Origin of the sequence: Methylophilus sp. Leaf416 (assembly GCF_001424665.1) — a bacterium.
Lineage (GTDB): Bacteria > Pseudomonadota > Gammaproteobacteria > Burkholderiales > Methylophilaceae > Methylophilus.
On record NZ_LMQS01000001.1, the window covers coordinates 288,357 to 346,027 of the forward strand.

Below are 57,671 nucleotides of genomic sequence, written 5' to 3' on the forward strand. Positions count from 1 at the left end.
TCTCGGGGTATTGGTTTCCAGTGGTGCGGTAGCTTTCGGCATTATTTCACTGCTGCCGGTCGAGTTGATATTACAGGTAGGCTCCGGCGCCGGCTTTGCCATGGTATTTGCCTTGCTGATCGCCGCAATCATGTGGAACCTGGGTACCTGGTTGCTAGGGTTGCCTGCCTCTTCATCACACACCCTGATTGGCTCTATCATTGGCGTTGGCGTTGCCAATGCACTGATGCATGGCCGTGATGGCACCAGTGGCGTAGATTGGGCACAAGCGACTAAAATCGGTTACTCGTTATTGCTCTCGCCTATTATTGGTTTCTTCTTTGCTGCGCTTTTATTGCTGGCACTCAAAGCATTCGTCAAAAGTAAAGAGCTTTACCAGGAGCCTAAAGGCAACAAACCACCTCCGCTGTGGATTCGTGGTTTGCTGATTTTGACCTGTACCGGCGTGTCGTTTGCGCATGGCTCCAACGATGGTCAAAAAGGCATGGGCTTAATCATGCTAATCCTGGTGGGTACGGTGCCTATGGCCTATGCCTTGAACCGTGCCATGCCAGTCGATCAAATGACCAGGTTCGTGGCGATAGCCCATGTCACGCAAGAGTCGTTAGCGCAAAACACCAATATTTCACCACCTGCAAACGACCAGGCTGCGCGCCACGACCTGACTGCATATGTGCGTACAAAAACAGTGACTCCGGAATTGATTCCTGCTTTGGCAGCCATGACCGGCAGCATTGGTGCACAGGTAAAAGCCTACGGCACATTTGCTGCCGTGCCGGCTGAGCAAGTGGGTAACGTGCGTAACGATATGTACCTGGTTTCTGAAGCGATTCGCTTGCTGGACAAAGATAAATCTGTGACTTTTGACGCCGATACCAAAGCCAACGTGACTGCCTTTAAAAAGGAAATCGATGGCGCGACCAAATTTATTCCATTATGGGTAAAAGTAGCGGTCGCGATTGCGCTGGGTTTAGGCACCATGGTCGGCTGGAAACGTATTGTGGTGACTGTAGGTGAAAAAATCGGCAAAACACATTTGACTTACGGCCAGGGCGCTTCTGCTGAACTGGTGGCCATGACCATGATTGGTGCGGCAGATATGTACGGATTACCGGTATCAACGACTCACGTATTGTCGTCTGGTGTGGCGGGTACCATGGCGGCGAATAAATCAGGTTTGCAAATGTCGACTATCCGCAACCTGCTGATGGCGTGGGTGCTGACATTGCCAATGGCGATGATCTTGTCCGGCAGTTTGTACTGGCTGTTCACGCAGTTGATTTAAGGCTGTTTTGTTTTAATAAAAAAGACTCAATGGTGTTTGCACACCTTGAGTCTTTTTTATTGCAGGGATGACTGGTGTTACAAGTGTCTATTGAGTGCTTGAGCAATCAGGCAAGATATTTGTCCGTGGAAATCACCGAACCATAACCAAACGCAAGTGCAGCCATCGCTGCGGCATGGGCTTGTGCCGCAGGAACGGTCACTCCATCAAACTCGAGATCAAGCGTGGCACATGCATCGTGCAATATGGTCGCGACATAGCCCATATCCACCGCCGCCCGCACCACCGCATCAATACACATATGGCTCATCGCGCCGACGACAATGACTTCTTCCACCCCTTGCGCATCCAACTGTTGTTTTAGATCAGTATCACGAAAGGCATTGATGTGATTCTTCACGATCACAGGCTCGCCTCCTACTGGCGCCACGGTTGGCTGGATATTGACGCCATCCGTACCGGGCACAAACACCGGTGCTTCACCATTGGCAAATTCGTGCCGGATATGAAACACCGGAACCCCATTTTTCCGCGCATGGGCAATGACCTTGGCTGCATTGGCAGCAGCGGCTTCAATACCAGATAAGGGCAGTTTGCCAGTAGGCAGGTATTCGTTTTGCAAATCAACAACAATCAGACCGCTTTTTTTCATATTGCTCTCCTGATGGGGGTTTTAAGCATGGCGATTAAACATAAGCGATTTAAAACTGGCGGCTTTGGGCCTTAATACTCTTCTATCGCTATGTTCAATCGATTGTATTCACTCGTGTTTTCCGAGGCATAACATTCCAGGACTTTGGAATCGCCATCCTTGAATTTAATCTTCTCGATAGAATTAATATTCTTTTCAAATTCCGGATTCAACTCTCCGCATTTTTTTGCCCTGCTGCTCACAAAGTGTAAATACTCTTTTTTGTTCGCCTCGGCACTGGCTGAGCCATTATTCAGCAGGTTGGTATATGCCCTTCTCAACCTGAGCTCAGACACACTCCACAGGCTGAAAGTGATTTGGGTAGTCGACACGTTCCTGAGCGGTCGCAAATCCTCTACCGGTGCAGGCTCAGCTTTTGGTGGCGTTGGCACTTCGGCCACAGATTGCGGCGGTTGCACGACTTCTGCCTGTTCAATCGCAGGGGCAGGTTTTTCAGGGGCAGCAGGAATCACCATTGGAGCCACTCGCGGTGGTTGGGCAGGACTTTCGGACTCTTCCTCTATCTCCGGTAGATTAATCTGCTGCTCTGCTTTGGTTAAAGAATCAGCCACATCACTTAAAGGTTCAACCGCTGGCGGTGGCTCGGACTGATTCAAGCTGAATATCACCAAACCTAAAACGATTACTCCCACTAAATAGAATAAGACAGTAGCGATAAAGTTGAATTTTTCATTGGTGGTATTTTCGCTACCGCAATTCGGACAGCTGGACGATACAGCCTCGTCTTTTGGATACCATATAAACCCGCACTCATTGCAGACCTTGTGTAGTCGAAGAATAATGCTCATCAGATTTCTCTTATTTTTGTTTGAAACGCAGTTGGTTGAGGGGAAAATCGATTGGCAGTTTAAGTGACAGCATTGATCACTGAAATGACTCTTAATTTAGGTTTGGACATTGCAGATTAGTTCATCCGGCATTTAAACAAAAAGGACTCAAAGTCATTTCCCCTGCGTTCTATATGCTTGCTTATTCCCGCTCCAACAGGATGGTAATCAATAGTGTGGTGTCAGCAAGCGCTTTCACTGTATGCGCTGCACCGGCACTCAAATACACCAGGTTATGCGCTTGCAATATCCGCTTATCCCCTGCCAGATCCAGCTCTACTTTGCCTTCTATGCACTGCATAGTCATGGCACCTGCGGCGGTATGTTCTGGCGTGGTTTTACCCGCCTTTAATATAAACCTGAACACCTCAATGTGACTTTCACGGATCAAGGTCTCAGAGGTGGCTTCCTCAAAATTGTCGCCATACGGGCGGATATTAATCACTTCTCCTGGTGCAAAATGTTGAATACTCATCAGCGTACGCCTTTATTTTGGTAAGGATGTGGGTTGATTCTAGCGCGATTGGAATCGCTTTCCAATCTGGTGAAGAACACAAGACTCGCGATTGCGAAATGCAAAGACTATAAAGATGACTATTGAATCGAGCCTGATCAAGTATGTCTGCGACCAAATCATTATAAGGGTTTTACCTTATGGCGATTTAATCATTTAACTCATATAAAACAGTATTTTCTTATTTCTTTCATAATCGTTTACTTATATAAATAATATTTAATAAACGTAGAACAAAGCCCGAAAAGCACTTTAATGAGCGAAATGGAACATAAATCCATTCCTTATCGCGCAATCCTTTTGCGCACCTTTAATATTTAATATCCAGTATCAAAAACCAACAATCGTTTGAAAGCAACTCCCATTGAGGCTACCACTTATGAGTATCGATTTTCTGAATAAACTGACAGGCAAAACCAGTAAATCTGACGCGGCCAAACAGCGCGATGACAATGGCCAGATCCAGGCCATTCACCAGGTCATGGGCGTGATTGAATTTGACCTGCAAGGCAATATACTGGCGGTCAATGACAACTTTGCCGCGGTGACTGGTTACAGCAAGCAGGAAATCGTCGGCCAGCACCACAGCATGTTTGTAGACGCCATCTACAAGAAAAGCGCGGAATACAAACAGTTCTGGGAAAATCTTGGCCGTGGCCAGGCCGATAATGGCCAATTCAGGAGATTAGGCAAAGCTGGCAGGGAAATCTGGCTGGAAGCCAGTTATGTGCCGCTGGCCGATGAAACCGGCAAACCATTCAAAGTTATTAAATATGCATTCGATATCACCGCTGAAAAACAACGTGATGCCGAATCGCAAGGCCAGATTGCTGCGATCAATAAAATCATGGGCGTCATTGAATTTGATCTTAAGGGCAATATTCTGGCGGTCAACGACAACTTTGCCGCGGTCACCGGTTACAGCCGCGAAGAGATGGTCGGCCAGCACCATAGCCTGTTTGTCGATTCCGCTGACAAATCCAGCCAGGAATACAAACGGTTCTGGGAAGACTTAGGCGATGGCAAAGCCAACGAAGGCCAGTTCAAACGCGTAGGCAAAGGTGGCCGTGAAATCTGGCTGCAAGCAAGTTACAACCCGATTTTTGATGCGGCCGGCAAGCCTTTCAAGATTGTGAAATATGCGACTGATATCACAGGCGCGCAAATGAAAAATGCAGATTACGCCGGCCAGATCAGTGCCATCGGCAAAGTCATGGGGGTAATTACCTTCGACCTGAAAGGCAATATCACTGACGTGAACGACAACTTTGCCGCCGTCACCGGTTATAGCAAACAGGAAATCATTGGCCAGCACCACAGCATGTTTGTAGACGCCGCTTACAAAAACAGCCCCGAATACAAGCAGTTCTGGGACAAGCTGGGTAATGGCAAAGCAGATGAAGGCCAGTACAAACGTGTTGGTAAAGGTGGTAAGGAGGTCTGGTTGCAGGCAAGCTACAACCCGATTTTTGATGCGGCTGGCAAACCTTTTAAAGTGGTGAAATATGCTACCGACATTACGGCAGAGAAACTGAAAAACGCCGATTTCTCTGGCCAGATTGATGCGATCGGCAAAGTGATGGGCGTGATTACCTTTGACCTGACAGGCAAGATTACTGACGTTAATCCTAATTTTGCCGCGGTAACCGGTTATACAACACAGGAGATCATTGGCCAGCACCATAGTATGTTTGTCGAAGTGGCTTATAAAAACAGCCCTGAATACAAGCAATTCTGGGAAAACCTGGGCAAAGGCAAAGCGGATGAAGGCCAGTACAAGCGCATAGGGAAAGGCGGCAAGGAAGTCTGGTTACAGGCCAGCTACAACCCTATTCTTGACATGAATGGAAAGCCATTCAAAGTCGTCAAATATGCGACCGATGTCACAAGCAAGGTGGCAGAAGCCAATGCCATGAAACAGGCAGTGCACGAAACTGCCGAAGTAGTCGCGGCCACCAAGAGCGGTGACCTGACACAGAGAATAGATACAGATAACAAGCAAGGCGAAATCAAAACGCTTTGCGAGGGCGTAAACACTATTGTTGACGAAATGACAGACATTTTGTCTGCCGTCAAAATCGCCGGTGAAGCGATCAATTCTGCTGCAAGTGAAATTTCGCAAGGCAATAATGATTTATCTCAACGCACCGAAGAACAAGCCAGTTCATTGGAAGAAACCGCTTCCAGCATGGAAGAAATTGCGTCTAATGTGAAAAATAACGCTGAAAACGCAAAAGAAGCCAATACGATGACCGACCAGGCCAGCAGCATTGCCGCCAAGGGTGGTGAGGTATTTGGCAAAGTGGTTTCTACTATGTCAGAAATTACTGAAAGCTCGTCACGCATCGAAGAAATCATCTCCGTGATTGATAGTATCGCCTTCCAGACCAATATCCTGGCGCTGAACGCTGCGGTTGAAGCCGCTCGTGCGGGTGAACAGGGTCGTGGTTTTGCAGTGGTGGCCAGCGAAGTACGCAACCTCGCACAACGCTCAGCCAGCGCCGCTAAGGAAATCAAATTACTGATCAATGACTCTGCCACCAAAGTCGCCAACGGCTCTTTATATGTAGAACAGGCCAGCGGCACCATGGAACAGCTAGTGACTGTGATTGACCGATTCTCACAACTGATTAGCGAAATCACTGCCGCTTCGGTAGAGCAAAGTAGCGGCATAGACCAGATCAATATTGCCGTTAACCAGATGGATGAAGTGACCCAGCAAAATGCTGCCCTGGTTGAAGAAGCCGCGGCCGCAGCAATGTCGCTAGTCAACCAGGCAGAAAAACTGCAAGAGACTGTCAGCCATTACAGATTTGTTAATCAGGATAGCAACGGCTCATCCGCAAGAGCTTCAAAACCACAATTGCAGGCCAGAAGCCAGAGTTATGCAAAGAAAGTCAGAACAGGTACCGATAACGCTGGCTGGGACGCGTTTTAATTACACTGTCCATACCCAATACAGAATTACATTCAAACCCGCCTGCTGGCGGGTTTTTTATTGCCTGAAACCTTGCTGGATTTATATGTGGAATTAATGAGGTCACTGACTGGGCTGACGATAAATAAGCTTGATTGCGGTCTGCTACTCAATCATCAATATTTCCTTCTATTATTTGCATTTTTTATGCTGATTCTTTGTTAGATTGTCCAGAAACCTCTTTTATTTTTGCTGGGTAAGCATACGAAATAAACCATATATATTTACTTCAATTAAATAACGGATAAATACCTTTCTTTTCCACCGCTTAATATCTGAGCACCTAAATTAATATAATTTAAACTTCATTCATCTTAATTTATTACCAAAGGATTTGACATGCTCAATATCTTTAAAAGTAGTGCAAATTCGGCCAGCAAAGCGCTTTTACACAAGCAGATGGATCTGAGCGGTCAAATAAACGCTATTCATAAAGTCATGGGCGTGATCGAATTCGATCTTAAAGGCAACATAGTGGCGGTCAATGACAGCTTTGCTGCGGTGACCGGCTATAGCGTCCAGGAAATCCTGGGTAATCACCACAGCATGTTTGTGGATCCTGAATATAAAACGAGTGCTGAATATAAACAGTTCTGGGAAAGACTTGCTCAGGGCCAGGCTTATGATGGCCAATATAAACGACTGGGTAAAAACGGCAGGGAAATCTGGCTGCAAGCCAGCTATAACCCGATTCTGGATACGGAGGGCACGCCATTCAAAGTGGTCAAATATGCCACCGATATCACCCACGATAAATTTGAGCATGCAGACTTTTCAGGTCAGATTGCCGCTATCGGTAAAGTGATGGGCGTGATCGAATTTGACCTTAAAGGCAACATTCTGGCGGTCAATGACAATTTTGTGGCAGTCACCGGTTACCACGCAGACGAAATCGTAGGCAAACACCACAGTATGTTCGTGGCGGAAGATTACAAAGATAGCAGCGAATACAAACAGTTCTGGGAAAGCCTGGCATTGGGCGAATCCAATAACGGTCAATACAAACGCTTTGGCAAAGACGGCAGGGAAATCTGGCTGCAAGCCAGTTACAACCCTATTTTTGATGACGATGGCAGGCCATTTAAAGTGGTGAAATATGCGACCGATATCACGCGTGACAAGCTCAAGCACGCAGACTTTTCAGGCCAGATCGCCGCTATCGGTAAAGTGATGGGCGTGATTGAGTTTGATCTCAAAGGCAATATCCTGTCAGTCAACGACAATTTTGCCGCAGTGACTGGCTACAGCGCCAACGAAATCGTAGGCAACCATCACAGCATGTTTGTGGCACCGGAGTATAAAGGTAGCGCAGAACACAAGCAGCTCTGGCAACAACTGGCCAGCGGCGTAGCTAATGACGGGCAGTATAAACGTATTGGCAAAGGCGGCCGTGAACTATGGTTACAAGCCAGTTATAACCCGATTCTAGATATGGATGGCAAGCCATTTAAAGTAGTGAAATACGCAACCGATATCACCCGAGAAAAATTGCAATACGCTGACTTTTCCGGACAGATTGCTGCGATTAGTAAAGTGATGGGCGTGATTGAGTTTGATCTTAAAGGCAACATCCTGGCGGTCAACGATAACTTTGCTGCAGTGAGCGGTTACAGTGCTGAGGAGATCATAGGCAATCATCACAGTATGTTTGTTGAAAGTGCTTATAAATCCAGCCAGGAATACAGGCAATTCTGGGAAAATTTAGGTCGTGGCCAACCTGATAGCGGCCAGTACCAGCGTGTTGGCAAACGCGGTAAGGAGATCTGGTTGCAGGCCACGTATAACCCGATCTTTGATATGGATGGTAAACCATTCAAGGTGGTGAAATACGCAACCGATATCTCTGCCAAAGTCAAAGAAACCCACGCCATGAAACAGGCAGTGGATGATGTAGTGAGTTATACCCAAACCGGCGACTTGACGCACAGAATCCCTACATCGGACAAATCCGGCGAAATCAAGCAGTTATGTGAAGGCATTAATATCATCATTGATGCCATGACCGATATCCTGAGCATGGTGAAAACATCCGGTGAGACCATTAACCTGTCTGCCCATGAAATCTCCATGGGTAATAACGACCTGTCCCAGCGCACCGAAGAACAGGCCAGCTCACTGGAAGAAACGGCAGCCAGCCTGGAAGAGATTGCCGCTACCGTCAGGAATAATGCCGAGAGCGCTAAACAGGCCAACATCATGACTAATAAAGCCAGTGCAGTGGCCAATAAAGGCGGCGAAACGTTTGCCAAAGTGGTGCAAACCATGTCGGAGATTACCGAAAGCTCCTCACGTATTGAAGAAATCATTACCGTAATCGACAGCATTGCGTTCCAGACCAACATTCTGGCATTAAACGCTGCGGTAGAAGCAGCACGGGCGGGAGAACAGGGTCGCGGCTTTGCAGTGGTGGCCAATGAAGTGCGCAACCTCGCACAACGCTCTGCCACAGCTGCCAAGGAAATCAAGCAGTTGATTTCTGATTCAACCAATATCGTTGCCAGTGGTTCCCAGTATGTGGATCAGGCCAGTGGCACCATAGAAGAAATGATGACTGCCATCAAAAATGTGACAGACATCATTGCCGAAATCACTGCCGCCTCTGCTGAGCAAACTACCGGGCTGGACCAGATCAACTCGGCGATGAACCAGATTGATGAAGTGACGCAACAAAATGCGGCATTGGTGGAAGAAGCTGCTGCAGTGGCGATGTCACTGGTTGAACAGGCAGACAAACTAAATGAGGCGGTCAGCCAGTACAAACTGCCGGAATCAAAAACGGCACATCCAGCCAAGGTGGAAAAAGTTGCCAGATATGCCGCTGCCGCATAGGCTTGGGGTGATTAACCTCGTTGCCTGCCTGTCACATAGCTAAATGGGAAAGTTTGTTCTGGCACCTTGCATGGTCCTGCAAGGTGCCTTTTTTTATATCTGCACCCGGCTGCCCAGCTCAATAACGCTATTGGCCGGAATATTAAAATATTCCACGGCGCTGCTGGCATTACGCGACATGACTGCAAACAACTGGTCACGCCAGCGTGGCATACCGCCCCCGACATCCGGCACAATAATATCGCGGCTTAAAAAGTAAGAGTTACTGAACGGGTCCAGGGATTCGCCATCCAGCGTCAAACCAAGCAAAGCCTGAGGCACATCGGCATGCTGCATAAAGCCATAACGTAACTCTACCTGCCAGAACCCTTCTGCCAGTTTTTGCACCTGAATGCGCGACTGCGTATTCAGCAACGGCACATCCTCAAACACCACATTGACCAACAGATTACGCTGATGCAATACCTGGTTATGCTTGAGGTTATGCAACAACGCCTGCGGCACAGTTTCCAGATTGGAGACCATGTATACCGCGGTTCTCTGTACGCGTGGATGTTTGCTTTCTGCAATGCTGGCAATCAATGCTGACAGTTTGGGATCGGTCTGCACCAATCCGGTCAATAACAGATGGCGGCCTTTTTTCCAGGTAGTCATCAATACAATCAACACCAAGCTCAATGCTATCGGAAACCAGCCACCCTGCATAAACTTCATCGAAGCCGAGCCAAACAATACGCCATCTACCAAGCCCAACAGTCCTACCAATGACCAGCTCAGCCACATCGGGAATTTCCAGCGGTGACGCATCACGAAATAAATCAATACTGTGGTGATAAGCATGGTGCCGGTAACGGCAATGCCGTAAGCAGACGCAAGCGCCGATGAGCTCTGGAACGCCAGACAGACAATAATCACCGCCAGCAATAACGCCCAGTTCACCGCCGGCATGTAGATCTGCCCGGATTCACTGGCAGACGTATGGATAATGCGCATACGTGGCAAAAAGCCTAACTGGATCGCCTGGCGCGTCATGGAAAAAGCACCGGAAATGACCGCTTGCGACGCAATAATGGTGGCTAGTGTTGCCAGAATCACGGCTGGGATCAACAATGGTTGCGGAAAAGAAAGGTAAAACGGATTGCTGACAGCTTCAGGGTGCTGCAACAGCAAGGCACCCTGCCCCAGGTAATTTAACGCCAGACAGGGGAATACCAGTCCGAGCCAGGCCATCTGGATGGCCGGCCTTCCAAAATGGCCCATATCAGCATACAAAGCCTCAGCGCCGGTCACCGCCAGCAGAATGGCACCTATCGCAATAAACATGGCACCACCACGGGATTGCAGAAACTGCCAGGCATATTGCGGCTGTATGGCCTGCAACACTTCTGGTACTTGCGCAATCTGCCACACGCCTATGCTTGCCAGGGCCAAAAACCAGACAATCACAATCGGGCCAAAAAACCGCCCGACTGCATGGGTACCATGACGCTGAAACCAGAACAGCCCGATTAAAATCCCGATGGAGATAGGCAATACTTGCGCGGCCAATGCTGGCGACACGACCTGCAACCCTTCTACTGCGGACAGCACCGAGATCGCTGGCGTCAGCACACTATCCCCGTAAAAGAGTGCAGCACCTAGCACGCCCAGCAATAACAAGCTGCTTGCGCGTTTATCCTGCGGTTTTAAAGTAGATAGTGCTAACGACAGCAAAGCCATCACGCCGCCCTCGCCTTTGTTATGTGCACGCAAAACCAGCAGCACATATTTAAAAGTCACCACAAAGGTCAGCAGCCAGAAAATGGCCGACACGGCGCCCAGAATATTGGTCTGGTTAAGCGGCACACCGGTACTTTCGCTGAAAATAACCTGCATGGTATACAGCGGGCTGGTGCCGATATCACCATACACCACGCCGATGGCACCCAGTGCCAGTGCCGCCAATCCGCTCTTCTTGATTGATAAATTGTCCATCTCATCCTCTTGTTAGTGATTGATGGGTATCAATATGCGCGTGGGCGCATATCAAACGCATAAACAACTAACGCAAAGACCAGAGATAGAAAATAAACAAAAGGATCAAGCCAGGCGATAGCCAATGCCCAGTTCAGTCAGCAGGTATCGAGGCTCGGCAGGTGTCGTTTCCAGCTTACTGCGTAAACGACCAATATGAATACGCAGGTAATGCGTGTCATCTACATATTCAGCGCCCCACACGCTGGTCAATAACTGACTATGCGTGAAAATAGTGCCGGGTTTACTGGCCAGTAACATTAACAATGCATGCTCAATCGGGCTGAGATGCAGTTGCACGCCTTCTTTGGTGACTATGCCGCTGGCGCGGTTAATCAGTAATCCTTCGTGCTGATACGCGTGGTCTCGCATTTGCATCATGGCAGTGCGGCGTAAAGCCACCTGGATACGTGCCAGCAATTCCGGCAGGCCAAACGGTTTCATCAGGTAATCATCGGCGCCCAGATTCAGGCAGTGCACTTTATCTGCCTCATCCTGGCGGGCTGACAATACTAGAATCGGTACATCAGAATAGGCGCGCAATAGGGAAATAAATTGCTCACCGCCGCCATCCGGCAAGCCTAAATCTAGAATAACCATGGCAAAATCGCTGGCTTGCCGGGCTTGCGCGAGGTCACGCGCATGCAGCACCCGATAGCCATGGGCAGATAAGGCTGGCACCAGAAACTGGTAAACCCCTGCGTCATCTTCGACCAGTAATAGAGTTGGCTGTTTATCGCTCATGGTGCAATTAACTCACTCGCGCGTACAAACGGGAACATTAACTGCACGCATGTCTGCTGATTGTGCCCTGAACTGATCTCCAGTGTGCCCTGATGTAATTGCATCACGGTATTGACGATAGAAAGGCCAAGCCCAAAACCACGGGTGCCGGCAGGTCGTTGCGTGTGCGGCGCAAACGCCGAAATGGCAAATCCTTCAGGGAAGCCCGGCCCTTTATTCAGCACTGAAATTTGTAACCACAAGTCATTCATGGAAAGTGTGATTTCAATCGCCGACCCTGCGCTTCGCCAGCAAATAGCATTGTCGATCAGGTTAGCCAGTGCATGTGCAACCAGCACTGCATCCATCCTCACCAGCACTTCCTCATCGCTGATATTCACCTGCAATGCTTCAGGCGGCGAGCGGCGCTGGTACCTGCTGACTACATGCTGAATCACATCCTGCGGCGACTGCCAGTCCAGTTGCAGGCTCCTGGCACCGGCATCGAGTTTGACCAGGGTCAGGATATTTTCAGTGGCCTGGCTAAGGTAAGTGGTTTCGGCCTGTATGCTTTGCAATAATTGTTCGGACTGGGTTTCGGTGAGCGGGATCTGGCGGTCTGTCAGCACATTTGCTGCGCCTAGAATGACCGTTAATGGTGTACGCATATCATGCGACAAGGCGGTCAGCAGTGTTTTCTTGAAATTCGCTTCGCTAGCGGCGAGCTCGGCTTGTGCAAGTGCAATCTGCTGGCTGAGCTTGATATAAGCCTGCGCGCATTGATGCGTCAACAATTGCAGGAAATGCAAGTCTGGCATGGTATCCGACGCATCCAGTACCATGACTTCTCGCTGCGGAAACCCGAATGGCAGCAGGCAATATCCCAGCGATGGCCAGTCATTGGTACCCTTCCCCACCGGCCGGTTAAAATCCAGCGACCATTCAACACTGGCAGCCTGAACCGGAATGAATGTTGTATCTTGTACATCCGATCCTGCCAGCCTGATCAAATCACCCGCTTCAGTCAGTCTCATCACGCGTGCCTGCAAGGCAAAGACTTCGGCTATATGCTGGCAAGCGGCTTGCAGTAATGTTTCGGTGCCTGATTGTGCAGCCAGTAGCTCAGCCAGTGATTGGAAAAAACGGGATTGCTGTGCCGCCTGGCGGGATTGCAGCATTTGCTGCTTTAAGCGCTGCATCACGCTGCTGACCGTCAAGGCGACGGTGGCGAATACCAGCAGAATGACCCAGGACTGGGTGCTGGCGACGCCTAAACTGAAACGAGGTTCGATAAAACAGTAATTGATCAGCAGGAAAGCAGTGATGGCCGTCAGTAACGCGGCAGAAAAACGCAGGAAATAGGCCGCCCACAATACTCCCAGCAGATAGAACATTGTGATCACGGTGACCCCTAACTCCGCAAAATAGGCGAGACCCAGCCAGGTCACCACTGCCAGCCAGCTGATCAGAAGTAATAAATTCAGAGTAGAAAACGAAAATGTCACCAGTGCTGACCCCTTACGCCATCTATTCTGTTTCGGCAATCGGCTATCAGCAGGTGAATGTGGCATGGCTGGTTTATTAAACGTTAGTGCCCGTATAAATCCTGGCTCTTATAGTTTGGGCCAAAGAATTCTTTCATCAGGAAATCTTCCAGCCCGGCACTGTCAGCTGGCCTTGCGGACAAGGTCACTGTGCGACCCAACCGGTTGGAAATCCAGTCAAAGTCACCGTTGTAATGCTCACGGATGATCGCGATCATTCGGCGCACCATCACCAGGCGGATATCTTCGCCACTACCCGCTTCGACCTGGTAAAACTGGGTATTGGCCGAGGTGTAATCATTGACCCAGCCTTTAAAGCTGAAACTGGCGTTATACGGATCCATACGCTTGATCATAAACAAACCATTGGTACCGAACTTGAGGTTGTTCATGATGTTTTTGGTGCGGCGCTCATCTTCGGAAGGGCCACGTTCCGCTGCTGCGGCTGCATCATTAATTTCCTTAGCGGCTATCTCCTCCGAATAGCGGTCAGTCTGCTTACGTTTGATCATGCTGGAAAAATCTTCCACCGGTGGAGGGGATTGTTGCGGCGTTGGCTGAGGTTTAGGCTGCAGCTTGGGTTCAGGCAACTTGAATGCGCTGTCAGGATTCTGCGACTGGATAATTTTCTTAGGTAGCCTGGGTACTTCTTTAGGTTGTGGCTTGGGTTTTGGCTGCGGTTTCGGTGGTTCCGGCGGCATTTCAGGAGGCGGCTCTACCGGTTTCGGCTGACTTTTAACAGGTAATCCGAGATCCAGTACTACATTGATAGGCTCTTGCGAAGGCTCTTTCATGGGTTTCAGCAGGTCCAGCAAAAAACCCCAGAACAGGATCGCGTGAAAAATCAGCGATAGCAAAAACCCCCACATCAACCTGGCGGGGATGCGCAACACACGGTCCCGCTGCTTTGGTCTTAGCCAGTTGGGTGTGCTGAAGGGTTCAAATGGGGAAGGCTTTTGCATGAACAGGATTAATCACAGAGGTTGCTGATGTCATTCATGACTATTGTATTTCTTGCCAAAGTTTTTCGAGTCTTTTGATTGAGACAGGATAAGGCGTCCTTAATTCCTGTGCAAATAATGATACACGTAACTCCTGCAACTGCCACGCAAAGTCTTGTAACCCGCTTGTTACAGACAGGTTGGCTTTACGCAATTGTTCAATTCTCTGTTGCCATCGCTGCTCCAGTTGCACAATCGCCTGCGCATGCTTTCCATCCCGCTCTATGCTGGTCGGGTATTTATCTATACGCATGCGTATCGCTTTTAAATAACGGGGGACATGCGGCAATTGCTCCCACGGCGTGCGACTGAAACAACCGTGATAGACCAGCGCATTCAGTTGTTGTTCACATTCACGTTTGATTTTCTGCGTCACCGGTGTCATTTTCTGCAATTGCGCGGTTAATGCCTGGTATTCGCTGGCAATGAGTTGCACTTGCCGCGTTAACGCTTCTGCCACCGCCGGTAAACGCGTGCGTGCGCGGGCTTTAAGCTGCATAAATTCGGCATTAGTACGCGGCAAGGCATCTTCGGCGATAAACGCGCGGTCGGCAATCGCTTGCAGCATGTCTTCGCGTAACTGCTCAGGGTTCATGACGGCGCGTAACAATAAAGCGTATTGGTTGAATCCGGGCAGGCCTTTTTCCAGCTGCTTCATCTGCTCCTTGAGCTCAAAGCGCATCAGGCGGCACACACCTTTGCGGTGCGCACTGGCCGCCATATCTGCCGTATCAAACAGTTTAACGGCGACACTGTCCTGGTTATCTTCTATGGCAGGGTAACCAGTCAACTGGCGGCCATCCTTGCTGAAGGTCAGCGTTTCCGGCAAATCACCAAAGTCCCATTGCTTGAGATCAGTCTTTTCAATATCCGGCGAGCCGCTGCGGAAAGTCAGTTGTGCCGCAGAACCCAGTTGTTTCTTGAGTGCACTCCAGTCACGGCCCATGCCCAGCTCGCGGCCTTTTTCATCCACCACGCGGAAGTTCATCAGGTGATGGGCATCCAGCCCGGCCAGGTCAAATTCTTCCGGCTTCAGCTTGAGCGAGGTTTTGTGCTGGATAAATTGTGACAATGCCGGCAATAAAGCGCCCTCTGTCTTGTGCGCCTGCAAAAAGCCGGTCACGAAATCAGGCACGGGTACGCACACGCGTCGCAAGGTTTTGGGCAGTGCTTTAATGAGAGCGGTCAGCTTGTCACGTATCATGCCGGGCACCAGCCATTCGGTCACGCTGGCATCCAGCTGGTTTAGTAGCGCTAACGGGATAGTCGCCGTTACGCCATCCAGCACATGCCCAGGTTCAAACCGGTACTTCAATGGCACTGTTTCCCCATCGATGGTCATCTGTTCGGGGAACTGCACCTCGGTAATCGCATTGGCGCCATGTCGCATCAGCGATTCACGGGTCAGGTATAACACTTTCGGATTAATCTTTTCTGCATCCTGCCGCCACTTCTCGAACGAAATGCCATTGAAAACACGGTACTGCTCGCTGATTTCCGGCACTACCTTGTCGTAGAAGGCAAACAGCTGATGCTCATCAATCAGCACATCCTGGCGGCGCGCCTTGTGTTCCAGCGCTTCCACCTCTGAAATCAGGCGGCGGTTAGCTTCCTGGAAAGGCGCGCGGGTATCAAACTCCATATTAGCCAGCGCTTCGCGGATAAAAATCTCGCGCGACTGCGTCGGGTCAACCGGACCATAATGCACACGACGTTTCGGTACGATGGTCAGGCCATACAGGCTGACGCGTTCCCACGCGACCACTTGCGCGGTTTTGCGGTCCCAGCGCGGGTCACTGTAATGGCTTTGCGTTAAATCACGTGCCCCGCCTTCATGGGCGACCGGTTCAATCCAGTCCGGGTCTATCCTGGCGACGATGCGTGCATACAGCTTGGTCGTATCCACCAGTTCTGCAGCAATCACCCATTTCGGCCGCGTCTTTTTCAATGCTGAACCTGGCGCAATGGTGAAACGGATGCCACGCGCACCGGCGTAGGTTTCGCCGTCACCATCCTTAAAGCCTATATTACCCAGCAGACCGGACAGCAAGGCTTTATGCACTTGCTCATAACTGGCTTCTTTATCCCCAAGCTTGAAGTCCATTTCCTCGACCATTTCCCGCAGTTGCGCATGCAACTCACGCCATTCTTTCAGACGCAGAAAAGACAGGAAAGACTGGTGACACTGGTTCAACAACTCTTTATTGGATTTTTTGTTTTTCAGCGCCTGATCGTACCAGTCCCACAATTTGAGATAACTCATGAAATCGGAGTCATCTGCCTTGAATTTTGCGTGCGCCTGATCAGCCGCTTCGCGTTTATCCATAGGTCGTTCACGCGGGTCCTGCATGCTTAGCACACTGGCGATGATCAATATTTCGCGCAGGCAGCTTTCTTTTTTCGCCGCCAGTATCATGCGCGCCACGCGCGGATCCAATGGCAAGCGCGCCATTTGCCGGCCGATCTCGGTAATCTCACGCCGCTCGGTTACCGCACCCAGCTCCTGCAGCAACTGGTAACCGTCGCTGACGAGACGGGAAGAAGGCGCTTCAATAAAAGGGAATTCGGCGACATCCCCCAGGCGCAAATCGGCCATACGCAGAATGACGCTGGCCAGCGAACTGCGCAAAATCTCAGGTTCAGTAAACTCGGGGCGCTGGTTGAAATCTTCTTCCGAGTACAGGCGCACACAAATACCACTGGAAACCCGGCCGCAACGCCCTGCCCGTTGTTTGGCCGCTGCTTGCGAGATTTTCTCAATCTGTAATTGTTCAACCTTGGCACGCGGGCTGTAACGGTTAACCCGTGCCAAGCCGGCATCAATCACATATTTAATGCCAGGCACAGTCAGCGAGGTTTCTGCGACGTTGGTCGCCAGCACAATCCGGCGCTGTCCGCCGGGACGGAAAATCTTCTGCTGGTCCTCTATGCTCAGGCGCGCAAATAAAGGCAGAATTTCGGCCGACTTCAGCTTGAGTGAACTGCCCTGGTTTTTACGCAAATGGTCGGCGGTATCGCGGATTTCGCGCTCACCCGGCAAGAACACCAGAATATCGCCATCACCCTGCCGTAACAGGTCTTCAGCGGTATCGAGGATAGCATCTTCCATCACCTCTTCTTCGTCATCTTCTTCCAGCCAGCGTGTTTCCGTGCGTGGCGGCTTGCGCTTGATGCCCATCAGGTCCTGTGCAAAACGGTCTATATCGTCCAGTCCGTCATCAATCGGCACTTCGACTGCCACCATGGTGGTTTTATTGCCCAGCGGCCGGTAACGGATCTCCACCGGATAAGTTCGCCCCGACACTTCAATCACAGGTGCACCATTAAAATGGTTGGAGAAGCGATCCGCATCAATCGTCGCCGAAGTGACGATGATTTTCAGGTCTGGCCGTTTTGGTAATAACTGCTTGAGGTAGCCCAGCAGAAAATCGATGTTCAGGCTGCGCTCATGTGCCTCATCGATGATGATGGTGTCATAGCCATTGAGGAATTTATCACTCTGCGTTTCCGCCAGCAAAATACCGTCGGTCATCAGCTTGACATAACTACGCTCGGACAATTTGTCGTTAAAACGAACCTTGTAACCGACCACCTCGCCTAGTGGGCTGTGCAGTTCCTGTGCAATGCGGGAAGCGACAGAGCGCGCCGCGATGCGGCGTGGCTGCGTATGCCCGATCAGGCCGCTGACGCCACGCCCGAGTTCCAGGCAGATTTTAGGTAATTGTGTGGTTTTACCTGAACCGGTTTCACCGCAGACAATCACCACCTGATGTTTCTGGATCGCCGCTGCGATTTCGTCTTTCCTGCCGCTGACTGGTAATTCTTGCGGATATTCTGGTTTTGGTAACGCGGCTAATCGCGCCTGCACCCGTTGTTGTGATGCCTCTACTTTATGTGCGATATCCACCAGGGGTTTATCGACGGGTTTGTTTTGTTTAAGTGCATCACGCAGCTGGTTTAATCGGCGCTTCAGGGGGAAGCGGTCAGCCAGCATGCATTGCGGGAGTTGTTTTTCGAGCTGGCTGATGAGTTGTGCGGGGGAGACGGCAGTCATAGGGGTGGGATTTTAACATGACGGCGTATATGGCCATTCATTCTCTGGAGTAAGAAAAGCGGATAATTTATTGAAACTGGTAGCGTTCTATTTCGCCTCTAGGCGAGTTACTTTTCTTTGCTTGCCCAAAGAACAAGTAACCAAAAGAAATGCACCCTAGCTTCCGCTTGTTTCCTGCGTTGCTCATCAAAACAAGCGGTCGCGAAACTCGACCTGGCAGCACACACAAATCGTGAGCTGCTGCGGGACTCGAACAAACGCTCCCTTTCCCCTTGTTTTGCCTGCGCTACTCAGCGCGTCAGATAGGGGCCCATTGAAACCCACCACGATGTGGCATTGCTTGTACATGAAGGCTGGTGGACGCTAAGTAAGTTTTATACTTTAAAAACCCAATTCAAATTCTTATAACTCTAATTCTTTTGTATCTTTTCCACAGTGGGTGTGCGTGATGCAAAGCAAAGGATCTCAACCAAGTTAACGCGTGTGGTTTTCACGGGCCCCTATCTGACGCGCCGAGTAGCGCAGTCAGCGTGGGAGTCTTCGGCCAGCGTCTGTTCGAGTTCCGCAACAAGCCATGTCTTATGTGGCTTGTCAGGGCGAGTTTCGTTGGACGCCCACGTTGACGAGCAACGCAGGGAACAAGCGGAAGCTAGGGTGCCCTTTCTTTTGGTTACTTATTCTTTGGGCAAGCAAAGAAAAGTAACTCGCCTAGGGGCGAAATAGAATGGTGAATATTCTAAAGAATTAACTATTTAAGATATACAGCAAGCGCAGATCTCGCTCTTCGATTTCACCAACCTAAAGATTAATCTAGCCTGGATTCTCCCTTGCAGGGCGCACTGACTTCTGCAGAAGTCAGTCGTTCCGCAGGCATAGAGCATGCTCTATGAAACCCCTGCTACACCCTACGCCAGAATGAGAAACTAAGAATTACCTTCTAACACACTCCTCAACTCCCGTATTGCCACCCTTAAACGCCGGTTCAAAATAAAACTTCCTGAACTGCAGTCTGCCATTGGCACCCTTCTTAAACTCCGCAATCCCGGTACCAAAATCATTTGTCTTGCCACCATACTCGCCATTTTCTATCGGCAAGGCAAAGTGCATCGCCGCATGCATGCCATGTGCCGCCGCGTGGCCTTTATAGAGTCCATAATCAGGCACTTCCAACTGAAAGTCATAACTGGTATCTGACCCTTTGCTATGCTCCTTGCGCAACTTCATCGTCACTATGCCGGTATATTCCCCTTCATGTGCATCCTCTCCACGGCAATCATAGATGCCGCTGAGATCAACCGCATAAGCATTGGTGACCAGTAATCCCATCATTAGCGCTGCAAAATATTTCATATTCTTTTCCTAAACATTATTCAGGTGGACGCACCCGTACAAAGCTGGCAAATTTTGGTTTGCCCTTTTTAGTGATATCACGGTAAGTATAAGTGACCTGGCTGCCGATTTGTGGCGGATTCGCACGCTCTGCATCACTAAAACCTGTACCTAACTTGAATTGCAATCCATCCGGCATTTCTACCAGTAAGGCACCCATTTTACCAACGTATTTGCCTTTGCCGGGCACATGCGCAATCACTATGGCTTCGGCATCCAGTTGTGGCTTAAGTTTAAGTAAAGCATGATTGCGGCCGGTGAGATATGGCGCATCAGCACGATGCAACATCAGCCCTTCCCCATGTTTGGCAACGACGTTATCGAGTGTGCGTTTCAGGGATTGTTCATCTTGCACATGAAATTGTTTAATGGCTTTCAGGTAGGGGCTGTTTATTTTTTGTGCGAGTTGCTCCAGCCGCAAGGCGCGATCTGCAAACGAGCCTTCTGCATTCGGTAGCTCGAATACGTAATAAATCACTTTTCGCCACGCCGCATCTTCCGGCACTGTTTGCCTGACGGTAGCCGACAATAATTCAAATTGGCCTCGCGCTATCCACAACTCGCCATCCAGTGCCTGAGCGGGAAATTGTTTAGTGAACCAGGCTGGTGCGTGAATCTGATGTCCCTGACGGCTGACTAATTGCTTGCCATCCCAGACTGCGCGGATGCCGTCTAGTTTTTCGCTAACCAGGTATTCACGGAAGTCTAAACCTTGCTGATAAATATGTGCTAACAGGATATCCGGCGCTTTAGCATAGGCTGGGAAAACCCATATAGTGAATACCAAAATGATGCAGGCTTTAATAAGACACATAGAATTACCCCTGAGTAATTAATTTAAATTAACAAGAGTAAACTACATCAGTCTGGTGATTTCGGCAATATTTCTTATTTATAAAGCAAAAAATTAAAGTAATTTATATTTAATAATCAAAGTACTTGGCACCATAATTTATCGTGATGCATGAGGTCCATCCATAAGGCTATCAAGCTTAATACAACCAGCATTATGCCGCTGATACGCATGCCGGTGGTTTCTTTAAACCACGTCGGTAACGCCTGCTGGCCAGACTGCCATAGCACAGGCACGATCGCCATCACGGTAGCAGAACCGATAGCGAATGCAATCATGACCAATGCACCTTGCAGCCATTGCGATTGCAGGGAGGCCAGCATCACGGCCGAATATAGCAAGCCGCACGGTAACAAGGCCCAGACCATGCCGGTAAACAGAAAATTAAATCTGGCGTGCCGGGTGTGTTGTTTAATCCAGGCCCAGACCTTTTGTGCACCCTGCACTGCCCATTGCGGTTGTTGACCGGTGACCAGCAACAAAAAACCCCAGGCGAAAATCAGGGTATGCGAAAACGTCCACAAGGGCTGGAATACCTGGCTTTGATTGGATAACCAGGCGAGACCACGCAGGCTTTGTGCGGCTAATGCGCCTAGCATGCCATAACCAAGCATGCGCCCAAGGTAAAAGCTCCAGGGGACAGTCTTTACAAGGCGTATCGGGATGGATTTAACGTGGGAGGGAGTTTGCATGGCGCCGCAAGCTGCACCACACATGGCTATGCAGTGAGGCCCGCCTGCCAGCCCCATGACGAAGGCGGTCAGGAGTAAACTGGCTAACATGCCGGCAGTTTAAAGGATTTTGGAGAACCTTGCACGGTTGGCATCGTGCTGTAAATAACGGTCAAATACCAGGGCGATGGCGCGGATAAAGAACCAGCCTATCTCAGTCACCTTGATCCCATCTTCTTCTATCATGATCAGGCCATTTTTTTCTTTTTCTACAAGTTCTTGAAGCTCTGACTTAAAGTATTCTCTAAAGTTTATCATGTAGGATAATTCTATGGACTCATAGCTTAACTCGCCATGACACATGATGGCCATAATCACCGCACGGCGGATCAGGTCATCACGGCTGAGGGCCAGGCCACGGACAATCGGCAATTGTTGCTGATCCAGACAGTCATAATACTCTTCCAGCGTTTTGGCATTCTGGCTGTAAGTCGCCCCCATTTTACCAATTGCTGACACACCTAAAGCCAGGATATCCTGGTCAGCCATGGTGCTGTAACCCTGAAAGTTGCGATGCAACCTGCCCTGCTGCTTTGCAATGGCCAACGCGTCTTCAGGCAAGGCAAAATGATCCATGCCTATGTAGACATAACCTGCCTGCATTAACTGCTGAATGGCTTCTGACAACATCTGGATTTTATCAACCGCATGAGGTAGATCTTCCTCCAATATACGGCGTTGCGGTTTGAAGCGTGAAGGTAAATGCGCGTAGCCATATAGTGCAATTCGATCTGGTTTTAAGGTAATTATCTGTGAAATGGTTTGCCTGAAAGTAACAGGGGTTTGCTTGGGCAAACCGTAAATCAGGTCAGTGTTCAATGACTGAAAACCTATCTCGCGCGCTTGACGCATCAGGCTGGCCACTTGTTTGTACGTCTGGATGCGATGCACAGCTTCCTGCACATCGGCATCAAAATCCTGCACCCCAAAACTCAGGCGATTAAAGCCGAGGTTTCGCAAATGTTGCAAACGTGCCTGGTCTACCGTGCGTGGATCTATTTCAACCGAATACTCACCTTCTGCGCTGAACGTAAATGCCTTTTTCAACATACGCATCAGACTGGATAATTCTTCATCACTAAAGAATGTAGGTGTGCCACCTCCCAGATGTAACTGGTTGACCTTTTGCTGCTGACCTAATGATTGCAGATGCAAATCCAGCTCGCGTTGCAGGTAGTCCAGGTAAATTGCACTTTGCTCATAGCGCTTGGTGACGATCTTGTTGCAGGCGCAGTAAAAACACAATGATGCACAAAACGGTATATGTACATATACCGACAACGGTTGCGTCCAGCTGTTAATATTGCGCTGCTCAATCGCCTTGCAATAGGTCGTCGCATCAAACGCCTCAACAAACCTGTCTGCCGTCGGGTAAGAGGTATAACGGGGTCCCGAGACGTCATAACGCTCGATATGCTCCTGCGTAATCATCAACGGTTGTTTCATAGCTAGCAAACTGTTTCCTGTCCGGGTGGGTTGACTGTAATGCCTGTCATGCAATGGGATTCACTTTGCCACAAAGTAATTGACGGCTACTTGATGCACATCAAATGGATAGCGGTCGTGCGCGCGCACAATAGGGCCACCTAAAAAATGGGAAGAGAGCGCACAACATGTTCAATGAAACATCAGACCAGGACGCGTATAATTTGGCAGATACTCAACACCAGTCCAGGATTGTCTCTATGCATACTGAGCCAAGGCCAATTGAACACCAGCAAGCCGATGCCAAACAACTGGAATCCAGTTTCAAAGTCGCCTGTTCTAACTGCAACCTGCGCGAACTTTGCCTGCCTATAGGCCTGAGCTCAAATGAAATGCAGCAGCTGGATGGTATGGTCGCCACCCGCAAAAAAATCAAGCAAGGTGGGCATCTGTATAGCAGTGGTGATGCATTCACCATGCTGTACGCGATTCGTACCGGCTTTTTTAAGACTTGCGTGGTTTCTGAAGATGGTCGAGAACAAGTCACCGGTTTTCAGATGGCTGGTGAAATTATGGGCCTGGATGGCATTGTTAGCGATAAACATAACTGCAATGCTATTGCGCTGGAAGACGCCGAAGTATGTGTGATGCCGTTTAACCATGTAGAAGATCTGTCACGGCAAATCCCGATGCTGCAACGCCATGTGCATAAAATCATGAGCCGCGAAATCGTGCGTGAAAATGGCGTCATGATGCTGTTAGCCAATATGCGCGCTGAAGAGCGCCTGGCTGCTTTCCTGCTGAATTTACTGCAACGCCTGCACGCGAGGGGCTACTCAAAAAGCGAACTGATCTTGCGTATGACGCGCGAGGAAATCGGCAGCTATCTGGGTATGAAACTGGAAACGGTCAGCCGCACATTTTCCAAGTTCAGCGAAGAAGGTATTATCGAAGTCAAACAGAAGAATATCCGCATCCTGGATCACGACAAGCTGAAAGCGATCTTTAACGCCAGCACCTGCTAAGGCAATATTAAGTGCAAGCCATTCTGGATCCAAGCTCAAGCGCTATTCAATAAGCTTAAAACCTACTGCGGACAATGTGATACAGGATTATGCGGGGGAGACTGCGCGCACAGGAGCTTCACGTGCGCGCATTTTTAGTTACAAATAAGTAGTGAGTCAATATTTAGTCATCAGCCGGTTTCATACCGGTTTGCGCGTGGTTGCGTGCGGCAATGGCGGGTGCCATACCATCTCTCTCAGCATCCAGTGTCTTATTGATTTCAATCCCTTTACGGTAATAGTCGTCAATCGGTGGATCAGGATGGGTAATCGCCAGATATAGCGTGATAAAGGAAGCCACTATCACTAATGCCGGGCCACCAATAATCAGCCAGACATAGGGGTTTTGGTACCATTTTTGTCGATCAGCCATCTGTGCTCCTTTGTGCATAATGCTGTGTGCCACGCTGCTCTACTCCTTTTGTTCGTACCTGGTTACCCATTAATTACTGGGCACGATAAATACAGATTTTTCCTTGATGGTTTCTTTGCTTTGAATATCTGTCATTTCAAACAAAATCTTGTGCGATCCGGCACGTATTTCACCATCCGGCAACTGTATCTCTACAATGACATTGCGCTTCTCAAAAGGTTTGAGCGCTTTGATTTGCTGGACATTGTTATCTGAGAAATGAACGGCCAAGTCAGGTATACCGGTGACTTTCAGATCGTAATTCCGCATCTCTTCAGTCTCGTTTTCCAGCTTGAGGTTGTAGACGTTTTCAATCTTGCCATCATTGGTATAACGCGCCATCACTGCGCGGTCACGCAATACATCCAGCCTGAAATCAGCTTTGTAGTAGATGCTGACTACCATGCCGACAACCAGGGTCATGAGAATAGCTGAGTAAATCAGCACACGTGGCCTTAACAAACGCGCCAGCATCTGCTGGCGGCTCCAGCGGTTATCCATGCCGTTTTGCGTGGTGTATTTAATCAGGCCTCTGGCATAGCCCATTTTATCCATGACATCATCACAGGCATCAATACAGGCACCACACCCGATACACTCATATTGCAAACCGTTACGGATATCAATGCCGGTCGGGCATACCTGCACACAAATATTGCAATCGATGCAACTGCCCAGGCCGTTGGCGTTTTCGCCGGCTTTTTTAGAACGTGCACCGCGTGGTTCGCCGCGCGCTTCGTCGTAGGTCACGTTCATGGTATCGCCATCAAACATGGCGCTCTGGAATCGCGCATACGGGCACATGTATTTGCAGACCTGCTCGCGCATATAGCCTGCGTTGCCATAGGTGGCAAAGCCGTAAAAACACACCCAGAAGGTTTCCCAGCCACCAGCCTGTAACTGTAGCAAGCTCGGCACCAGCTCGCGCATGGGCGTGAAGTAACCAACAAAGGTGACGCCAGTCCATAACCCAAATGCTATCCAGGCGAATTGCTTCAGGGATTTACGTGTCACCTTGTTGAGATTCCATTTACTGTCATCAAGGCGCATACGCGCAATACGGTCACCCTCGATTTTCTGCTCCATCCACATGTAAATCTCGGTGTATACCGTTTGCGGACAGGTGTAGCCACACCATAACCGCCCGGCAATGGCGGTGAACAGGAACAGCGAAAGCGCTGAGACAATCAGCAGGAAGGCCAGGTAAATCAAATCCTGCGGGTGAAAGATCAGGCCAAACACATAAAAGCGCATGCCTTCCAGGTCAAACAGCATGGCCTGGCGGCCATCCCATTGCAGCCATGGCACACCGTAGAAAAACAGCTGCGTGACCCACACCATGACCCAGCGCCAGTTGTTGTAAAAACCTGAAACGCTACGTGCGTATACCTTGTCTTCAGATTTATAAAGCGAAAAAACCACCTCCTGCTCAGGAATGGTGGTTATTTTCACAGCGTTCTTTCCAATGTCACCCATGGATTTCTGCATGCCTTACTTGTTTGAAAGACCCCAAACATAAGCAGTCAGCAGATGGATTTGCTCAGGACTAAATTTCTCTTCCCAGGCTGGCATCTGGTTGGTTTTACCTTCATGGATACGTTTGATAATGGCCGCTTCACCCTGACCATGCAACCAGGTGTTGTCTGTCAGGTTAGGGGCACCTATCATCTGGTTACCTTTGCCTTCAGCGCCGTGACAGGCTGCACATACCACGAATTTATCCTTACCGGCATTGGCACGCCCGGAGTCATGAATACTGCCAGACAGGCTTAATACATAGTTAGCCACGTTTTTAACGTCTTCTTCGCTACCGACAGCGGCTGCCATCGGTGGCATCATGCCAATACGGCCTCCGGTAATGGTTTCCTTGATTCTTTCCGGGCTGCCACCGTACAACCAGTCAGTGTCAGTCAGGTTAGGGAAACCGCGGCTGCCTTTGGCATCAGAACCATGACAGGCTGCGCAGTTATTCAGGAAAATACGCTTACCGATATCACGCGCTTCCGGGATCTTGGCAACATCTTCCACTGGCATCGCCGCATATTTGGCATACAGCGGTGCAATTTTTTCGTTGTTTTTGGCTTTTTCGGCTTCGTACTGTTTAACGGCAGTCCAGCCAAATTTACCCTGGTATTCACCCAAACCCGGGAACAGGAACAGGTAAGCCAGACCAAAGATGACGGTGATGATAAACAGGCCTACCCACCACATTGGCAGCGGGTTGTTCATCTCTTTAATACCGTCCCACTCGTGGCCATTGGTATTGTCACTGTCCAGCGTCACTTTTACGCGGCTGGCGAAAATCAGCAAGCCAACACAAAACGCAATGCCACCCAGGGTAATGGTCGAAATCCAGATCGGCCAAAATCCACTTACAAAATCATTCATGATGTTTTCCTTAACCTTTTTGCAGAGGTTTTAGTCTTGATCGAACGGCAGGTTCTGCGCGTCCTTGAAATTTTTGGAATTGCGGTTGCGCCATGCCCACACTGCGATCACTACAAACAATACAAAGGTCAGTAATGTAAACAGTATGCGTAATATGCTGATGATGTCCATGGCGCGACTCCTTATTTAAGATGAGTACCGAGTACCTGCAGGAATGCCACCAGCGCATCCATTTCGGTTTTGCCTTTAATGGCAGCACTACCCTCTTTGATCTGTTCATCGGTGTATGGCACGCCTACTTTACGCAGCGCAGCCATGTGGTCACCAATCGTTGCATCATCCACCAGGTTCTCATTCAACCAGGGGTACGCCGGCATGATGGACTCAGGCACGACGTCGCGAGGCTGGTTAAGGTGTACACGGTGCCAGTCATCGCTGTATTTACCGCCTACACGGTGCAGGTCTGGACCCGTACGCTTGCTGCCCCACTGGAACGGATGGTCATACACATATTCACCCGCGACAGAGTAATGGCCGTAACGCAGTGTTTCAGCGTGAAACGGGCGTATCATCTGTGAGTGACAGTTGTAGCAACCTTCACGCAGGTAGATGTCACGACCTGCCAGCTGCAATGCGGTGTAAGGTTGCAAGCCACGGATAGGCTCTGTCAGTGTCTTCTGGAAAAACAAAGGCACGATTTCTGCCAAACCACCGAAAGAGATGGTGATTAAAGTCAGCACGATCAGCAAAAAATTATTGGTTTCGATCTTCTCGTGCAGATTGCCACTATTTTGTTCATGAGATGCCATGATGAATTCCTTAAGCGTGTGCAACCACAGCCGGTATTTCTACCGTGGCTGGTTTGCCGCTAGTTGCTGTTTTATAGGTGTTCCACAACATGATGACTAAACCGCTCATGTACAGGAAACCACCAATCGCACGTGTGAGGTAGTACGGGAATTTTGCTTTTACGCTTTCTACAAAGGTATAAGCCAAAGTACCGTCAGCGTTCATTGCACGCCACATCAACCCTTCCATCACACCGGAAATCCACAATGCTGAGATGTATAACACCACACCAATGGTCGCCATCCAGAAATGCACTTCAATCGCTTTTACGCTATACATCTGTTTCTGGCCGAACAGGCGTGGAATCAGGAAGTACAGGGAACCGATAGAGATGAAACCCACCCAGCCCAATGCACCAGAGTGCACGTGACCTACGGTCCAGTCAGTGTAGTGAGATAACGCGTTCACTGTTTTGATCGCCATCATCGGGCCTTCAAAGGTACTCATACCGTAGAAAGACAATGAAACGATCAGGAAGCGCAAGATAGGGTCTGTGCGCAGTTTATGCCAGGCGCCGGACAAGGTCATGATACCGTTGATCATACCGCCCCAGCTTGGTGCAAACAGAATCAGGGATAACACCATGCCTAAAGACTGGGTCCAGTCAGGCAATGCGGTGTAATGCAGATGGTGAGGACCCGCCCACATATAAGTAAAGATCAGCGCCCAGAAGTGGACGATAGACAAGCTGTAAGAATACACAGGGCGCTCGGCTTGCTTAGGCACGAAGTAGTACATCATGCCCAGGAAGCCCGCTGTCAGGAAGAAACCAACCGCGTTGTGACCATACCACCATTGCACCATCGCGTCCTGTACACCTGCGTAAGCAGAGTAAGACTTGAACCAGCCAGCAGGGATCGCCGCACTCTCAACGATGTGCAACAAAGCCACCGCCAGGATAAACGCCCCGTAGAACCAGTTGGCCACGTAAATATGCTTGACCTTGCGGATACCGATGGTACCGAAGAACACAATCGCGTATGAAATCCATACGATCGCAATCAGGATATCAATTGGCCATTCCAGTTCGCCGTACTCTTTACCCTGGGTGTAACCCAAAGGCAAGGAGATGGCCGCTGCAACAATCACTGCTTGCCAGCCCCAGAAAGTGAAACTCGCCAACTTATCGCTAAACAAGCGGGTCTGGCAGGTACGTTGTACGACATAGTATGAAGTCGCGAACAAAGCACAGCCACCAAATGCAAAAATCACGGCATTGGTATGCAGTGGTCTCAAGCGGCCGAAAGAGGTATATGACAAGCCCAGGTTTAAATCAGGCCACACCAGCTGGGACGCGATAATCACGCCCATCAATGTGCCAAATACACCCCAAACCACTGCCATGATTGCGAATTGGCGAACTACTTTGTCATTGTAGGTCGCAGCCTTCACGGTTGCATCTTGCATGGATTTCTCCCAATCATTAAAACAAACACCCAACATGAAAAACTACTTTTTTTGATGTATGCCCAATGTCGCACACATTAAGTGGCGACGATTTGACACATATCAATCCTGCTCTAATATTCGGGATCCTTCTTCTTCCAGATCCTCAAATTGTCCTGTATGGATGGCCCACCAAAAACCACCCAGTATTACAAACACCAGCAACACCGCCAGCGGTATCAATAAAAACGCTATTTCCATGGAGCTATGCCTGACCTTTCTGCCAGCCGGACTTGTTCCAGTCCGTCAGCCGCAATGCATTAAGCAACACCAACAGCGAACTGGCCGCCATCCCTAAACCTGCCAACCAGGCAGGTAGCAGCCCCATGATCGCTAAAGGCACTCCGGCAGCGTTATAAAGCGCTGCCCATAACAAATTTTGTTTGACGATGAGGATAGTTTTCTTACAGTGCGAAATGAGCGAAACCAGCACACCGATATCATTACCCAATACCACCATATCGGCTTGTGCCTGCGTCAAAGGGACGCCGGTACCCATTGCAATAGAAGTATGCGCTGCTGCAATGACAGGGCCGTCATTCAAACCATCACCAACCATTAAAACTTTCCGCCCCTGTTTTTGCAGCAACATCACGTGTTGCAGCTTATCTTCTGCTTTTTGCAGACCTGACGCACTCTGAATACCGAGTTGTAATGCCAGATTTTTTACCGGCGCTATTCTATCACCAGATAACAGTTGAATATCAAGCCCTTGTGAAATTAATTGTGAAATTGCCGCCTTGGCATGTGGCTTCACCTGCTCCGTCAACGTAAATCGCGCCACCATCACGTTGCCAGCCATTAAATACACCTGGCGCTCTGCCCCAATATCCGATTCCATCACGCCACTGAACTGCGCGTTGCCCAGTTTGACGGCTACAGCAGCTTCGGCTTGCGTATCCAGGGTCGCCGAAATACCGCCACCGACAACTTCCTGCCAGTCATGCATGACCAGGTCAGTGAGCGCATCTTGTTCTACAGCATAAGTATGCAGCGCCTTTGCCACCGGGTGGAGGGAATCGCGGGTGATCGAAGCCAGCATATCCAGAATCAGGGTATTGCCCCAATCAGGATGTGTTTCAGCCAATTGTACCTGTTGCAAGTTCTCGGTCAGCGTGCCGGTTTTATCAAACACGATGGTATCGATTTCACTCATGGCCTGAATCGCCTGCAAGCGGCGGATCAGCACGCCACCTTTGGCAAACGTGCCCGCGCTGGCCAGCATCGCCGCCGGTGTCGCCAGAGACAACGCGCATGGGCAAGTCACCACCAGCACCGCGACCGCCGACATCACGGCTTTGGCCGGGTCTATAGACCACCAGTAACCAACTGCCACCAACGCGGCTAACAACACACCCCACAGAAAAGGTTGCGCGACTTTGTCAGCCAGCAAAGCAATGCCAGGCTTTTCAGTCGATGCGGATGCCATTAAATTCACCAGCGCATGGTATTGCGTGCCCTCGCCCACCTGCTCGACCTGCATCTCAATCACCGAAGTCAGGTTGCCGGAACCGGCAATGACCTGCGCCCCGGTTGGTTTCATCACCGGATCAGATTCGCCGGTAAGCATGGATTCATCGGCACTGGTATTGCCGACAATGACCTTACCATCCGCCGCAAATATCTCGCCTGGGCGAACATACAGAATATCGCCGACATTGATATTGCTGGCCGCAATCTGCACCCACTCGCCTGTTTCACTTTTTTTCAGCACTGCATGCGGCAAGCGGCGCATCATGTTTTCCAGTGCACCGGCAGTACGGTTGCGCAGTTTCACATCCAGCCAGCGCCCGATCAGCAGGAAACTGACGAACATGGTGAGTGAGTCGTAATACACCACATCACCCCACCAGCCGCCAGGCGCAAAGGTTGCCAGTGTGCTCATGACAAAGGCAGTGATAATGCCAAGCGACACCGGCACATCCATACCGAGCTGGCGCTGCTTGAGACTAATCCAGGCCTGGGACAAAAACGGCGTTGCCGAAAACAGCATCACCGGCAACGTCAGCACCCATGACGCCCACTTCATCAATTGCACCATATCCGGTGCCATGTCATTGCTATCGGCGGTATAGGTCGGGTAAGCGTACATCATGACCTGCATCATGCAGAAAACCGCGACTACCAGCCGCCAGAGCATCTTGCGCTGCTGGACGGTTCTATTGGTAATGGCGTTGTATTCGTTGACTGGCATGGCGGTATAGCCAATCTCATCCAGATTGGCAAACCATTGCGAAGGGGAAATTTTTTGTGCATCCCAAACCACGCGTACGCGTTTCGAAGCTGCGCTGGCGTACACTGCAAGTACACCGGGAAGTTGCTTGATGGTCTGCTCAATGCGCCCGCTGCAAGCGGCGCAGTGCATAGAATCGACCCAGACGTGCGAGGTCCACACATGCGAAGAACTGGTATCACGCTGGCTAAAACGTTCCCATTCGGACTGGATATCCAGCCCTTGCCAGGGATTTGCACCGCTCAGTGCTTGGGACGCTGCCATTGCAATATGGACCATTCGTGAAACATTATACAACTTTATATTATATGATTGAATATAATATAAAACAATGATTTAGCCGGGATTTGAAATGTTTATTAACACCGAAAACGGCTGTATTTTCTTTGATTTAGCGCAAGGAATTGCTAAATAAGACAACCCAGTTATGACAGATGTCGGCGCATTCCGTTCCGGAACATCATCATTCAGTGTGCATTATTTGACACGCATACCAGGTTGCGCTCCACTGTCTGGTGAAAGAATATACGGTCCGCCACGCTCATCACTGGCTGCCAGTACCATGCCTTCACTCATGCCGAACTTCATCTTGCGTGGCGCCAGGTTTGCCACCATCACGGTCAGGCGACCGACCAGGGTGGCCGGGTCATAGGCAGACTTAATCCCAGCAAAAATCTGGCGCGGCTGTGCTTCGCCAATATCCAGCATTAATTTCAGCAGTTTTTCTGCGCCTTCCACATGCTCGGCACTGACGATTTTTGCAATGCGTAAATCCACCTTGGCAAAATCATCAATCGAGATATAAACACCCTCTTCTGCTGGCTTGCTTTCGACTTTCGCCTCAGCTTTAACGACTGGCGCAGCTTCAGTTGCCTGCAAGTTTTCCTTGTTGGCTGCCACCATGGCTTCGATCTGCTTGCCTTCCAGACGCGTCACCATATGTGAATACGGCTGTATGGTTTGCGAACCCAACCCAAATGCCGCATCGGCCCACTGCAAAGGTTCGACATCGAAGAAAGCCTCAACCGCCGTTGCAATATTTGGCAGCACTGGTTTCAGGTAAATCGTCAGTATGCGGAACATTTCCAGCGCGTTACTGCAAATGGCATGCAATTCCAGCGATTTACTTTCATCTTTCGCTACCACCCATGGTGCCGCCTCCGCCACATAGGCATTGGCTGCATCTGTCAGTTTCATAACTTCGCGCAAGGCACGCGCAAAATCACGCGCTGTAAAAGCTTCAGCAATCGCCGGTGCAGCAGCACGCATATCATCGATCACCGTATGCTGGGCAGGAATGATTTTGTTGTCGAATTTCTTGGCAATGAATCCGGCAGTACGGCTGGCGATATTGATGTATTTACCTACCAGGTCGCTGTTGACACGTGCGACAAAATCTTCCAGGTTCAGGTCGATATCTTCCATACTGCCATTCAGCTTGGCGGCATAGTAATAGCGTAAATACTCAGGATTCTTGACGTGATCCAGGTAACTGCGCGCCGTGATAAACGTGCCACGCGACTTGGACATTTTCTCGCCATTCACGGTCAGGAAACCATGCGCAAATACCTGTGTCGGCGTGCGGTGACCGGAATACTCCAGTGTCGCCGGCCAGAACAAGGCATGGAAGTAAAGAATGTCTTTACCGATAAAATGATACAGCTCGGTGGTGGAATCCTTTTTCCAGTATTCGTCAAAATTCAAATCAGCCTTGCCGCACAAGTTCTTAAAACTGGCCATATAGCCAATCGGCGCATCCAGCCAGACATAAAAATACTTACCCGGCGCATCAGGAATCTCAAAACCGAAATAAGGCGCATCCCGCGAAATATCCCAGTCAGATAATTTGTTCTCACCCGCTTCGCCCAACCACTCATTCATTTTATTGGCAGCTTCGGCTTGCAACGTGCCGGAGCGGGTCCAGTCACGCAAGAAATCTACACATTCGCTTAACTTAAAGAAGTAGTGCTCAGTCTCTTTACGTACCGGTGTCGCGCCAGACACTGCAGAATAAGGATTGATTAATTCTGTCGGGCTGTAAGTGGTGCCGCAGACTTCACAGTTATCACCATATTGATCCTTGGAGTGGCATTTGGGGCACTCGCCTTTGATAAAGCGGTCCGGCAAAAACATGCTTTTGACCGGGTCAAAATACTGTTCAATCGTCTTATTGGCGATCTTGCCATTAGCCTTGAGCGCACGGTAGATATTACCGGACAACTGGCGGTTCTCTTCCGAGTTGGTGGAATAGTAGTTATCAAACTGCACCAGGAAATCGGAAAAATCCTGGCTATGCTCAACATGCACCTTTTCAATCAGCGCTTCTGGGGTGATGCCTTCTTTTTCCGCACGGAGCATGATCGGTGTGCCATGCGTGTCATCCGCGCAAACGTAATGCACAGTATGGCCCTGCATTTTCTGAAATCGCACCCAGATATCGGTTTGAATATATTCAACCAGATGCCCCAAATGGATACTGCCATTGGCATAAGGAAGTGCAGAAGTGACCAATATTTTGCGTGTCATGACACCGTAACCAAAACTTAAAACGACTATTTTAGCAAACCCGTTGCAGTTTCAACGAATCTTTATGCCATTCGACACCACATATCACTCGCCGTAAATCATATTGCCCGCGATTAGCAGGCAATATAATGAGTAGCAATGCCACAACCATTTATTGCAGCAACATTGGCGAAATCAATAATGCTTGATTGGCCTTAAGCTTTGGCAAAGACTGATTACGCTCACAATTCACTAACTTTTAGGAATCAGCACAGCACTCACAGTATGAATCACACCATTATCGGCATTGAGTTCATTGCCTTCCACTGCAACATTATTTACTTTTACGCCTTCGGTAACAGATAGCTTCAAATTTGCGCCCTCTAGTGATTTTATTTGACCGGCACTCACATCAGCCTGTGTAATTTTTCCAGGATATATATGATAGCTGAGCACTTTTTTTAACTCGATTGGGTTAGCTAATAATGCATTTAATTTGGCTTTGGAAAGTTTGGCAAAAGCGGCATCATCGGGTGCAAACAAGGTAATCGGCCCATCGCCATTCAAGGTGCTTTCAAGGCCTGCCACTTTTACCGCTTTTAAAAAAGTTTTAAAGCTGCCATCTTGCTGAGCTGTTTGTAACAAGGTATCTGCATAAACAACACTGGAAAGGCTCATGGCCAGGGCAGTGAGTGCGAGTATTTTTTTCATATTATTTTCTCCTGATAAATGGGTAACTTAAATGTTCGGGCACAAATCTCTGTTACCGATGTATCCACATTATCCGTGGAGCCTTACGAGTAACTTACCAGAGCATACTTACAGCTTACAGCCACCTTACTGGTCGGACGGAGAACGTGCCTTGGTACCTAATTTAATGGCTAAATCGCATAGAGTCTGCATGACTAGGAGTGCTCAATGGAGTAAGATACCCGCTCTCTTTAGTCAGGCATTACCTCAGGAATCCCAGGCATGGCCATCAGCGAATTATTGATTCAAAGCACCTTAAAACTTTGCATAGACCCAAATACTGGTAAAGATTTTATCAGTGCCAAATCCATCAAAAATATCCAGATTAACGGTAATGATGTCAGCCTGGATGTGGTGTTGGGCTACCCGGCACAAACCCAGTTTGATGTGATTCGCCAGCAAGTGGCGGATGCACTGAGAACTATGGATGGCATAGGCAACATCACGGTCAATGTCGGTTCGCGTATCGTGGCACACAGCGTACAGCGTGGTGTTAACTTGCTACCCAATGTGAAAAACGTGATTGCCGTGGCATCAGGCAAAGGTGGCGTTGGCAAATCCACCACCTCAGTGAATCTGGCCTTGGCCTTGGCGGCTGAAGGTGCAACTGTAGGCTTGCTGGATGCAGATATCTACGGGCCTAGCCAACCGCAAATGCTGGGTATCAGCGGTCGCCCGGATAGTGCCGATGGTAAAAGCATAGAGCCTATGCGCGCGCATGGCATTCAGGCCATGAGTATCGGTTTTCTGGTGGATACCGATACGCCTATGGTCTGGCGCGGGCCTATGGTGACTGGTGCGCTGGAGCAGTTATTAAGAGATACCCGCTGGCAAGACCTGGATTACCTGGTGATTGACCTGCCGCCCGGCACCGGCGATATCCAACTGACCCTGGCTCAGAAAATCCCGGTCACTGGTGCGATTATCGTGACTACGCCACAGGACATTGCCCTGCTCGATGCGCGCAAAGGTCTCAAAATGTTTGAGAAAGTCGGCATCCCTATCCTGGGTATTGTCGAAAACATGAGCACGCATATTTGCACCAACTGCGGTCATGAAGAGCATATTTTTGGCGCGGGTGGCGGCGAATTGATGGCCAAGGATTACAACGTGGATCTGCTGGGGAGCTTGCCGCTGGATATTAATATCCGCATGCAGGCGGATAGCGGCCAACCGACTGTGGTTGCTACCCCGGATAGCAAAATTTCAAGCACGTATAAACAGATCGCGCGCAAGGCGGCCAGCAAGATTGCGATTGCCAATTTGGACCATAGTGCCAAGTTTCCCAACATTGTGATTCAAAAAACCTAGAAAGAAATCGCATGACTATCCGTGAGCACCATATCGCAGAAGACCTGATTGGCGCGCAGTACGAGGCCATGGATGAGCATACACAAAAGGTGGCGAGACAGCTGACCGAGCGCCGCCATATTTCACGTAACCCATCACAAAAATCCGGCCAACCCTCCGATCTCGGCCAGCGTGCTGCGGATGCCGTGGCGCGTTTTGGTGGGTCTTGGACATTTATTTTTGCGTTTATTTTTGTTCTCGTTGCGTGGGTTATATTGAATTCTGTCATCTTGCTTCACTATGACCGTGCGTTTGACCCCTACCCTTACATCCTGCTCAATTTGTTTTTATCCATGCTGGCATCGATACAGGCGCCGATTATATTGATGTCACAAAACCGCGAAGCCGAAATTGACCGTAGGCAGGCCGAACATGATTACGAAGTGAATCTCAAAGCAGAATTAGAGATTCTGCTTTTACACGAGAAATTGGATGATTTACGCGAGCACCAGTGGCAGGAGCTTATTCAGTTTCAGCAACAGCAAATTCAATTACTGGAAAAGTTACTCACTGAAAAGAGTAGTAAATAAAGCATCTAAATTTAAGGTATAAAAAAAGCGCCTGTGGGCGCTTTTTTTATTTTTCGCTATAACTACAGTTCTATTTCAGCTCAACACCAAAACAGTATACATCCACCCCGTTTGGCGACTGAATCAACTTTGCCGGGATCGCAACACCTTTACGCCAGTTATCAACCGCCTCTTGTTTGCCGGCACCAGTCACCAGAAACATGACTTCATTGGTATTGTTCAAACGGTCCTGACTAATGGTAATCCGGTCGGCAGGTGGTTTTGGCGAGTTGTAGACTGGCACCACGTCAGCAGTGTTATCAACCAGCTGGCCCGGGAACAGGCTCGCAGTATGGCCATCTTCGCCCAAACCTAGAATGACCAGGTCAAATGTACGCACACCTTTTAAAGTCTGTGCATACGCCTTGGCACCTTCAACATTGCCCAACTCAGCAGGGATATCATGAATCTGGTTTTGTGGAATCGCTACGTGGTTTAGCCACGCTTCACGCGCCATTTTGCTATTGCGCTCGGCATGATCGGCTGGCAGGCATCTGTCATCGTTATGATATATATGCCATTTTGACCAGTCTGCATCGGCTTTCGCCAGTAACTGATAGACAGCTTTAGGCGTACTGCCCCCAGCTAACACCACCAGGAAATTACCATGCTTGGCAATGGCTTCATCAGCTGCGGCTAAAATGCGCTGTAAAGCTGCCTGGTTAATTTCATCTTGTGATTGAAAAGTGTGCCAACGTGTTTGAGAGTTCAAAGACATAAAAAACCTGTAAGAAAACGATACAAAACAACTTTAAGTCATTCACAAAAACACTTTGTGACATTTTTGTTAAATAACAAAATGCAGCCTTTCAGTCGCTGGCTGCATTTGTTATAATTATAACCGACTCGACATGATAATTCTGCAAAATTATCAAATAACCCGCTCGGGTTCATGCCATCCAAAAGATGGGTGTTTCAATAACTGTCCTTACACCATAGGAAAATCCTGATGAAATTAGCAATGATTGGCTTGGGCAAAATGGGCGGCAATATGGCTGCACGTTTGCTTCGTCACAAAATCAACGTGGTTGGTTTTGACTTTAATACCGAATTCGTAAACAAATTAGTAAAAGACGAAGGCCTGGAAGCAGCAACCTCAGTTGCTGATGCAGTTAGCAAACTGGAAGGCCAAAAAATCGTCTGGTTGATGTTACCAGCTGGTGAAATCACTGAAAACCAAATCAAAGACCTGATTCCACTGCTGAACAAAGGCGATATTATCGTTGATGGTGGTAACTCTAACTACAAACACAGCCAACGTCGTGGCGCTTTATTAGCTGAACATGGTATCGGCTTTATCGACTGTGGTACTTCCGGTGGTATCTGGGGCCTGGATAATGGCTATTGCCTGATGTACGGTGGCGAAAAACAATACGCTGACGTATTGGCACCTTATGCACAAGCATTAACACACGCTGACCGCGGTTGGGCACACGTTGGTCCAGTCGGTTCCGGCCACTTCACCAAAATGATCCATAACGGTATCGAATACGGCATGATGCAAGCATTTGCTGAAGGTTTGGACCTGATCAAAGGCAAGGAAGATTTCCATCTTGACCTGGCGCAAATCACTGAATTGTGGCGTCATGGTTCTGTAGTACGCAGCTGGTTGCTTGACCTGACTGCAGAAGCCCTGAAAGACGACCAGAAACTGGAAGCCATTGCACCATACGTTGCTGACTCAGGTGAAGGCCGCTGGACAGTGGTTGAAGCGGTTGAGCAAGGCGTTGCCGCCCCAGTATTGACAGTGGCATTGCAAGCACGTTTCCGCAGCCAGGACTCAAAAGGTTACAGTTATAAACTGCTTTCCCTGATGCGTAATGCATTTGGCGGTCACGCAGTAAAAACCAAGTAATAAAACAGGCCTCTCTTGATGAGAGGCTTTTTTGCTTATTACTAGTGATGTTTAAAATATGGGAAAGGCTTGCCCTTTCCCGTTTACATTTTTATCTTAAGGTTAGAAATGACGAATAAAATTGATCCATGCACACTGGTGCTGTTTGGCGCTAGTGGTAACCTGGCCCGCGTAAAACTTTATCCTGGCTTATTCAGGCTGGACTCACTGGGCCGCTTGCCAGCAGAACTGAAAATTGTCGGCGTTGGCCGCCAAGTGGTTGATCTTGAAGCCTGGCGTGCAGACATCAAAAGCATGCTGGATGCCAAATTTAAAAAAGGCTACGACCAGGCCGTGTTTGAGCGCTTTATTGCGCGAAACTTCTACCATGCCAACCCGCCAACCGACCCTGATGCATTCAGCAAGCTGAAAGCAACGCTGAGCGATGAGTCTGTATTCCCGCAGAATCTGGCCTACTTCCTGTCAGTACGTCCGGTGGATTTTGCTCCGGTAGTGGAATCACTGGCGAATGTCGGCCTGACACAAGAAGACAAATACTGGCGCCGTGTGGTGATCGAGAAACCGTTTGGTACCGATTTACCATCTGCGAAAGAACTGCAAGCAGCGATTACCAAGCACCTGAAAGAAAGCCAGATCTACCGTATCGATCATTACCTGGGTAAATCTGCACTGCAAAATATCTTGCTGCAACGCTTTACCAATACTGTGCTTGAGCCGATCTGGAATAACCAGTATGTGGACCACGTACAAATCACCAACACCGAAATGCTGGGTGTAGGCGACCGCACCCAATTCTACGACAGCACCGGCGCATTGCGTGACATGTTGCAAAGCCACATTCTGCAAACCCTGGCACTGACCGCGATGGAATTGCCTAAGGACTTATCTCCTGAAGGTGTGCGTGACGCAAAAATCGCATTGCTGGAGCAAATTCGCCCGATTCCGGTTGATGAACTGGAAAAACACGCATTCCGTGCGCAATATAGCGCTGGCGAAATCAATGGCGAAAAAGTACCGGGTTACCTGGAAGAGCTGGGCAACAATGACAGCGTGGTTGAGACTTATGCCGCACTGAAACTGTTTATCGACAATCCACGCTGGAAAGGTGTGCCATTTTACATCCGCACCGCTAAACGCCTGCACGAAGCCGATACACGTATTGCTATCCGCTTTAAAAAAGCGCCGCTGCAAATCAATGACCAGGACCAGAACTGGCTCATCATTGGTATTCAGCCACGCGAATGCATCAAACTGGAAATCCAATCCAAGATCCCTGGCCTGGATATTCAAACGCGCACCATCCAGCTGGATGCCGCCAACCGTTGGGATAGTGATGACTCCGTAGATGCATACGAAGCTTTATTGCTGAACCTGATGCAAGGTGACAACTCCAACTACCTGCACATTTCTGAAGCTGAAGCGCAATGGCGCCTGGTTGATCCGGTCGTTAAAGCATGGGCTGAAGACAAGCGTCCGGTATATCAATACCCTGCCGGTAGCCGTGACCCGGCAGCGTCTAAAGTGATCTTCGAAAGTGAAGATCAGTTCTGGCGTTACAGCATTGAATTGGGCGGCGACAAATAAGCACTTGCGGTAGGAATACCGCAGGCTTAAATAATCGCCAAAAATTCATAAAAAAGTTTGCAAAACTGACAGCATTTATTGTTATTATTTGCACCTACTAAAAGCGGAGTTTGAAACTCCGCTTTTTTCTCTTTATTTGCAAGTACACAAGCGCCACAAAACGCGCAAAGACTGGATATCGGAATGAGCATTAAGTCGGACAAATGGATACGCAGAATGGCTGAACAACACGGCATGATTGAGCCGTTTTCGCCGACACTGATACGCGAAGAGAATGGCGGGAAAATCGTTTCATACGGTACGTCATCCTATGGTTACGATATCCGCTGTGCTGACGAATTCCGCGTGTTTACCAATATCAACAGCACCATTGTCGACCCGAAACAGTTTGACCCGCAATCATTTGTCGAAGTATCTGGCAAAGGCTATTGCGTGATTCCGCCCAATTCGTTTGCATTGGCCCGCACGGTTGAATATTTCCGCATCCCGCGCTCGGTATTGACTATTTGCCTGGGAAAATCCACGTATGCGCGTTGCGGCATCATTGTAAATGTCACACCATTTGAACCAGAGTGGGAAGGCTATGTCACACTGGAGTTCAGCAATACAACTCCGCTGCCTGCCAAAATTTACGCAGGAGAAGGTTGCGCCCAAGTACTGTTTTTTGAATCTGATGAAGTGTGCGAAACCAGCTATAAAGATCGCGGTGGCAAATATCAGGGCCAGGTCGGTGTGACGCTACCAAAGATTTAAATTTGTCCGTCATTCTGGCGCAGGCCAGAATCCAGGCCTGATAAAAACTCCCCATGACTTTGATATGCAACCATCTGTTTATATCATGACTAATCAACGCAATGGGACATTGTATATCGGAGTTACATCTAACCTCATACAGCGAATTTGGCAACATAAACATGGGGCGAGTGAAGGCTTTACCAAGAAATATGGTTTACACATACTTGTTTGGTATGAATTACACGCCACCATGGAATCCGCTATTACCCGTGAAAAACAACTTAAATTTTGGAAGCGTATCGCTAAATTACGCATTATTGAACAGATGAATCCAGATTGGCTGGATCTGTATCCTGAAATTACTGGTCTGGATTCTGGCCTACGCCAGAATGACAGCCATTAAAAAGGTAGACTATGAAATTCCGTTTCCCCGTCGTCATTATTGATGAAGACTTCCGCTCCGAGAACTCTTCCGGTCTCGGCATCCGCGTATTGGCTAAAGCGATTGAAGAGGAAGGGACTGAAGTACTGGGCGTCACCAGTTACGGCGACCTAACCTCATTCGCACAACAGCAAAGCCGTGCCTCTGCGTTTATCCTGTCAATTGATGATGAAGAAATCGTCGAAGAAAAACCGGAAGCGATCGAACAACTGCGTAATTTTGTGCAGGAAATACGTTACCGCAATGAGGAAATCCCGATTTTCCTGCACGGCGAAACGCGTACCAGCCGCCATATCCCGAACGATGTGTTGCGTGAACTGCATGGCTTTATTCACATGAATGAAGACACGCCCGAGTTCGTGGCGCGTCTGATTATCCGTGAAGCTAAAGCTTACCTTGATAGCCTGCCGCCGCCTTTCTTCAAGGCTTTGACACATTACGCTGCCGATGGCTCTTATTCCTGGCACTGCCCTGGTCACTCTGGTGGCGTGGCTTTCCTGAAATCGCCAGTAGGCCAGATGTTCCACCAGTTTTTTGGTGAAAACATGCTACGTGCCGACGTCTGTAACGCGGTTGATGAATTGGGCCAGTTACTGGACCATACCGGCCCGGTGGCAGCTTCAGAGCGCAATGCAGCACGCATCTATAACTGCGACCATTTGTACTTTGTAACCAACGGCACATCGACTTCCAACAAAATCGTCTGGAACTCGACTGTTGCCCCGGGTGACATTGTGGTGGTTGACCGTAACTGCCATAAATCCGTGTTGCACTCGATCATTATGACCGGCGCGATTCCGGTGTTCCTGATGCCGACCCGTAACCATTTCGGTATTATCGGCCCCATCCCGAAAAGTGAATTTGCCTGGGAAAATATCCAGAAGAAAATCGCGCGCAATCCATTTGCCAGTGACAAAAATGCCAAACCACGTGTATTGACCATTACACAATCTACTTACGATGGCGTGTTATACAACGTGGAAGAAATCAAGGAAATGCTGGATGGCAAGATCGACACCCTGCACTTTGATGAAGCCTGGTTGCCACATGCGACTTTCCATGATTTCTATGGTGATTACCATGCCATTGGCGCTGACCGCCCGCGTTGTAAAGAGTCTATGGTGTTCTCTACCCAATCCACCCACAAACTGCTGGCCGGCTTAAGCCAGGCTTCGCAGATTCTGGTGCAAGATGCACAGGACAATCATCTGGACAGGGACTTATTCAACGAAGCCTACCTGATGCACACCTCGACCAGTCCGCAATATTCGATTATTGCCAGCTGTGACGTCGCTGCTGCCATGATGGAAGCGCCTGGCGGTACTGCTTTAGTGGAAGAGTCGCTGAAAGAAGCGCTGGACTTCCGTCGCGCCATGCGCAAGGTGGACGAAGAATGGGGCACCGACTGGTGGTTTAAAGTCTGGGGACCAACAGATTTGTCTGAAGATGGCCTGGAAGAGCGCGACGCCTGGATGCTGAAAGCCAACGAGCGCTGGCATGGTTTCGGCAACCTGGCCGAAGGCTTTAACATGCTGGATCCGATTAAAGCGACTATCATTACTCCCGGCTTGGACGTGGACGGTGATTTCTCTGAAGAATTTGGTATCCCTGCAGCCATTGTGACCAAATATCTTGCTGAACACGGTGTGATTGTAGAAAAAACCGGCCTCTATTCTTTCTTTATCATGTTCACCATCGGCATTACCAAAGGCCGCTGGAACACCATGGTGGCTGCGTTGCAGCAGTTTAAAGACGACTACGACAAGAACCAGCCATTATGGAAGGTATTGCCGGAATTCGTACAGAAACATCCGCGTTATGAGCGCATAGGCCTGAAAGATTTGTCTACACAAATCCATGAGGTCTATAAAGCCAATGACGTCGCACGCCTGACCACGGAAATGTATCTGTCGGATATGGTGCCTGCCATGAAACCTACTGATGCCTTCTCAAAAATGGCACACCGCAAGATTGAGCGTGTGGCGATTGATGATTTGGAAGAGCGTGTCACGGCAGTATTGCTGACGCCCTACCCGCCTGGCATTCCATTGCTGATTCCTGGCGAGCGTTTCAATAAGGTAATTGTGAATTACCTGAAATTTGCACGCGAGTTTAACGAGAAGTTCCCTGGTTTTGAGACGGATAACCATGGATTGGTTAAGCAGTTGGTGAATGGTAAAGCAGAGTATTTTGTTGATTGTGTTAAGCAGGAAGATTAGGAATTAGCTAAATTGTCGTAGAGTTTATATGCTTTATGCTCCGCTGCATTTCACCACCCGGCGAGTTACGTTTCTTTGCTACCCGAAGCATCAGTAACTCGCCGCGCCGTATGGCGAAAAACATTGGTTAGCGCTAAAACTAGATATCTATGTGAACAAGGTAGCTCAAACCAACAGTTAATGTGAGCTAAACACGCTTTTGATACACTAAATCACTATAGTGCAAGCCATTTTCCGAAATATTAGCCTCTTCAGAAACCAGCTCCCAATCAGCCATTTCAATGGCTGGAAAAAAAGCATCCCCTCGCACTTGTGCAAACACACGCGTGAGATACAAGCGTGTCACAACTGGCAAGCCCTGCAGATACAGCTCAGCCCCACCAATCAGAAATGGCTCGCTATCTCCCGCACACGCCGCCAGCGCCTCGGGAATCGAATGCACCACCTTCGCCCCTTCAACCTTGTAATCCGGATCGCGGGTAACAATGACAGTCGTCCGTCCCGGCAACAACCGCCCCAGTGACTCATACGTTTTGCGGCCCATAATAATATGATGCCCCATAGTGAGTTTCTTGAAACGTTTCAAATCTTCCGGCAGGTGCCAGGGCAGCTGGTTATTGTGACCAATCACACGGTTATCCGCGTGCGCTACGATCAGGGATAGTGCTTGCATCGTATTCTTCTTAAAAAGCTGAAAGGCGTTTCAGGTCATTGATAATCACTTGGCTATGCCCGTCAGGATTCACGTTACTGTAAATCTCCGCAATGGTGCCTTGCGGATCAATCACAAAGGTTGTGCGTTTGGCTATCTGGATCACCATCAGGTTAAATAATGCACCATAGGCATCTGCAACCTGGCCATTGGTGTCGGCAAGCAAGGGGAACGGTAAACGATGTTTGTGCGCAAACCCGGCATGGCTGGCAACGTTATCGACGCTGATGCCTACTACCTCGGCGCCCAAAGCATGAATTTGCTGGATATCGTCACGAAACTGACAGGCTTCTTTGGTGCAGCCGGGTGTATCGTCTTTAGGATAGAAATAAAGCACCACCCATTTGCCTTGCCAATCAGCCAGGCGACGCTTACCGCCCTGAGCATCCGATAGTTTAAAGTCTGGTGCTTTCATACCTACACTGAGTCTTGCTGAAGGCTGGCTATACTGACGATAGCCCCATACGGCCAACCACAATATCAGCCCATACATAACCAGTTTGACAAGCATTCGCATTTTTCCTCTCTAAATCAGGCCCCAAGGCGGATGGGCCGTTGACGCAATAAGCTGCTTATTGTACCTTAAGGAAGCTATGGTTAAGAGCAGCTTCCAAGCCAAACTTGGTGCAAATATAAAATTTTTACACGGTATATATCTGATATATAAGGAGAAATTTTTTAGAGCACATGTTAGCTTTAAAGAGTGTTCAAGCTATGCATACTTAAATCCGCCATCTACTTTTAAGGCACACTACAAACGCGTGAAGTATCGCAGTCATCCACATGAATAATGAAGCCATCGCAAAACTGCTGAAACTGATCGCCGCCGACCCGCAGAGGTGGGAGGCATATCAGAAACTGGCGGGGCTGATGCTGCAAAATGATGAGTTTCATGCTGCCGAGCAATATTTGCTGCAGGCAATCAACTTGCAGCCGAAGGCACTGCAATTGCGGCTGCAACTTGCCAACTTGCAGATGCGCACCCAGCAGTTTTCAGCGGCGCATGACTCTTACAAGGTGGCGATTAAACTGGATGCCAGGCAGACACAGAGCTATTACCTGGATGCTCGCGCACTGAAAAACCTTGGTCGCGCACAAGAGGCAATTTTGCGTTTGCGCACGGTGACCAAGCTGGATCCGCAACACATCCAGGCATTTACCGAATGCGTCGATTTGATGCTACAAACTCAGCAGTTTGAACAGGCGGTGACTGTACTTAAACAGGCAGTCAGCGCACATCCTGAACACGTACATTTTCACTATCGGCTCGGCGTGTTACACCAGCAATTACATGCGCCTGCTGAAGCGCTGGCCTGCATGGATACCGCCATCAAAATTCAGCCTGACTTTGCCGAAGCACACCATCAGCGTGCATTGATTTTGCAAATGCAAGGGCAACATGCAGATGCATTGAAAGCGTTTCATCATGCTATCGCCTATCAACCCAATTTGCCGGTGCCCTACAATAATCGCGGTGTCGTGCTGTGCCAGCTTGGTAAATACCCGGAAGCCATTGCTGACTTCCGGCAGGCATTACAGCTGAATCCCGGTTATGCGTCTGCTTACTGCAATCTTGGCCTTGCACTTTACGAAAACGGCGATACCGATGAGGCTTATGAGTGCCTGGAAACGGCATTAAAGCACGCACCCGCGCATGCACAGGCACGCTACGTCCTCAGCATGTTAAAACTGGCACGTGGTGAATACGAAGATGGCTGGCCGATGTACGAATCGCGCTGGCAGGTTTTACCAGCTGGCGCATTGCCAAATCGACAATTGTTATGGACAGGTGACACGTCCCTGGTTGGCAAAACAATTCTAATTCTTGCCGAACAAACGCTGAGCGACACTCTGCAATTTTGCCGCTATATCCAGTTAGTGAAGGCTTTCAAGCCCAACCAGATAATAGTCGCCGTGCCAGATGCATTGTTCAACTTGTTCAATGAATTATGGGGTCATGCAGAGGTGATTCAGGTCATCCGGCTGGATGGCCGTGCCCTGCCACATTTTGATTTGTATTGCCCCATGCTGAGTTTGCCGCTGGCGTTCAAGACTGTTACTGAGGCAATTCCGGCTGCGCTACCCTATCTGCAGATTGCAGAGCGGCATGCGCAGCCATGGCAAGATCTCCTGGGCCCGGCGAGACGATTGCGTATCGGTGTGAACTGGTGCGGTGATGCGCATAACAAATATGACCGTCAGCGCAGTATTCCGCTACATTTGATGGCGCCATTATTGAAAATGGAAGTTGAATGGCACAGCTTGCAAAAAGAGTTCCGGCGTGAAGATCACATCATGCTCAAACGATTCCCCATGCTGGAATGCCATCATCCTTTACTGGCTGATTTTACCAATACTGCCGGCTTGATCATGCAAATGGATTTTATTATTTCGGTAGATACGGCTGTCGCGCACCTGGCTGCGGCACTGGGCAAAAAAGTATGGCTACTACTGCCTGAACAAGCCCATTTCCGCTGGTTACAACAGCCGGAAACCTGCGCGTGGTACCCCGGCATGCGATTATTCAGGCAGGCGCCTGACACCTCATGGGAAGCTTTGATTGATACGGTGCATCAGGCGATTACCGATGTACTTAGCCAAAGTTACCGAGCGGAATAACTATTGCGCGTTAGGCACGCCAACAATGTGCATGACACGTGGCACATCCACATGCAGCAACTGCGCAATGTCTTTGTAATCGTCCGGCAACGCCGCGTTATCCCATCCATCAGCAGAATGCCTGGCCAGGTTGACGGCAAATTCCACATTCCGCACCCGCGGCAGGTGCGCACGTTGCTCATCCATCAGGTCATTCAGCAATAAAGGTAAATTAAAGGTGCGCACCAACTCAGCCTGCAAATCAATGACCTTGAATCCCAACACTTCTTGCTGGACAGCCCGGCTACGCAATGTTTTATCAGCTAACTGGCGCTTATGCACTTCACTCATGGCATCCGGGTTAAAACACCACATCAGCATTTCGGCAAAGTCATGCAGTGAGGCTGCCACACGTAATTCTTCAGCATGCAAATCCATTAAATGGGATGCAAATTCCGCAGCAAAATAACCAGCGCGATGGGCACGCACAACGAGTTTGATTAAATCGACCAGCGCAGCCACATTTTTGCTTAGCATCTCTTCCACATGCGGCACGGTAGGAATCTGCTCAAAGAAAGTACTGGTGCCCATCATGATAATTGCCTGCTCTACCTGCACCAGGTCTTGCAATTGGTGGCGGCTACGATGGTTATTGGCAAAGGTCAGCACCTTAAAAGTCATCAGCGGGTCATTAATCACAACGCGTGTAATATCACGTGCGCCGGTTTCATCTTCGTGCTCATGCAGCTGTGCGAGCTCCCTGGCGGTTTGCCGCAATACAGGAATATCAGCATTTTCAAAAAATGCCACCCAATCGGAAATGTTCCGGTTGGCTCTTGCCTCGGTAAGTGTCACCATCTAAACGCTCCTGCTTTAGTTTTGTCCGCCTGAGTATAAAACAATGCCAAGCTTCCGAATGTGTCGATGAGTCACTGAATTCACTGCCAGTTTTAATCATGAGCTGACTGTTTCAGGGCTATAAAAGGCTTGTTTCTTTAGGCATGAGACCCAATCTGCTATGTTAGAATGCAGTCTTTGTGACTAGCTTCAGAGTCAGGTGATATGCCGCGACTCCCCTGTGACCAAATTTATGGCAATTATTCTGCATACACCCGAAGATATTGAAAAAATGCGCGTGGCTGGCCGGCTGGCTTCAGAGGTGCTGGATTACATCACGCCTTTTGTCGTCGCGGGTGTCACCACCAATAAACTGGATCAGCTATGCCATGACTATATCGTCAATGTGCAACAGGCAATTCCTGCGCCTCTCAATTATGCACCGGATGGTCATACACCTTACCCAAAATCAATATGCACTTCGATTAACCAGCAGATTTGTCACGGTGTGCCTAGTGAAAAAGAACTGAAAAATGGTGACATCGTTAACCTCGATATTACAGTAATCAAAGATGGTTACCATGGCGATACATCGCGCATGTTCCTCATTGGCGCCGTCTCACCACAGGCCAAGCGTTTATGCGAAATCACCTATCAGGCGATGTGGCGTGGTATCGAGAAAGTAAAACCTGGCAATACCCTGGGCGATGTCGGCTATGCGATTCAATCTTTCGCAGAAAAAAATGGCTACAGTGTGGTGCGTGAGTTTTGTGGCCACGGCATCGGCAAAAAATTTCATTGCGAACCACAGGTGCTGCATTACGGGAAACCTGGCAGCGGCGTCACCCTTAAACCTGGCATGATTTTCACCATTGAGCCTATGATTAATGCCGGGCGGCGCGAGATCAAATTCATGTCTGATGGCTGGACAGTAGTGACTAAAGACCGCAGCCTGTCTGCACAATGGGAGCACACTATCGTCGTCACCGATGATGGTTTTGAAATCATGACCGTTTCCGACGGGTCTCCCCCACGTCCAACCCTGTAATATCCATTCCATACCATGCCAGTGATAGCCAAAGAACAACTCAAGCAGTGGCGTGAGTCGTTCCAGCGATCACAGCAACAGCTTGCTGCCGCTTATCTGGCAAAACCTAATGCCAAAGTCCTGTTACAGCAAAATACCCGCCAGCTGGACCAGCTATTACGTGACATCTGTACCGCATTCGAATTACCCGCGACAGTCAGCCTGATCGCTGTCGGCGGCTATGGCCGTGGCGACATGTTCCCGCATTCAGATATCGACCTGCTGATTTTAATGCCGGAAGAGTGCCCTGCTGCTTTGCAAACCGAGATTGAATCGCTGATTGGCGCCTTGTGGGATATCGGCCTTAATATTGGTCACAGCGTACGTTCGCTGAGCGAGTGTCTGGCTGAAGCGCAACTTGACGTGACGATTATGACCAACCTGCTGGAAGCACGCTGGCTCACAGGCCACAAGCCTGCTTTCAAAACCTTGATGCAATCATTGCATGCACAATTAGATAAACCGCGTTTCTTTGCGGAAAAGCTACGTGAGCAGCAAATCCGTTACTCAAAATTTCACGACACTGCTTACAACCTTGAACCAAACATCAAGGAAAGCCCGGGTGGCTTGCGTGATTTGCATATGATTTTATGGATAGCACAGAGTCAAGGACTAGGCCACGACTGGCAAGACCTGGTGCATACGGGTTTGCTCAGCCATGCACAGGCAAGACAACTCAAAAGCCACGAACGTTTACTGCAAAACTTGCGTATCCGCCTGCATTTGTTAGCCAAGCGACGCGAAGACCGGTTGGTGTTCGACTTCCAGAATACCCTGGCTGAACAAATGGGTTACCAGACCACTACGCAAAAACGCGCCAGCGAACAGTTGATGCAAGGCTTTTACCGAAGCGCCAAAGCCATCATTATCGAAAACGAAGTCTTGCTGAAGCTGATGCATGCGCGTGTCACTCCCCAGAATGAGCCTGCGACGGTCATTGATCAAGACTTTGTCCTGTCGCACGGCCTGCTAAGCGTACAAGCGCCTGACTTGTTTCAACTCAAGCCCGAGGCTATTTTGCGTTGTTTTCAGCTGCTACAGCAACACCCTGCCATCGCAGGATTCAGCGCGCCATTAGTCAGGGCGTTGCAGGCCGCGCAACCGTTGATTGACACCACGTTCCGTCAGCAATCGGTGAACAAGGCGTTATTCCTGCAAATTCTACAAGCCAAAGAAGGGGTCCACCGTAGCCTGCGGCGCATGAACCGCTACGGCATCCTGGGACGCTACATCCCTGTGTTTGGCCGCGTCATCGCGCAGATGCAGCATGATTTGTTTCATGTGTATACCGTGGATGAACACACCATGAATGTGTTGCGCAACCTGCGCCGCTTTGCAAAACCTGAGTTACGGCATGAGTTTCCCTTGTGCAGCCAGTTATTTGCAGAATTTAGCCAACCGCATTTGCTTTACCTGGCAGCTATTTTCCATGACATAGCCAAAGGTCGTGGTGGCGACCATTCTGTGCTTGGTACCATCGATGCCAAACGCTTCTGCCAAAAACATGGCTTACCCAAAGCAGACACTGAACTGGTCGCCTGGCTGGTTGAAGCACACCTGAAACTCTCCAGTACTGCACAGAAAAGTGATTTATCTGACCCTGATGTGATTGAAGCTTTCGCAAGACTGGTAGGCTCGGAGTATCGCCTGACGGCTTTGTATTTACTCACGGTGGCCGATATTCGGGGCACCAGCCCGAATGTGTGGAATGCATGGAAAGCCAAATTGCTGGAAAGCCTGTTTTTACAAACACGCCGCGTATTGCAGCAATCATTGAATACCGACGCACAGCTAAGCCTGCGCAAGCAGGAAGTCCTGCAAAAACTCAGCAGCTTCAACATGAAAGAAGATTCAGTACTGCCTTTGTGGCAAGCGTTCGGCGAAAGCTATTTCAACCGATTTGACAGTGATGAAATCGCCTGGCAAAGCCGCTTGCTCATCCCGCATATGCTGACTGAAACCGCTATTGTGCGCGCCAGACTCAGCCCCAAAGGCGATGGCATACAGGTCATGATTTATAGCCGGGACCAGAAAGAGATTTTTGCCCGTATTTGCCATTTTTTCGACAGCATGCAATACAACATCGTACAGGCCAGAATCTACACCACCGCTCATGGCTATGCGCTGGATAACTTCATTGTGCTGGAGCCTGACACGCATCAAATCAGCTACAACGGCTTGTTAAAGCATATTGAGCAAGGCCTGACCGAACAGCTTTCCGGCACCATAGCGATTCCAACGCCTATCCGGGGCCGCGTCAGCCGGCAGGTGAAACACATGCCATTAACCACGCAAATTTTCATTCGCCCTGCCAGTACGCACAACGACCAACAACAACAGTTTCAACAGCTGGATGTGATTGCCAATGACCGGCCTGGGTTACTTGCCTGTATGGCGCTGGCATTGCTACACAATGATGTCGCTTTGCACAATGCCAAAATTAACACCTTGGGCAATCGGGTGGAAGATAGCTTTCTAATCTCAACCAGTGATGGAAAGCCACTTGATGATACTCAAATCGACGCATTGAAAGCGGCTTTTAGCGAGCTTTGATACTGTATACGGGATCACAGTAACTCACATACTCACCACATTCAACTGCATCCTACCCCTATCAATTTAGCCATCAAAAAACTACGAATTTCATAAAGTTAAAAAATTATCGTATAAATTATTTGGTTAAACATTTCTACATTACACATCAATATGAATGTGGCAAAAATACAAAAAAGATGAAATTCATTGCTGCTGAAGACAGATCGGTCTAGCTTTATTTTTGCATTGCTTGCTATATTTTCAACCACTATAACTTATTATTTCTCGTGGTTAATGACAACAATGAAAACAGCCCATCTCATCGTATCCCTTGTTATCGCAGTATCTTCAATATCACTCTCACAAGCTGGCACATTAGGGATCGCGGCCGGTAGTTATGATTTCGACGGTTCGCATTCTGCCGCTGACTTTCGCCTGGAATATGAAGCTGATTCCAATATCTGGCTGGACAATCTGAAACCCTGGGCGGCTGTGCAGGCCACCACCGACGGCACTCTTTGGCTGGGAGGTGGATTGCTGTACGACTGGCAGTTTACTGAAACCTGGCATTTAAAACCCAGCCTGGGCGCCGGTTACTATAGCCGCGGCAGCAGCGATCTTGATCTGGGCCATCCGCTAGAGTTTCGTTCGCAATTGGAGATTGCCAAGGACATCAACGATCAACAAAGTCTTGGTCTTGCAGTCAGCCATTTGTCAAATGCCAATCTAGGTAATGAAAACCCTGGCGTTGAAGTATTAAGTGTTTATTGGCACTATAAATTCTAGCCTTAATATATAGATAACACCGATTCATCAGCTTTATCCCCATACTCACGCCAGCGACTTGTGACGAGCGGATGATTTAAACCCGATGATGGCTTAAAATATAGCCTCACATGTTTACTTATCCGCAACTCACTCCACTCGAACAAGCCAGTTTACCGAAACTGATTGCCCAACCAAGTGCTATCCCGAATAAATTTGAGGATAGTACGCATCAGCTGTTTTATTGCCAAACGGCGGATGGTGAAATGGTGTTGAAAGTTTGCAATCAGACGAATATAGGAAAATCTCACTTCTGGCTAGGCGCAAACCGTTTATTTGCCGCTGACTTTCCAAACAGTTTGGGCACTATCCACTTAACGCACAATTTTTTGGAAAAAAACGGTGCGCTTACCGTACCTGATTTTGTCTCAGCAAGTAGCAATCGATTTGTAATCAGCCGTTTTTTAACCGGGGAAGATGTAAAACCGGAGCTTATCGGCGAGTTGTGGGTTATACAGTTAGCCGAACATATTGCAAAACTACACCAATTCACATGCGCCAGCTGGGGCAAGCTACATGCGCCGGAACTTTCTGCAACAGACTGGGCCAGTCGTTTACAAGAAACCCTAATTTTTTTGCTTGAGCAGCACGACGCGCCCATTGCTGAACCGTTACTGGCTGAAGTATTAGCGCAAGCAAAAAATATCCAGGAAATCGAATTCGTCCCCGTGATGTTGGATTTGCGTTGGGATCAGTTCCGTTGTTTAAGCAACAATGATCTGGCGCTGATTGATCTTGATGCGTTCGTGATCGCGCCACGTGCACTGGACCTGGTGTTGATTGAATATGTATTAACACCCGCGCAATTGGCTTTATTTAAGCAACATTATACTCAAACGCATAGCTGGCCTGACCACACTGCCAATACACCCTGCTACCAGCTACTGTTATTTTTGATGAATATACTGGGTGAAACTGATTTGGCAAAGTGGATGCAGCGTATATAAATCAATCACTTTTATCGCCTTTAGCATTCAAGCTTGTTGCCGGTAAAGCTTTACCCAACTGATAAAGCCTACAATTGCCAGGATAGTGTTAAGAACAAATAAAGCGGCAGTAGCGTAATAGCCTGTTTGAATATACAAAAGCGTGGCAGCGCCATCAATCACCGCCCAATATAGCCAGTTCTCCAACACCTTCCTGGCGATCAGCCAGGTATTCATTACAGAAAAAACCGTCGTATACGCATCCAAGACAGGGCTTTGCGATTGTCCGCTTTTTTGCAAATAGGCACTTACCAAAGCACTCACGACCACGCCGACAGCAATAAAACCAACATGCCAAAGCCAGGGCCAACGGCTGATCGATAACGTGTCAGTTTGCTTGCCATGTGTATGCCATAGCCAAAAACCATAAATAGCCATACCCATATAATAAAAATTCAGCAGCGCCTGCATGGGAAGCTGACCTTCCCAAAACAGTGCGGTGTATACCAGCGTGCTTAAGAAAGCAAACAGCCAGCACCATTGCGACTCTTTTGCAGCAAGCAGAATATAGGCAACGCCCATTAAAGCAGCAGCAATTTCCCAAGAGGACATTTGCTGAAATGCATTCAGGACAGGCTGAAAGTTATCTTGGTTCATGGCTGGAAAGCACCTAAGAAGTTAACAAATGGTGGCTATACATCAACAACATCAGCCCTGTCAGTGCCTATAAACTTCATTACAAACACACTGTGCGGTATCGCATTAAACACGGCTTCCATTTCAGCATCGAGGCAATCCATCACTTCGCGGTATTCACCAAATACTTGCGTAGCCAGGCTGTTGCGCTTTACCACCAGGTTTGGATTGGCTTCTAGTTTGTTGATAAACTCCAGAATGGGTTCTACATAGCCCTCGGTTAAAGGGTATAAACTGATATCGACTGAAATACGCATTTACTTCTCCTTTAAATCCAGCGGGCTATAAAAGCCCAGCCAGAATGTTATTTAGTAGTCATAACTCACAGTCACGCCAGCGACGCGTGGCTCGGCAAACTGAACGTATTTTTCTTTTACATCACTACCGCCATTAGCTGGATTGTTATCAAAGTAAAACCCCCGCGTGGCATAGTCTTTATCAAATAAGTTTCTGACCCATACCCGCACTTTGTAATGCCCATGTTTGTAATCTGCAGCTGCATTCACAATCGCATAGGCGCTAGATTTTGTATTATTACTGTCTGAAAAGTAAAAGCTATCTTTGCCTTCCACATTGGCACGTAGTGTCCACGCATCATTTACATAATATTCAGAGCCTAAATTGAAGGTGTATTTAGGAGCGTGTGCGACCTGGCGACCATCGAAATTGACGCCATTGACGGAGCGTTTATCAAAGGTGGCATCAAGCAGACCCAGTGCGCCTAGTACACGCAGATTGTCAGTGATGAACCAGTCCAGACTCCCTTCAAGGCCTTGATGGGTAGCATTTGAGGTATTGCCAGTAAAATCAACAAATTGCACACCTGTATCTCTGGAGTTGTCTACTTGTGCATTACGTCTATCGGTGTAAAAAACCGCCAAAGCAGTTTTTAATCGCTTATCGAACCAGCTGGATTTCAGGCCCACCTCTATACCTAGATTGTATTCAGTATCAAAAGCCAGCAAATTGTTTGGCAATCTCGCGTCATTATTCACTCCACCTGATTTGTAGCCACGAGAGAATGTGGTGTAAATTAAATGGTCTTGGTTTGCCTGATAATTTAGGCCAACCTTACCACCATACAGACCTTCATTCTGGTTAATCTTCAAGGCATTAGAGTCAGTGTATCTCGCTTTAAAATACTCAACCCGCGCACCGGTTATCAGAGTCAGTTTATCGGTCAAATGTGTATCGAGCTGACTGTAAATAGCCGTATTTTGTGTGTTGTAATCGCCATTTCTGAGCGTGGTGCCAAAGATACCAAAATCAGAATTTTGCTTAAAGGCTTCATCTTGATCCAAGAAATAAATGCCCACTGTCCAATCTGTAGAGTCGTTAAAAATGCGGCCAGCTCTATCTGACAGTGCACGCAGCTCAAACGAATAGTTTTCACGGTGCCTATCATACCGTTCAAACCCGTTGTAAGCGTCACCGGCATCAGGAGATAATGCAGTAGCGTACTGCCCAGCATATCCCCAGTCCGCATCATAACTATAAACAATATCGCTTTTTAGATAAGTTGCTTCCGATTGCACAATCACCGCGTCAGAAGCTTGCCAGTTGCCTTTAAGTGCAAACGCATTAGTGAGCTGTTTATCTTGCCCAGGCTGGTCAGAGAGGCTGTGACGGCTGTTATTGAGTGTAAAAGCGTCATAGCCATTATTAATATCCAAGTGGGTATAACTTAAGTCAAATGTTAAATCGTCAGTGGCTAATAATCTTAGTTTGCCGCGGAAAGTGAGCTCATCCTGGTTTTGTGTATTGTCGCGATTCAAAAAATCGTTGTTCATATAGCCATCTGACTTGTGGCTGTAAATGGAGGCACGGCCTAATAACTTATCTTCAACCAATGTGCCACCTACTGCGACACCAAAATTGCGCGTGTTATATTCCGCTAAGCCGGATTCAGCCCGCAGGGAAAACTCTTTTGTGGGTGCTTTACTACGCATATTGATCGTACCGGCCAGGCCATTGGTACCAAATTTGGTACCTTGCGGACCGCGCAAGATTTCAATCGAATCGATATCAAACAAGGTGGCTGCGCCACCCGTACGGCTAAAATCCACCCCGTCAATCACCAGGCCAACCGATGGATTGAGCGGCGCACTGAATTGGCTAGTTGCACCCATGCCACGAATTTGAAAAAACTGACCGCGCGAAGCACCACTGGACAAGTTCACATTCGGGGCCAAGCCCAAGACTTCTTCCAGATGCTGCGCGCCGCGTGACTCTATAGTTTCTTTATCAATCTCGGTCAGGCTTACCGCTGTTTTGTCTGCAGTGCTTGGACGAAAATCCGCGCTTACCACCACATCAGGGAGTTTGACTGCCTCCTCGTCTTTTGCGGCATACACCGGGGAGGTCAGTAAAAGCCCGATCAGGGACAATGGTTTTGTAATCGGTTTCATGAAAATCCTTTCTATAAGACATATAAAAAGGACAGGGGGAGAGTGACAATGACGTGAGTAGGTTTGTTGAGGGACAACAAACCAAAAACATTTGCGTTGTAGATGCTCTGCCTGTCCCTACGCCAGCATTATCTGGGTCAGGTTCATTGGGTTTCTCACTTGCGCGAGATCTCAGGTGTTAGCCACCCCAAGGCGATTTGATTTTTCAATCAGGATGAGATTGTAGGTTGATATCGATTACTTTGCTAGAGAGTGATGCTGTATTGCGTTTAAATACTCTGCATACTTTGCAAAATTTAAAGATAAAGCTTGATTCAAAACAAAAAGCCCTGCGATGCAGGGCTTTTTATTGAATACTTGCTACTACAATCTATTAGAAATGTTTGTAGTGTTTTTTCAGTTGCTTCACAACTTCCCACTGGGATTTCAGGCCTTTTGGAAACTCAACGTAGTCACCAGCTTTGATTGTTACTGTGTCGCCACCTTGTGGAGTCACTTTGAATTCGCCTTCCAATACGTAAGCTTTTTCAGTCGCAGTGAAATCCAGAGGGAATTTTGAAGGTGCGCAATCCCAGGTATTCCAGCTTTTTACGCCCAGGTCTTTCAATTTTTCTTCAGATGGATTGTGGTCGATGATGATTTGAGTCATGACATATTCCTTAATAAATTAAAGTGATTATAAAACTTTAAATAGAAATGCCGCATTTATGCGGCATCTTGGTAACTGGCGGAAGAGGTGAGATTCGAACTCACGGAGGGCGTGAACCCTCGACAGTTTTCAAGACTGTAGCATTAAACCGCTCTGCCACTCTTCCGGAAGGCAGAATTATAGCAAACAATCAGTCGTCTGGAAGTGTTATTCCAGGAAAAAGTACATCATTAAAGCCAAATTTTGTTAGATCGCGGATACGCATGGGGTAAAGTATGCCAAAAAGATGATCACATTCGTGCTGCACTACCCTTGCATGGAAACCGCTGACAGTGCGATCAATCACGTTACCTTGCGGGTCAAAACCTTTATAACGTAAATGCTGAAACCTTGGAACAATCCCTCGCATCCCAGGTACCGACAAGCAACCTTCCCAGCCATCTTCCTCTTCGTTTCCAACAGGTATGAGCTCAGGATTAATCAGGATGGTAAATGGCACTTCCTCAGCATCCGGGTAACGCGGATTTTTGCCGACACCGAACATGACCACCTGCAGACTCACGCCAATTTGAGGCGCGGCAATCCCGGCACCATTCATCTCGGTCATGGTGTCATGCATGTCTTGTATTAATGCATGCAAGTCTGTTGTATCAAACTCGGTGACTTTTTCAGCCACTTGATACAACACCGGGTCGCCCATTCTGAGCACTGGTTTAATAGCCATGATCAGGCTCCATTACATATATCGAAAAATAGATCATGCGGTTGCGCAGTTGTGGTCAGATAAATATTGCGCAATCACACACTTCACTTTTTCCATGGTTTGCTGCAATAAAGGCATCACCTGCTCGAAATGAATGGCTTGCGCGCTATCGCCGCGACCGGCAGCAAAATTAGCTACCGGGCAAAGCGCGGCATAGGAAACTCCCAGCTCGCGTGCTAACGCCGCCTCCGGCATACCAGTCATACCAACAACGGTTGCGCCATCGCGCTCATATCGGTCAATTTCAGCTGCGGTTTCCAGTCTTGGCCCTTGTACGCAGGCGTAAACGCCCCCCTCCACCAATCCACAGCCTGCATCCAGAGCTGCTTTCTGGCAGCGTTCACGCATGGCTTGTGA

The 57,671-nt window shown here is 48.8% G+C and carries 48 protein-coding genes, 1 tRNA gene and 1 riboswitch (2 of these 50 cut by a window edge); of the genes, 16 read left to right on the plus strand and 33 right to left on the minus strand.

What is annotated here, in order from left to right; translation table 11 throughout:
• Nucleotides 1–1,285 carry the 3' portion of an inorganic phosphate transporter gene (locus tag ASG34_RS01330; protein WP_055825590.1) on the plus strand. It extends 344 nt beyond the left edge of the window, so the window shows 1,285 of its 1,629 coding nt (coding positions 345–1,629); its start codon lies beyond the left edge, outside the window; the stop codon is at nt 1,283–1,285.
• Nucleotides 1,286–1,391: 106 nt separating this feature from the next.
• Here ASG34_RS01330 and ASG34_RS01335 read toward each other — a convergent pair whose 3' ends face one another.
• From ASG34_RS01335 to ASG34_RS01345, 3 genes are all read right to left on the minus strand, one after another.
• Nucleotides 1,392–1,937 (minus strand): cysteine hydrolase family protein, encoded by a 546-nt coding sequence (locus ASG34_RS01335; protein ID WP_055825592.1) that lies wholly within the window; start codon nt 1,935–1,937, stop codon nt 1,392–1,394.
• 71 nt (nt 1,938–2,008) lie between these two features.
• Nucleotides 2,009–2,785 (minus strand): hypothetical protein, encoded by a 777-nt coding sequence (locus ASG34_RS01340; protein WP_055825594.1) that lies wholly within the window; start codon nt 2,783–2,785, stop codon nt 2,009–2,011.
• 181 nt (nt 2,786–2,966) lie between these two features.
• Nucleotides 2,967–3,299 carry a hypothetical protein gene (locus tag ASG34_RS01345; protein WP_055825596.1) on the minus strand — a complete coding sequence of 111 codons (333 nt, stop codon included), beginning with the start codon at nt 3,297–3,299 and terminating at the stop codon, nt 2,967–2,969.
• A 418-nt stretch (nt 3,300–3,717) separates the two neighbouring features.
• Here ASG34_RS01345 and ASG34_RS01350 point away from each other — a divergent pair, with 418 nt between their 5' ends.
• Nucleotides 3,718–6,276 (plus strand): methyl-accepting chemotaxis protein, encoded by a 2,559-nt coding sequence (locus ASG34_RS01350; protein WP_055825599.1) that lies wholly within the window; start codon nt 3,718–3,720, stop codon nt 6,274–6,276.
• 378 nt (nt 6,277–6,654) lie between these two features.
• Entirely contained in the window at nt 6,655–9,144 is a 2,490-nt protein-coding gene (locus ASG34_RS14245; RefSeq protein WP_055825602.1) for a methyl-accepting chemotaxis protein, read from the plus strand.
• Nucleotides 9,145–9,237: 93 nt separating this feature from the next.
• On the opposite strand, the gene ASG34_RS01360 is transcribed toward ASG34_RS14245, so the two are convergent.
• The 9 genes from ASG34_RS01360 to hemN form a co-directional block, all read right to left on the minus strand.
• Complete coding sequence (locus ASG34_RS01360) at nt 9,238–11,118, minus strand: potassium transporter Kup (RefSeq protein ID WP_055825605.1); 1,881 nt, start codon at nt 11,116–11,118, stop codon at nt 9,238–9,240.
• Between the two features lie 105 nt (nt 11,119–11,223).
• On the minus strand, nt 11,224–11,901 hold the full coding sequence (locus ASG34_RS01365; protein ID WP_055825608.1) for a winged helix-turn-helix domain-containing protein: 678 nt from the start codon (nt 11,899–11,901) through the stop codon (nt 11,224–11,226).
• Nucleotides 11,898–13,385 carry a DUF4118 domain-containing protein gene (locus tag ASG34_RS01370; protein ID WP_235559630.1) on the minus strand — a complete coding sequence of 496 codons (1,488 nt, stop codon included), beginning with the start codon at nt 13,383–13,385 and terminating at the stop codon, nt 11,898–11,900. Before ASG34_RS01370 ends, ASG34_RS01365 begins: the two co-directional genes overlap by 4 nt.
• Nucleotides 13,386–13,468: 83 nt before the next feature.
• The gene (locus ASG34_RS01375; protein WP_055825613.1) at nt 13,469–14,386 is read right to left on the minus strand and encodes a hypothetical protein; all 918 of its coding nucleotides are present in this window, start codon (nt 14,384–14,386) and stop codon (nt 13,469–13,471) included.
• 40 nt (nt 14,387–14,426) lie between these two features.
• Nucleotides 14,427–18,419: an ATP-dependent RNA helicase HrpA gene (hrpA, locus tag ASG34_RS01380; protein ID WP_055825616.1), complete on the minus strand. Its 3,993-nt coding sequence runs from the start codon at nt 18,417–18,419 to the stop codon at nt 14,427–14,429.
• Between the two features lie 990 nt (nt 18,420–19,409).
• Nucleotides 19,410–19,829, minus strand: a complete 420-nt coding sequence (locus ASG34_RS01385; protein WP_055825619.1) for a hypothetical protein — start codon at nt 19,827–19,829, stop codon at nt 19,410–19,412.
• 16 nt (nt 19,830–19,845) lie between these two features.
• Nucleotides 19,846–20,682, minus strand: a complete 837-nt coding sequence (locus ASG34_RS01390; protein WP_055825622.1) for a DNA ligase — start codon at nt 20,680–20,682, stop codon at nt 19,846–19,848.
• Nucleotides 20,683–20,798: 116 nt separating this feature from the next.
• On the minus strand, nt 20,799–21,503 hold the full coding sequence (locus ASG34_RS01395) for a sulfite exporter TauE/SafE family protein (protein WP_055825625.1): 705 nt from the start codon (nt 21,501–21,503) through the stop codon (nt 20,799–20,801).
• Nucleotides 21,504–21,512: 9 nt separating this feature from the next.
• Nucleotides 21,513–22,898 (minus strand): oxygen-independent coproporphyrinogen III oxidase, encoded by a 1,386-nt coding sequence (gene hemN / locus ASG34_RS01400; protein WP_055825629.1) that lies wholly within the window; start codon nt 22,896–22,898, stop codon nt 21,513–21,515.
• A gap of 239 nt (nt 22,899–23,137) precedes the next feature.
• On the opposite strand from hemN, the gene fnr reads away from it, so the two are divergent.
• Entirely contained in the window at nt 23,138–23,902 is a 765-nt protein-coding gene (fnr, locus tag ASG34_RS01405) for a fumarate/nitrate reduction transcriptional regulator Fnr (protein WP_055825632.1), read from the plus strand.
• Between the two features lie 163 nt (nt 23,903–24,065).
• Here the strand turns inward: fnr and ASG34_RS01410 are convergent, their stop codons facing one another.
• The 10 genes from ASG34_RS01410 to ASG34_RS01455 form a co-directional block, all read right to left on the minus strand.
• Entirely contained in the window at nt 24,066–24,314 is a 249-nt protein-coding gene (locus tag ASG34_RS01410) for a FixH family protein (RefSeq protein WP_055825635.1), read from the minus strand.
• A 69-nt stretch (nt 24,315–24,383) separates the two neighbouring features.
• On the minus strand, nt 24,384–25,829 hold the full coding sequence (gene ccoG / locus ASG34_RS01415) for a cytochrome c oxidase accessory protein CcoG (protein WP_055825638.1): 1,446 nt from the start codon (nt 25,827–25,829) through the stop codon (nt 24,384–24,386).
• A 15-nt stretch (nt 25,830–25,844) separates the two neighbouring features.
• Entirely contained in the window at nt 25,845–26,741 is an 897-nt protein-coding gene (ccoP, locus tag ASG34_RS01420) for a cytochrome-c oxidase, cbb3-type subunit III (protein ID WP_055825641.1), read from the minus strand.
• A gap of 30 nt (nt 26,742–26,771) precedes the next feature.
• Nucleotides 26,772–26,912, minus strand: coding sequence for a cbb3-type cytochrome oxidase subunit 3 (locus ASG34_RS01425; RefSeq protein ID WP_055825643.1), 141 nt, complete (start codon nt 26,910–26,912; stop codon nt 26,772–26,774).
• 11 nt (nt 26,913–26,923) lie between these two features.
• Entirely contained in the window at nt 26,924–27,550 is a 627-nt protein-coding gene (ccoO, locus tag ASG34_RS01430; RefSeq protein ID WP_055825648.1) for a cytochrome-c oxidase, cbb3-type subunit II, read from the minus strand.
• Nucleotides 27,551–27,560: 10 nt separating this feature from the next.
• Nucleotides 27,561–28,997 (minus strand): cytochrome-c oxidase, cbb3-type subunit I, encoded by a 1,437-nt coding sequence (ccoN, locus tag ASG34_RS01435; protein WP_055825652.1) that lies wholly within the window; start codon nt 28,995–28,997, stop codon nt 27,561–27,563.
• A 102-nt stretch (nt 28,998–29,099) separates the two neighbouring features.
• Nucleotides 29,100–29,237 (minus strand): cbb3-type cytochrome oxidase assembly protein CcoS, encoded by a 138-nt coding sequence (gene ccoS / locus ASG34_RS01440; RefSeq protein WP_055825655.1) that lies wholly within the window; start codon nt 29,235–29,237, stop codon nt 29,100–29,102.
• A gap of 4 nt (nt 29,238–29,241) precedes the next feature.
• Nucleotides 29,242–31,533, minus strand: coding sequence for a heavy metal translocating P-type ATPase (locus ASG34_RS01445; protein ID WP_055827245.1), 2,292 nt, complete (start codon nt 31,531–31,533; stop codon nt 29,242–29,244).
• Between the two features lie 213 nt (nt 31,534–31,746).
• On the minus strand, nt 31,747–33,795 hold the full coding sequence (gene metG / locus ASG34_RS01450) for a methionine--tRNA ligase (protein ID WP_055825658.1): 2,049 nt from the start codon (nt 33,793–33,795) through the stop codon (nt 31,747–31,749).
• Nucleotides 33,796–34,026: 231 nt separating this feature from the next.
• Nucleotides 34,027–34,485 carry a fasciclin domain-containing protein gene (locus tag ASG34_RS01455; RefSeq protein WP_055825661.1) on the minus strand — a complete coding sequence of 153 codons (459 nt, stop codon included), beginning with the start codon at nt 34,483–34,485 and terminating at the stop codon, nt 34,027–34,029.
• Between the two features lie 261 nt (nt 34,486–34,746).
• Here ASG34_RS01455 and apbC point away from each other — a divergent pair, with 261 nt between their 5' ends.
• Both apbC and ASG34_RS01465 read left to right on the plus strand, forming a co-directional pair.
• Entirely contained in the window at nt 34,747–35,835 is a 1,089-nt protein-coding gene (apbC, locus tag ASG34_RS01460; RefSeq protein WP_055825664.1) for an iron-sulfur cluster carrier protein ApbC, read from the plus strand.
• 11 nt (nt 35,836–35,846) lie between these two features.
• Nucleotides 35,847–36,404 carry a DUF1003 domain-containing protein gene (locus ASG34_RS01465; protein ID WP_055825667.1) on the plus strand — a complete coding sequence of 186 codons (558 nt, stop codon included), beginning with the start codon at nt 35,847–35,849 and terminating at the stop codon, nt 36,402–36,404.
• A 70-nt stretch (nt 36,405–36,474) separates the two neighbouring features.
• Here ASG34_RS01465 and pgl read toward each other — a convergent pair whose 3' ends face one another.
• Complete coding sequence (pgl, locus tag ASG34_RS01470; RefSeq protein ID WP_055825670.1) at nt 36,475–37,161, minus strand: 6-phosphogluconolactonase; 687 nt, start codon at nt 37,159–37,161, stop codon at nt 36,475–36,477.
• Nucleotides 37,162–37,392: 231 nt separating this feature from the next.
• On the opposite strand from pgl, the gene gnd reads away from it, so the two are divergent.
• The 5 genes from gnd to ASG34_RS01495 all read left to right on the plus strand — a co-directional run bounded on the left by gnd (nt 37,393) and on the right by ASG34_RS01495 (nt 43,278).
• Complete coding sequence (gnd, locus tag ASG34_RS01475; protein ID WP_055825673.1) at nt 37,393–38,298, plus strand: phosphogluconate dehydrogenase (NAD(+)-dependent, decarboxylating); 906 nt, start codon at nt 37,393–37,395, stop codon at nt 38,296–38,298.
• A 108-nt stretch (nt 38,299–38,406) separates the two neighbouring features.
• Nucleotides 38,407–39,882 carry a glucose-6-phosphate dehydrogenase gene (gene zwf / locus ASG34_RS01480; protein ID WP_055825676.1) on the plus strand — a complete coding sequence of 492 codons (1,476 nt, stop codon included), beginning with the start codon at nt 38,407–38,409 and terminating at the stop codon, nt 39,880–39,882.
• Nucleotides 39,883–40,065: 183 nt separating this feature from the next.
• Entirely contained in the window at nt 40,066–40,635 is a 570-nt protein-coding gene (dcd, locus tag ASG34_RS01485) for a dCTP deaminase (RefSeq protein WP_055825679.1), read from the plus strand.
• Between the two features lie 64 nt (nt 40,636–40,699).
• Entirely contained in the window at nt 40,700–41,020 is a 321-nt protein-coding gene (locus ASG34_RS01490; RefSeq protein WP_055825683.1) for a GIY-YIG nuclease family protein, read from the plus strand.
• Between the two features lie 11 nt (nt 41,021–41,031).
• A complete protein-coding gene (locus tag ASG34_RS01495; RefSeq protein WP_055825685.1) occupies nt 41,032–43,278 on the plus strand; it encodes an arginine/lysine/ornithine decarboxylase in 2,247 nt (748 codons plus the stop codon).
• A gap of 187 nt (nt 43,279–43,465) precedes the next feature.
• Here the strand turns inward: ASG34_RS01495 and ASG34_RS01500 are convergent, their stop codons facing one another.
• Together ASG34_RS01500 and ASG34_RS01505 are read right to left on the minus strand one after the other, a co-directional pair.
• Nucleotides 43,466–43,951 (minus strand): dihydrofolate reductase, encoded by a 486-nt coding sequence (locus tag ASG34_RS01500; protein WP_055825689.1) that lies wholly within the window; start codon nt 43,949–43,951, stop codon nt 43,466–43,468.
• Nucleotides 43,952–43,961: 10 nt separating this feature from the next.
• On the minus strand, nt 43,962–44,501 hold the full coding sequence (locus tag ASG34_RS01505; RefSeq protein WP_055825692.1) for a peroxiredoxin: 540 nt from the start codon (nt 44,499–44,501) through the stop codon (nt 43,962–43,964).
• 272 nt (nt 44,502–44,773) lie between these two features.
• Here ASG34_RS01505 and ASG34_RS01510 point away from each other — a divergent pair, with 272 nt between their 5' ends.
• Entirely contained in the window at nt 44,774–46,609 is a 1,836-nt protein-coding gene (locus ASG34_RS01510) for a tetratricopeptide repeat protein (RefSeq protein WP_055825696.1), read from the plus strand.
• On the opposite strand, the gene ASG34_RS01515 is transcribed toward ASG34_RS01510, so the two are convergent.
• On the minus strand, nt 46,610–47,446 hold the full coding sequence (locus ASG34_RS01515; protein WP_055825699.1) for an HDOD domain-containing protein: 837 nt from the start codon (nt 47,444–47,446) through the stop codon (nt 46,610–46,612).
• A 232-nt stretch (nt 47,447–47,678) separates the two neighbouring features.
• Here ASG34_RS01515 and map point away from each other — a divergent pair, with 232 nt between their 5' ends.
• From map to ASG34_RS01535, 4 genes are all read left to right on the plus strand, one after another.
• A complete protein-coding gene (gene map, locus ASG34_RS01520; RefSeq protein ID WP_055825702.1) occupies nt 47,679–48,473 on the plus strand; it encodes a type I methionyl aminopeptidase in 795 nt (264 codons plus the stop codon).
• 15 nt (nt 48,474–48,488) lie between these two features.
• Complete coding sequence (locus ASG34_RS01525; protein ID WP_055825704.1) at nt 48,489–51,065, plus strand: [protein-PII] uridylyltransferase; 2,577 nt, start codon at nt 48,489–48,491, stop codon at nt 51,063–51,065.
• Nucleotides 51,066–51,350: 285 nt separating this feature from the next.
• Nucleotides 51,351–51,833 carry an acyloxyacyl hydrolase gene (locus ASG34_RS01530; protein ID WP_055825707.1) on the plus strand — a complete coding sequence of 161 codons (483 nt, stop codon included), beginning with the start codon at nt 51,351–51,353 and terminating at the stop codon, nt 51,831–51,833.
• 110 nt (nt 51,834–51,943) lie between these two features.
• Entirely contained in the window at nt 51,944–52,819 is an 876-nt protein-coding gene (locus tag ASG34_RS01535; protein ID WP_055825710.1) for a hypothetical protein, read from the plus strand.
• A gap of 27 nt (nt 52,820–52,846) precedes the next feature.
• On the opposite strand, the gene pnuC is transcribed toward ASG34_RS01535, so the two are convergent.
• From pnuC to ASG34_RS01570, 7 genes are all read right to left on the minus strand, one after another.
• On the minus strand, nt 52,847–53,455 hold the full coding sequence (gene pnuC, locus ASG34_RS01540) for a nicotinamide riboside transporter PnuC (protein WP_055825713.1): 609 nt from the start codon (nt 53,453–53,455) through the stop codon (nt 52,847–52,849).
• A gap of 35 nt (nt 53,456–53,490) precedes the next feature.
• Entirely contained in the window at nt 53,491–53,751 is a 261-nt protein-coding gene (locus ASG34_RS01545) for a YkoF family thiamine/hydroxymethylpyrimidine-binding protein (protein ID WP_055825716.1), read from the minus strand.
• Nucleotides 53,752–53,802: 51 nt separating this feature from the next.
• Complete coding sequence (locus ASG34_RS01550; protein WP_055825720.1) at nt 53,803–55,902, minus strand: TonB-dependent receptor; 2,100 nt, start codon at nt 55,900–55,902, stop codon at nt 53,803–53,805.
• Nucleotides 55,903–55,998: 96 nt separating this feature from the next.
• Nucleotides 55,999–56,102, minus strand: a riboswitch (TPP riboswitch).
• 173 nt (nt 56,103–56,275) lie between these two features.
• Nucleotides 56,276–56,551: a cupin domain-containing protein gene (locus tag ASG34_RS01555; RefSeq protein WP_055825723.1), complete on the minus strand. Its 276-nt coding sequence runs from the start codon at nt 56,549–56,551 to the stop codon at nt 56,276–56,278.
• Nucleotides 56,552–56,627: 76 nt separating this feature from the next.
• Nucleotides 56,628–56,717 (minus strand) — tRNA-Ser (locus ASG34_RS01560).
• A gap of 24 nt (nt 56,718–56,741) precedes the next feature.
• The gene (def, locus tag ASG34_RS01565) at nt 56,742–57,275 is read right to left on the minus strand and encodes a peptide deformylase (protein WP_055825726.1); all 534 of its coding nucleotides are present in this window, start codon (nt 57,273–57,275) and stop codon (nt 56,742–56,744) included.
• Nucleotides 57,276–57,308: 33 nt separating this feature from the next.
• Nucleotides 57,309–57,671, minus strand: partial view of an S-methyl-5'-thioinosine phosphorylase gene (locus tag ASG34_RS01570; RefSeq protein WP_055825729.1) — the final stretch only. 393 nt of this gene lie beyond the right edge of the window; the window shows 363 of its 756 coding nt (coding positions 394–756); its start codon lies beyond the right edge, outside the window; its stop codon occupies nt 57,309–57,311.

Coding starts and splice junctions, on each gene's coding strand:
- ASG34_RS01335 (WP_055825592.1), bottom strand. CDS start 1,937: ATGAAAAAAAGCGGTCTGATTGTTGTTGATTTGCAAAACGAATACCTG.
- ASG34_RS01340 (WP_055825594.1), bottom strand. CDS start 2,785: ATGAGCATTATTCTTCGACTACACAAGGTCTGCAATGAGTGCGGGTTT.
- ASG34_RS01345 (WP_055825596.1), bottom strand. CDS start 3,299: ATGAGTATTCAACATTTTGCACCAGGAGAAGTGATTAATATCCGCCCG.
- ASG34_RS01350 (WP_055825599.1), top strand. CDS start 3,718: ATGAGTATCGATTTTCTGAATAAACTGACAGGCAAAACCAGTAAATCT.
- ASG34_RS14245 (WP_055825602.1), top strand. CDS start 6,655: ATGCTCAATATCTTTAAAAGTAGTGCAAATTCGGCCAGCAAAGCGCTT.
- ASG34_RS01360 (WP_055825605.1), bottom strand. CDS start 11,118: ATGGACAATTTATCAATCAAGAAGAGCGGATTGGCGGCACTGGCACTG.
- ASG34_RS01365 (WP_055825608.1), bottom strand. CDS start 11,901: ATGAGCGATAAACAGCCAACTCTATTACTGGTCGAAGATGACGCAGGG.
- ASG34_RS01375 (WP_055825613.1), bottom strand. CDS start 14,386: ATGCAAAAGCCTTCCCCATTTGAACCCTTCAGCACACCCAACTGGCTA.
- hrpA (WP_055825616.1), bottom strand. CDS start 18,419: ATGCTGGCTGACCGCTTCCCCCTGAAGCGCCGATTAAACCAGCTGCGT.
- ASG34_RS01385 (WP_055825619.1), bottom strand. CDS start 19,829: ATGAAATATTTTGCAGCGCTAATGATGGGATTACTGGTCACCAATGCT.
- ASG34_RS01390 (WP_055825622.1), bottom strand. CDS start 20,682: ATGTGTCTTATTAAAGCCTGCATCATTTTGGTATTCACTATATGGGTT.
- ASG34_RS01395 (WP_055825625.1), bottom strand. CDS start 21,503: ATGTTAGCCAGTTTACTCCTGACCGCCTTCGTCATGGGGCTGGCAGGC.
- hemN (WP_055825629.1), bottom strand. CDS start 22,898: ATGAAACAACCGTTGATGATTACGCAGGAGCATATCGAGCGTTATGAC.
- fnr (WP_055825632.1), top strand. CDS start 23,138: ATGCATACTGAGCCAAGGCCAATTGAACACCAGCAAGCCGATGCCAAA.
- ASG34_RS01410 (WP_055825635.1), bottom strand. CDS start 24,314: ATGGCTGATCGACAAAAATGGTACCAAAACCCCTATGTCTGGCTGATT.
- ccoG (WP_055825638.1), bottom strand. CDS start 25,829: ATGGGTGACATTGGAAAGAACGCTGTGAAAATAACCACCATTCCTGAG.
- ccoP (WP_055825641.1), bottom strand. CDS start 26,741: ATGAATGATTTTGTAAGTGGATTTTGGCCGATCTGGATTTCGACCATT.
- ASG34_RS01425 (WP_055825643.1), bottom strand. CDS start 26,912: ATGGACATCATCAGCATATTACGCATACTGTTTACATTACTGACCTTT.
- ccoO (WP_055825648.1), bottom strand. CDS start 27,550: ATGGCATCTCATGAACAAAATAGTGGCAATCTGCACGAGAAGATCGAA.
- ccoN (WP_055825652.1), bottom strand. CDS start 28,997: ATGCAAGATGCAACCGTGAAGGCTGCGACCTACAATGACAAAGTAGTT.
- ccoS (WP_055825655.1), bottom strand. CDS start 29,237: ATGGAAATAGCGTTTTTATTGATACCGCTGGCGGTGTTGCTGGTGTTT.
- ASG34_RS01445 (WP_055827245.1), bottom strand. CDS start 31,533: ATGGCAGCGTCCCAAGCACTGAGCGGTGCAAATCCCTGGCAAGGGCTG.
- metG (WP_055825658.1), bottom strand. CDS start 33,795: ATGACACGCAAAATATTGGTCACTTCTGCACTTCCTTATGCCAATGGC.
- ASG34_RS01455 (WP_055825661.1), bottom strand. CDS start 34,485: ATGAAAAAAATACTCGCACTCACTGCCCTGGCCATGAGCCTTTCCAGT.
- apbC (WP_055825664.1), top strand. CDS start 34,747: ATGGCCATCAGCGAATTATTGATTCAAAGCACCTTAAAACTTTGCATA.
- ASG34_RS01465 (WP_055825667.1), top strand. CDS start 35,847: ATGACTATCCGTGAGCACCATATCGCAGAAGACCTGATTGGCGCGCAG.
- pgl (WP_055825670.1), bottom strand. CDS start 37,161: ATGTCTTTGAACTCTCAAACACGTTGGCACACTTTTCAATCACAAGAT.
- gnd (WP_055825673.1), top strand. CDS start 37,393: ATGAAATTAGCAATGATTGGCTTGGGCAAAATGGGCGGCAATATGGCT.
- zwf (WP_055825676.1), top strand. CDS start 38,407: ATGACGAATAAAATTGATCCATGCACACTGGTGCTGTTTGGCGCTAGT.
- dcd (WP_055825679.1), top strand. CDS start 40,066: ATGAGCATTAAGTCGGACAAATGGATACGCAGAATGGCTGAACAACAC.
- ASG34_RS01490 (WP_055825683.1), top strand. CDS start 40,700: ATGCAACCATCTGTTTATATCATGACTAATCAACGCAATGGGACATTG.
- ASG34_RS01495 (WP_055825685.1), top strand. CDS start 41,032: ATGAAATTCCGTTTCCCCGTCGTCATTATTGATGAAGACTTCCGCTCC.
- ASG34_RS01500 (WP_055825689.1), bottom strand. CDS start 43,951: ATGCAAGCACTATCCCTGATCGTAGCGCACGCGGATAACCGTGTGATT.
- ASG34_RS01505 (WP_055825692.1), bottom strand. CDS start 44,501: ATGCTTGTCAAACTGGTTATGTATGGGCTGATATTGTGGTTGGCCGTA.
- ASG34_RS01510 (WP_055825696.1), top strand. CDS start 44,774: ATGAATAATGAAGCCATCGCAAAACTGCTGAAACTGATCGCCGCCGAC.
- ASG34_RS01515 (WP_055825699.1), bottom strand. CDS start 47,446: ATGGTGACACTTACCGAGGCAAGAGCCAACCGGAACATTTCCGATTGG.
- map (WP_055825702.1), top strand. CDS start 47,679: ATGGCAATTATTCTGCATACACCCGAAGATATTGAAAAAATGCGCGTG.
- ASG34_RS01525 (WP_055825704.1), top strand. CDS start 48,489: ATGCCAGTGATAGCCAAAGAACAACTCAAGCAGTGGCGTGAGTCGTTC.
- ASG34_RS01530 (WP_055825707.1), top strand. CDS start 51,351: ATGAAAACAGCCCATCTCATCGTATCCCTTGTTATCGCAGTATCTTCA.
- ASG34_RS01535 (WP_055825710.1), top strand. CDS start 51,944: ATGTTTACTTATCCGCAACTCACTCCACTCGAACAAGCCAGTTTACCG.
- pnuC (WP_055825713.1), bottom strand. CDS start 53,455: ATGAACCAAGATAACTTTCAGCCTGTCCTGAATGCATTTCAGCAAATG.
- ASG34_RS01545 (WP_055825716.1), bottom strand. CDS start 53,751: ATGCGTATTTCAGTCGATATCAGTTTATACCCTTTAACCGAGGGCTAT.
- ASG34_RS01550 (WP_055825720.1), bottom strand. CDS start 55,902: ATGAAACCGATTACAAAACCATTGTCCCTGATCGGGCTTTTACTGACC.
- ASG34_RS01555 (WP_055825723.1), bottom strand. CDS start 56,551: ATGACTCAAATCATCATCGACCACAATCCATCTGAAGAAAAATTGAAA.
- def (WP_055825726.1), bottom strand. CDS start 57,275: ATGGCTATTAAACCAGTGCTCAGAATGGGCGACCCGGTGTTGTATCAA.